This is a genomic window from Radiobacillus sp. PE A8.2 (genome assembly GCF_045635475.1).
Taxonomy (GTDB): Bacteria; Bacillota; Bacilli; order Bacillales; family Amphibacillaceae; genus JBJGXI01.
In genome coordinates, this window is record NZ_JBJGXI010000013.1 from 1 (window position 1) to 57,671 (window position 57,671).

The window sequence follows — 57,671 nt, forward strand, 5'->3', positions numbered from 1 at the left end:
TCTTCACCTCCTGACTATATTTTACCAAAAGGAACACGTGTTTGTCTTATAATCTAATTTTAAATTTCAAAAAAGAGCGATTCATCCCACATCTGAAGAAGTGGGCTTTCTCGCTCTTAAGTTCTGTAATAAGTGTCGATACGTCACAGTTGTTCTATTAGTTTTGTGTAACATTTTTCGTCCAAATCTTAGTATAATAGCATAACTTCTGTGACTTTTTCCGAATCACTTCATTTTGTGCATTCTTTGTGGGAGCTCTAAACAAGACTCAAAGAGCACAGGACAGCACACATTTACATATTGTATGGGTGAGTAACTATGTAAGGAGGAGACCGATGCAGTTACCGAGTATCGATGTTGGTCTAATGACTGAACATTTAGCTACCCATAAAGGTGTAATTCATAAATTAAGAAATTATTATAATCAGGTTAATGACCCTTACTTAAAAATATTAATTTATGCTCAAATAATAATTATGGAAGACCATGTTAAAGTCATGCTTACCCTGCTAGATCCAAGTCATAATCAATGGGTGCAAGTAATCCCGTTAGAGCAAGTATTCCAGCAGTTAAACGTTAACCAAATTCAGCCGGTTAAAGAAGGATCTGACAAAGCAATTACATTGGAAGTTCATTCCACCTCGAAATTGTTAGCCAATGATAACTTTACGTCCGCATCAATGATGAAAAACGACAATGTCAAACAAGTCCATTATGACATGGCGATGCAGCAAGCCAATTTTGAAAAACTCTATAGTGACTATATAAAAAACAGGAATTGGTCGGTCACAACCCGAGCGGGCAAAGATGAGCAGCTAAAGGTGATTAGCCATTTTCAAGATATGTTTGAAAATTAAGAGAATCCCTGTTAGTAGTTGCAGGGATTTTTCTTTTTACTTAGTTAAAAGAAGAATCGGATGCATACGATGGATAGTTGCACAGATAATCGTTTAAATCATACTGGACCGATAGGCTACGTAAGGCTTACATACTGCCAAAGTTACCAGTATCACATACCAATCCGATCATTTTTATAGCAACACAGAGATTGAATGATGATATTAAAAGTTTATAAAGTACAGCGAATATATTGGATATTATTACAAGTGAACGAACAAAAGGTGGGAGGAGTTTATTGTAGAGATCTGCTCCGTTTTTTTGCAATTCAGTTTTATTCTTGTAGAATAGAGCTAGTTTCGACGTAAACACAGGGAATGCAAATATTAAAAGTTGTTCCTTTATTTATTTCACTTTCCACGTGCAGACTAGCATTCATCGATTCAATAATATTAATGGCTACCATCATACCTAGACCGGTTCCATTGCTGCCTTTGGTTGTGAAATAAGGTTCTCCTAAACGCGCAATCTGTTCTTTCGTCATACCTTGACCAGTATCGGAAATTGTTAACAAAAGATCATTGTTCATTCTTCTAGTATCTATTCTTAGCATACCGGCATTCGGCATCGCTTCAATACAATTTTTTGTTATATTTAAAAGGCATTGCCTGATAAGTTGTTCATCCCCTCTGAAATAAAAATCATTTAAATTTGTTTCTACTATTACATTGTTCATGTTGGCAAGTGGAGAAATCAGGTTGAGTGTGCGCTGCACTTCTTCTTTTATATTGAGAACTTTTATATTTTCAGAAGCAGGTTTTGCAAACATTAAATAATCCGCAATTATTTCATTTGCTCGATCGATTTCCAGTATCGAAGTTTTTAAGTACTCTTTTCTTTTGCTCGCAGGTATATCATCTAGAAGTATTAATTGTAAGAAACCTTTAACTACAGTCAAAGGATTTTTAACTTCGTGTACAACAGAAGAAGCCAGATGACTAACTATTTGCATCTTTTCTGCTGTTATCATCTGCTTTTTTATTAATATGCTTTCATTAAAAAATTCATAAAGATATACTAATACAGCGGTAGCACATAACGTAATCATGATGTATAAAAACGAAAATAAAACGCTGAAACTGGCACCGAAAATGATAGTTGAGTTTAATAAAGCTATGACAGCGGCGGATAACGAAAGGACACTACTGTACATTACTTTTTTATTTTTTGGTGAGTGTATAAAACGATGAGACATAATCATCAATAAAATAACGAATAACAATACGACGATTATTGTGGCTGCGGCACCTAATCCACCAACAGTAAGGCGGAAAATCACCGTTACCCCACCTAATATAAGGATAGATGAAATACCACCATACAATCCACCAATAGTCAGGGCAACTAAGCGTAAATCAAAGATATAACCGTCCATAATTGGTATTGGAAAGGATATGCAACTAAGAATTGCTAAAGAAGTTAATAGATTATTTGTCCAAAATCTCTTACGGGTAGAAAAATTGCTAGAATGCAATTCAAAAATAATAGGCATGAAAAGTAAGAAAATAATTAAAAAGAGAAAGTTTAGTAATAGTTCTTGTACCTCAAACATAAAATGTCCGCCTTTTCATGATTAGTATTATTAATAGGAAACTGAAACCTTACTATTATTCTAACAAATTAACCAAACAAAGGTAATAAAATGCTAGATGTTTCCTGTTACTACTTTTCCAATCATCTTTCGAAAATCTGTTGCTGGCAATTTTATATGATTGGTGCAAGAACTTTTTGGTTTCTTGCAAGCCGAGCGAAGAGTAATAACGTTCAGATAAGCACAACAGAATCAGGTTTTGGTATCATAACTTTTTTAAAGAAGCCTTGGAAAACTAGTAATAAGTAAAACCATTTCGTAATAACCGTGTTATACTATATAGAAGAAAAAGGGGTGATCATAATGGAAGATACATTGAAGCAAATACTTAACGAACTTCAAAAGGTGAATCAAAGAATGGATGGAATGGAAAATCGCATGGACGGTTTTGATAAACGCTTTGATGGAAATGAAAAACACATGATTGGCTTTCAAAAACGCTTTGATAATATAGACAAAGACTTAACAGAACTAAAAATTGGACAAGAACAACTAAAAGACAGCACAATTAATCGTGTTGGTCCATATATTGAAGCAGTTGCTAAACATATCGACGTAAGATTTGATGAGGTAAAGGAAACTTTAGAAGATCAACAACGTGTTATTGATACGTTGGCAGTTCGTTCTGTTAAGCATGAAAGTGAAATAAAAGAAATCAAACAGATACTTAACAACCAATAGTTATGTATATCAGTTTTGCGCTGTAACAAAATCTGTACCGCTTATAAATATATTTCAGTAAAGAACTCAACCGCTGAACCGCTAATGAACCTCAACGTACGTGAGCAGTTTCAATAACAATGGTAATGGTACTCATTTCTAATTTCCTCGATGCATCCTTAGTATGGAAAGAATCCCAAAAACTACATCTAGCCAAACCTACTTGCAAATACTACATCACACTGACCACAACACAATTGACGTTAAAACGCAAAAGTTATGGAATCAAAAGATGAACTCTATTATATCCGAAAATGAATTAGCTGTTTTCAGTGAAGCTTGTTATCATGAAACAGTGGTGGGAACTTTCTTTAGTGGATTACTCGCATTTTCATTGATTAACAGAAAATAGACCTCCCTACTAAGCCATGAAGAAATAGGTGAGGTCTATCGCAAAGATAAACAGCCGATTCTCGTGGGAGAACCGCTTATCTAAAGGGCTGCAGTTCCAACTGTGGTCCTTTTACTTTATTCAAATCTGCTTTCATTATGAAATTGCAACACACAAATATTAGCCTATTAGAAGTTGTCATTGTAAACTTAAGAGAGTAGAAATAATCAGGAAAATTATTTTCAATTTAAATACGTCTAATTATAAAGGAGAGTATATATGACAATCGGTAGAAACGACCCATGCTACTGTGGCAGTGGGAAGAAATATAAGAAGTGCTGTATGAATAAACAGAACGTAGTCGAACTTCAAGCAATTAAGGAAGAGAGATTTTATCATGAGAAGTATATGTTGGTGACTCAACTGCAGGATTTTATTTCGGAAAAAATCCCATCAAGTCTTTTCTTTCCGTTGGAATCAGAGTTTAATCGGCGGTCGAACCGGCTGCTGAAAGGCGATAGTGGTTTTGTTCAATTTTGGATGATTTTTTCGCATCGGTATGAAAATGGGCTGCGTGGCATCGAGTGGTTTTTAGCTGAGAACGAGCACCGTTTATCTGAAGAGGAAAGAAATATGGCCACTACGTGGGCAACGTTAAAGATGCAGCTATTGCAAGCAGTGGACGAGACAGATTCGATCGTTACTTTTAAGGATTTTTTCACAGGGGAAACGTACCCCGTATCGAAATCTAAGGAGAATATTCCGGTTGTTTATCCTTGGGCGAGTACGTTGGGAATATTAGAACCGATGGGTGATCGCTACTTCTTTAATGGTGTTCGAAGTATTGTTAATCCAAAGGGATTTGAGCATGCGGTACAATGCGTGAAGCAGTTGATGAAGGACACGGGGTTAACGCATGAACAGGTTCTTTTTGATTATTATCCGGAGGTTTTACTAGCACTTCACAATGAATTCGATAAAGAAGATGCTGAAAAGGAAGTTGTAGAATATAATTATACATTCAAGTTGACAGATCGGGACCGTGCCGAGAATTTTCTCTATAATGACGATGATCTGCAAATAGAATTTTGGGAAGCGGATAGAAAAGAGTTAGGGTGGCTAGATAATTTTACTATTTATACTGATAGTGAGATTGATGGACAAGTTCGTCAGGCAGAAGCACTAGCATATATCGACATAAAAGATGATATATTAACATTTAGTTCTTATGATTTAGCGATTACCAATCAATTTCTCCGAAAAATTGGTAAAGCGGAGGGTTCCATTCTATTAATTGATGATCAGGAAGAACATCATACTGTTCCACTGCAGTTTGATGTAATGAAAACGACAGCTTCCATTGATGTGCAGGTGCCAGAGTATTTTATATTGTACGCACAAAATGCTGTGAACATAGAAATGGACCGCAGCTTACCAACATACCAGGCAACGGTGAAAGAGTTAGTGGAAAATGGTAGAGTGGACGAAGCAGAAACATGGCTAAAGCAATTAGAATTTTCGATGTACCAACTTGTGCATAAGCAATATGATACGGTTGAAATCACGGCTGATTTTAATACCGTACGGAAAGAATTAGGTTTGGAGTTGTCTCCATTTGTGACAGGAGGAGACAAGCGCTGGTCCAAGATAGAACCCTATGTAATGGAAAGGCGTCCATCGGTTGTGCTTGAGGAAGATATCCCAATTTATGAAAATCTAGGTTTTGCACAGGATACGGTCGATGCTTTCTACGCAGACGATATTGTGGCGTTTTATAAAGAGAAAGCACATGGTAAATCAGAAGGTACAGAACGGAAGTATCGCAACAGTTTGTATGATATACGAGAAGCTATACAGATTAGTTCTATTGATAGCTGGGCGGAATGTGATCTGGAATTCTGGGAGACGTTACTCGCGGAGGACTTTTTTGAGCTGAATGAAGCGGTTAGTAAATCAATGGTTAAAGACATGATCACAGTTGTTAAATTATATAGCAAATGGCTGGAGAAGCAACATAAAATTGACAAGGCAAAACAAGTTACCGAGCTTGCTAAACAATATGAACCACGAATGTTAACGGCAGTGAATTTACTTGAACAGGAATCGTCGAACAGGGGCAGGGGCTATATACCTGAATTGAGTAAAATAGCAGGTGTATTACGTAACATCGATAAGCAATTGCATGACATAGAGTCAGGTGAGTATTTAATCATAAAGGTTAACAAGAATAGTGTAAGAGTTAAATCTCATGATAGTCAGGAACTTACGATATCTTTGCGGGAAAAAACACTCTCTTATGCAGAAGTGGGCTTTATTTTGCATGCGGATATTGGTAAATATGATAATGGAAACACGTGGGAGTTGATTCATTTGGAAAGGGTGACAATTGCAGGGGCAGGCTCTTTTACTAAGGTGTAGGAGAGGCGATGATAGAATTATTGTTCGTTTACGTAGCTGCTTGCAGAAATGTCGTATAGGTTGTTTCTTATTCGAAAAGGAGTGTTTTAAAAGTGAAAAACAAACAAATCATCTTAGCAGAACGTCCAACGGGGATGCCAGATGAACATACATTTAAATTCGTAGAAGAAGATATCTTATCTCTTACAGATGGACAAGTGTTGATCCAAACGCACTATGTATCCGTCGACCCCTATATGAGAGGGCGGATGATTGATGCGGAGTCTTATGTGGAACCCTTTAAAGTTGGCGAAGTGATTGAAGGTGGTTCAATCGGTGAAGTGATTGAAAGCAAATCTTCTGTCTTCGAAAAAGGGGATATGGTCATCGGAGGTTTTGGATGGCAGCAATATTATGTTGCTGGTGAAAAAGAAGTGCGTAAGATTGATCCAAAGCTTGCACCGGCGTCTACTTATTTGGGAATCTTAGGCATGACTGGCTTAACGGCGTACTTTGGCTTACTTGAAATCGGGAAGCCGAAAGCAGGCGAAACGATTGTCGTTTCAGGTGCTGCGGGTGCGGTTGGATCTGTTGTCGGACAGATTGCAAAGATTCAAGGAGCACGGGTAGTTGGGATTGCTGGATCAGAAGAGAAAATAAAGTTCCTTAAAGAGGAGCTTGATTTTGATGAAGTGATCAATTACAAAACAACTGATGATATTTCGGCGGAACTTCGAAAAACATGTCCAGATGGTGTCGATGTTTACTTTGATAATGTTGGTGGCGCGATATCGGATGCTGTGTTGAATCAGTTAAATCGTTTGGCACGGGTGCCTGTCTGTGGTGCAATTTCGTCTTATAACCTTACAGAAATAGATTATGGACCACGTGTGCAGTCGATTTTGATTAAGAAAAGTGCACTAATGCAAGGCTTTACAGTAGGTAATTATGCGAACCGGTTTCAAGAAGGTGCTAGCCAGCTAGGTCAGTGGCTGCAAGAAGGAAAGCTAACTTACCAAGAAACGATCAAAACAGGATTTGATACAATCCCTGAAGCTTTCTTAGATTTGTTCAGAGGTAATAATATTGGGAAATTACTTGTCAAAGTTAATCAATAATCGTGAAGCAGGGGTTAGTCCTCTGCTTCTTTATTATAGGTTTTTCCAAAAATATCCTAAATGTTCTGGGATAATGGAGATTATTTAGATCAAGTAAGGAGAGGCTGGTCGGACAGTGGGAAACATCATTAATATAAAGGCGCTAAAATACCCGAATATCCCACACTATGAGTGGAAAGGGGAGATCATTCACCAAACAGCTGATTATGTATTGGTTATTTGCAAATACGGAAGAAAACTAAAGCATCATACGAAGGGTAAGATTTTTACGGTTAATAATACCTCCTTAGAATACTTCTCCTTAACTGATTGGCATACGGTTGCAATGGCGATTGAGGAAGGCAAGCCGGTTGCGTATTATTGTAATATTGCCATGCCTTCTATTTGGAATGAAACTGAACTAACCTTCGTCGATTTAGATTTGGATTTTGTAAAGGGTTCGAACGAAGAATGGAAGGTAGTCGATGAGGATGAGTTTCAAACGAACAGTGAGAAATACAACTACCCTGCCCACTTGATTGAGAAAGCACCAGAAGCTTTGGCAGATTTAAAAGGAAGGGTAAAAGCTGCAACATTCCCATTTGATGGTAGTTTATTGGAAATATATCGAAAAGCAGATACCATTACCTATAAATAAGTGTACGCATTCCCAAGTAACATACAAGAAATTATCAACGTATTGTCTTATTATAAAAGTACATAACACAGAAGGAGTGAGACGCTGCAATGGTAAAAAAAGTACAGTTAGGTAAATCAGATTTATACATTAATCCAATTGGTCTTGGAACAAATGCTGTTGGTGGGCATAACTTGTACCCAAACCTGGATGAAGAAGCGGGAAAGGAATTAGTTCGTACCGCATTAAATAATGACATGAATTTCTTGGATACTGCTTTTATTTACGGTCCGGAACGCTCAGAGGAATTAGTTGGACAAGTGATCAAGGCTGAAGGGAAGCGAAAAGAAGCTGTTATTGCGACAAAAGGTGCCCATAAATTTGTCGGTAAAGAAGTTGTCATCGACAACCGCCCTGAGTTTTTAATACAAGCAGTTGAAGACAGTTTAAAGCGACTGCAAACAGATTATATTGATTTGTTTTATATTCATTTTCCTGATAAAGATACACCGAAAGAAGAAGCAGTCGGTGCCTTAAGCAGGTTGAAAGAGCAAGGGAAAATACGTGCAATCGGTGTTTCCAATTTTTCAATTGGACAATTAAAGGATGCTAACCAGGATGGATATGTTGATGTGTATCAAGGAGAATACAATTTGTTACAGCGCGAGGCTGAACATGAGTTGCTGCCATATACAAGACAACATAACATTTCCTTTATCCCATATTTCCCACTGGCATCAGGCTTGTTAGCTGGCAAGTATACGAAGGATATGACCTTTGACGACCTAAGAAAAAATATGCCACACTTCCAAGGAGATGCGTTTGCTCGAAATCTGGACAAAGTGGCAGAAATTCGTAAAATTGCAGATGCAAGAGACGCGGAAGTTGCTCATGTTGTACTTGCTTGGTATTTAGAACAAGCAGGTGTCGACGCGTTAATTCCAGGAGCAAAACGAGCGGAACAAGTGTTAAGTAATTTAAAAACTTTAGACGTTACGCTAACAAAATCAGAAATAGAAGAGATTGATTCGATATTTAGATAAAGGAATTGCAATGGCTATGTTTTGTTATATAAGGGCGATTGATGATCAAATCGCCCTTTCCATCATTCATTTCGTTATTCAGTCTTTTCGGCTTTCTTCATATAAGTGATCGTAACGGAAATCTCAGGTGCTTCGGCGGTAGCGATATTTATATTCAAACCGTAATCATCATTTTGCATACTAAAGATGCTATATGCTTCCGTTTTCATCTCAGAAGTGTTTTCCAAGCCTTGGTTTTCTTTATAGCTCATGTATAAATCAGTAAGCTCCTCCATGGACGATGTTGATGTTAAATAAGATACGGTCAATGCTTGCTCTCCATTTTGGTTAATTTCCGTTGTGCTGATTATTTCGTATTCATCGGCAAATGGAATATCATCGGGAAATGCTTCTGGTATTTCCTTCGACGAGCTTACAGAAAAGGATTCGCCATCCGCTCCTTCTGCTTCAAAGCTAAAACCTTCATCTTCATCTCCACTGATGGATATACTTTCTCCGTTTTCTCCAACTGGTAGCTTTACTGAATCTTTTCCAATTCCAAAACACCCACTTAACAAAAGAATGGCTAGTGTTGAGCACATCAATAAGAACACGCTATTTTTTTTCATCTCATACATCCTCCAGATTTTTGTCCGTAGCACATTAAGGCTATCTACACTATTGTAAGGAATGGACGAGCGTGGGGGGTACTATACTGGAGTATACATTTGTGTAATTCATCTATTTACTGGTCCTTATCCTGAAGAATCGCGAATTTGAAAACCTTGTTTTTTGCCCTTCATGCTAACATTGATGATAAACTTAATACATAGTAATTGATGTCTGAGAGGCTAGAATTTAGAGTGAACACGTGTGAGGGAATGAAAGTAATAATTAAGTACGAATGTAAACACGAAAATAAGTTTATATAATTGTGAATATAAATCAAAATGAAAGCGTTTTATATATAAGGCGATATGTATTGGAGGAGATAAAATGAATAACTTTTATAAAAGTGATAAAAAGCTTCAGGAGCACCTGCAAACCTATTTATCAGCTGAACTATTCGAATACGCCGACGAGCAACTGTCTCATTTTGGTGAAAGAGTTGCTACAGTAATAGATGAGCGTGCTGCCTACACGGACCGTGATGGGCAACCAAAGCTCATTAAGTATGACAAAATGGGGAATGACATTTCACACGTATGGGTGAACGAGGGCTATAAGGCAACTGTGAAAGAAACATACGAAACAGGAATAGTCGGTTACGTGTATAAAGATATTCCAGAGCTTGGACTAAAGGGTAATTATATCTATTCCTATGCCCAAGGCTATATTTTATCTCAATCAGAGCCTGGCTTTTACTGCCCTGTCACACTTACAATGGCGACTGCGTATTTAATTGATCAATATGCCGACAGTGCGCTGAAAGAAAAATTTCTACCACATGTGATTGCAACAGGTGATGTCGAGTTGTATGAAGGTGCTACTTTTCTTACTGAACAGCATGGAGGGTCTGACGTTGGAGCAAACATCGTAGAAGCGTCGGAAGAGAATGGGTATTATTTGCTTTACGGTGAAAAATATTTTGCCAGCAATGCAGGTACGTGCAGTATTGCGATGGTGTTGGCCCGAATAAAAGGGGCGGAAGAAGGCACAAAAGGATTAAGCCTGTTTCTCGTCCCTTGGAAAGAAAATAACATTACAATTCGCCGTCTAAAAGATAAACTTGGGGTTAGGGCTGTACCGTCAGCTGAAGTGGAATTTCACAGTTCAAAAGCCTACTTAGTAGGTGACGCTAAACAAGGGTTTAAATATATGATGGAAGCACTGAACCTTTCACGTGTTTGCAATACCGTCGCATCTGTTGGTATCATGCGTCGTGCTTATAACGAAGCACGAGACTATGCTTTCGAACGCGATGCATTTGGTAATAAGCTGGTATCCTATCCTATGATTCAAGCAACATTAGTTCAAATGGCTGTGAAACAGGAAGTCGAATTAACCACTACATTTGAACTGATTAAACTTTTTGATAACACCATGCGCAGTTCTCCTGCTGTGACAACAGAAGAACAGGCTTTGTTGCGTTTATATATTGCACTTTTGAAAAAAGAAACAGCAGAACAATCAATTCAATTTTGTCATGATGCAATAGAAATGCACGGTGGAAATGGCTATATCGAAGACTTCGTGATCCCACGATTATTACGGGATGCCCAGGTGTTGACGGTTTGGGAAGGAACAGCAAATATTCTTGGCCTGGAGGTACTGCGTCTTATTGATAAATTTCACATTGAAGAAATTTTCATAGGTGAAATGAATAAGCAATTAAAAAGTTTACCTAGCCAAGAGTTAACTAAACCAATACATGATGCACTAGATAGACTTGTCAGTTTCCTGACCAAAATCAGCACCATGGATGCACACTCCCGATTACTGTATCCCAAAAAGATTGCCAAGAAAATGGTAGATATATTCGAAGCAGTTATAGTCGTAAAAGACGTATATAAATCTATGAAAGGTAAGGAGAGGCGCATTGCTGTTGCAAACGTTTATTTAGATATGGCATTCGGAAAAAGTGAATCTGGCTTAGAACTTGATTATTTTGAACTTATTGTCGGTTCTATTGGTTTTAACAAACAAGTAATTAAAGCAGATATGTGAAGGGGATCAGGATTCAATAATGATAGTCATATAGTGAATAATTGAAACCCAACACTAAATGCTAAGTTGTGTTGGGTTTTATCGTGAGGTTGTATATTGTGGAAATATTTCAGATATGCTTTTCTTGATCAGACGATAAAGGTAACGAACGAGTGTTGTTAAATAAACATGCGCCGACAAGTTCTCTTAAAAGCGTTAATTAACGTGTAAAGAAAGAGCCAAGGAATAGCTAAACTGGCTTTAAAATCATTAGCCCAATAATAATCAAAAAAATCGTATTCTCTATGTATTCTACTTTAAATAATGCTTTTGATAACTTCGTATATGTTTCTGGAATGTCCTCACCTTGAGATTCTGCCAACAGCTGTTTAATCGGTCTCGACTTCGGACTTAATACGAGTGGACCCATCGCAAGTGCAATCAAAAAAAGTGTCAGGCTCGTCAAATACCAACCTGCTTTGAACAGATACGGGTGAATTGCTCCCATTAATAGACCTGTTACTAGTAAAAGCGATCCACCGATCATCACTAATATGTGCAGACGATGTCTGAGCGCATAGGCATGTCTTAACTCTGTCATTGTGTTCGCTGTCTTTGGGATAATAGTGAGTATAAATCCTGGTCCCATTCCGATAATTGCTGAAAATATATGTATAAGAACGAGAAAGCTGTATAAATTCATGTTTTTGCCTCCAACTATATTAATCTCTATTTTACTATAAGTAGAACTCTATGTTATCCCTTTTCAAAAAATATCAGATTGCAGTCAACACTTTCAATAATGCAGTTTTGTGAAAACGAAAATTCCTTTATAATCAATAAGTAATCGTTCACAAATACGAACTGTAGAAAGGAATGTACCCAATGTTCCAACATCATAAAATAGCAATTGAAACAATCACGAATAAGTTAAAAACGAAACAAGAAATTTTAGGGATTATTGTTGGCGGGTCGGTAGCACATGGTTTTGCAAAGGGAGATTCTGATATTGACCTTATGCTTGTAGTTTCCGATGATGATTATAAATTAGCCTTGGAATCTGGAAATATTGAGTATCATGAAACAGATTCTACTCCTTACAAAGGTGGCTATGTCGATGGGAAGTATACGTCTATTTCCTACATAAAAAAGGTCATCGAGTCAGGTAGTGAGCCTGCTCGTTATGCATATAAAGATGCTTTTATCACTTATTCTGAAATTCCAGAATTGGATACGTTAATACATGAAGCTGCTAAGTATCCTATACATAAACAAGAAGAGAATATGGTGAAATTTTACGCGCAGCTCGAAGCGTGGCGTTGGTGGTTTCATGAAGGATTAAAGCGAGAGGATAAATATGTGATGGACTATGCTGCAGCAAATTTCGTTTTGTTCGCTGGGAGACTGCTGCTTGCATATAACAAGGCGTTATATCCCTATCACAAGTGGTTTACGAAAGTTTTAGATGGTGTAGAAAACAAGCCTGAAAATACGATTGCTTTAATTAATGACGTATTAAACGACAAGACAGCAGATTCAATAGAAAATTTATACACCACTGTAATAAATTTTTACGATTGGCCACAGTCAGACAAAGGTTGGCATACAAGATTTATGTTGGATAATGAATTGAATTGGTTGAGCGGTCATGTGCCGGTGATGGATTTGTAAAGAGTAACGATCAGGTTAGGAAAGTTTTTCCTGAATATACAATTCTATATCCCACTAGTAACATATGAAGATAGTAAAAATTCTCTTCTTAAACTTTAACTCTACTGGTGATCATTAGAGGGGGATGGATGCATAGCTTATTATGCTTGTAAATTGAACCCCATCTCCGTCTTTAGACGGAGATCTTTTCAACCCACTGCCCGAAGTAAATTCTCATAAATAATTATATGATTATAAGCGATAAGAGGACGGGGTTGGAAAGTTATATTAACGAGCATGTATGTGCTTAACCCCTAGATAGAAAAGGGGAACTTGGTATGCGTTTTAGAGATTTTCATCCAAATATTAAACTTAGAATTATTTTTGGATTTTTTAGTGAGATTATTGGAAGTATGATTTTTCCGTTTATGGCAATTTATTTTGCTGTTCATTTTGGAGCAAAACTAACAGGAATATTGTTAATTTTAAACATCGTCGTAGGGGCTTTAGTAGGTTTTTACGGTGGCTACTTGTCGGATATTATGGGGCGGAAGAAGCTAATGGTTACTGCTGAAGTGATGCGTTCGTTGTCACTAGTCGTCATGACACTTGCGAATTCTCCATGGTTTGAATCACCGACATTAACATTTGTGATGTTCCTGGTCGGAAGTATTTGTTGGGGGATTGAAGGACCAGCAACTGATGCGATGCTAATTGATGTTAGTAAGCCGAAAGAACGGAAGCTAATGTATTCAATCATGTACTGGTCAGCTAATCTTTCTATTGCAATTGGGGGAGCAGTTGGCGCGTTTCTGTTTAAGGACTATTTGTTTGAGCTATTTATCGGTATGACCGTAATGTCGATTGTAGTGGCTATCGTGCTCATCTTTTTCATTCAGGAAAGCTATGTACCATTGAAATCAACAATCGAAAAGAAGCCGGCTGGCAGGTTTCAAGTTTTCAGCGATATTCTACAAAGCTATAAAACTGTCGCAACCGATAAAGTGTTTATCTTATTCGTGATTGCAGGGTTATTTATCCAATCGCTAGAGTTTCAGTTAACCAACTATATTGCTGTCAGACTGCATGAGCAGATGCCAGCTCAAGATGTGTTCAACTGGTCTATTGATGGATTGGAAATGACTGGGGTATTGCGCACAGAAAATACCGTGCTCGTTGTTATTTTCGCGGCAATTATTATGAAGGTCATCCATGCGTATAAAGATAAGCATGTCTACTTGATTTCCATTGTATTGTTTACGATTGGCTATACGGCGATCAGTTATTTTGATAACATCTGGATTTTGTTCGGGGCGATGCTCGTCGCAACATTAGGTGAGCTCATGCGTGTGCCTGTAGCGCAAAGCTATTTGGCTGCCATTCCACCAGATGACAAAAGAAGCAGTTATATGGCGGTAAATGCTTTTACTTATCAAGGCTCCATGATTCTCGCTTCGCTGTCAGTAACATTGGGGGCATTTCTCTCTAAGGAAATGATGAGTATATTTATCCTGATCACAGGTGTAATTGGATTCGTAATCATAAATAAAATTATTCCTAGCTTGGAGCAAAGAGTGCGTAGTCAAGGGGAAGAAGTTGAAGCCAATAATAGGGAGCAGGATTATGTTTTGCGAGAGCAAGTGGTGGAGTGATTTTGGTGAAATAACGAACACCATTACTTTGAATCATTCAAAATGATGCAAATGTAAATGGGATAATGTTGGATAGGCATTATAATAGAAGCTTGTACTCCTGGTTCAAGGGAAATACAAGCTTCTTCATTTATAATTGAGTAATCTTAATCCTTAGTTCTAATTTCTATTGACATTTTAGATTTTTCATTGCTACTCAATACAGCTTTTACTAAAGGTAAAACTAGTAATTTATCATTTGACTGCGCAATCAATTACTATGTTATAGGAAGATAGTTAATCTACAGTTATTGTAAAGTTAAGATTGTTAAAAATAGGTTAGGGGGCAAGATGAAGGGATCTGTAGGAGACTGAAAATCAAAGCCGGAATTTTTGTGAACACGAATCACTGTTGACCGTTAATTAAGTTTGAAGTGTAACGAAAAAAGTTGAGTATCTAAATATGAAAAGGTACCACGAAAAACAATTTTGGTCTAATCAAGGAGAGGTCTATATGAGAGGGTTAGTATCAGTGGGTTTCTTATAATGGATCGTTTTCTCCATAAAATGTTCGAAGCGCAAAACCTGTCATTGAGGAATAGCAAGCACGAATTCGTACCTTTTTCTTAGCTTCATTAATGGAGTAAACAATGATCACATTGTTAATTACAGTCCAGTGGTAGCCGTTATATTTGAAATTAGCAAAATCAGCAGAACCGTATGATTGAATATAAGGATTAGCGCTTAAAATGGTCTGTGATCTTTTAATACTAGCTCATGATTTATATCATAAATTTTTGCTAATTCATATGTAGCAGTCTTTGTAAATACTACCAGATAATTATCTTTTGTATTCATTTTTCACCTCTTGCACGATGCTTCTCAGGCTTTCGATGTCTTCTATATCGGTATTCTCATCATCTAATTCTGATTGCTTCAATTGTTCATTAATTTTCTTGTTTTGAAAGACGCTTTTAGTTAATTCTTTTTTTGTACATTAGATAAATTGCTGAAGTTGTCAGAATTAGTGCCAGTAAGCAAGATACTATATTCCTCACCTTGAATACGTACAACATAGTTGTTTGAATCTTTTGGTTTTGCTTCATATATCTCACCGTTGGGACCCTGTAATTTTATGTTCATAAATTCACCTCCTGACTTCATTATAAATTGCATTTAAAATTATTGAAAGGGGTAGGTTAATTTCACTTATTTGAGTCAATTTCATAATTACCTTACACAGCTATATAAGGATGCAGATAGCTAAAAATCAGTATTATGAAATTGACTAATTCAAGTAGTTATTTTGAGTCTAGTCTAGTAAATATGAACGGCAGAAATCAATAGTGAAAAGCTAGTATTGATTTTCTGACCTAATAATAAGTTTAGTAGGATCAGAAGTGGTACTTCTCCCGCAGATAGAAATCGAAAAACCTACGATCTCTATCTGCTCTTAAATTAATAATCATATTACTTGTCTATCTAATTTTCATGATAAGGTTTCATTTTTAATATCTCCACTAACTGTTCGGCCATGTATGATGCCGAATATTTGAAATTACCATCTACCCATTCAATAATCATTCCTAAGATTGCATACGATTGATAACTGGCAAATATGTGATAATTAACTGCACTATCAAGTCTAGCATCAAGAACATCCTCGATTAATAATGCTTTTAATTCTCCGGTAATTCGCTGTTGGAAACCAGGAAGGGCATTCGCTTTAATCACTAATTTATACAAGTTTTGATGCGCCCATACATGATCAAATATTTTAATAGCAGAGGAATTTAAATTGCGAATATCTAATGTTTTGCTGTGAGAATAGGGTTCTTTGTAAGATTTCACTAGGTCTACTATAACTTCTTCTAATATTTCATCAAGTAAGTCCTCTTTATATTTGTAATGTTTATAAAAGGTACCACGGTTATAGTCAGCTTTCTTTACTATATCTGTAATCGTAATATCTTTGAAATTTGTATTTTCCATTAATGATAAAAGTGCACTTTCTAATGCATTTTTTGTCCGCTTTACTCTTTTATCAAGATCAGTATTGTTAGTAAACACTTTTACCCTCCTATGTTGAAAATCTATCCATTTACAAACATTACACACCTATATGTTTGTTAATGAACGTATTATACAATATTGCTGATTGCACCCGTAAGCGTAAGTTTATTATACTATATATAAGTTGTTGGTTAATAAACATATGTTGAAAAAGACTTGTGTAAGCGTAATCAAAAAAGGGAGGATTTGTATGGAATTAACAGATAAGGTATCAGTTGTAACGGGAGCAGCTTCTGGAATGGGGAAAGCAATTGCAGAGTTGTACGCCAAAGAAGGTGCGAAGGTTATTGTTGCAGATCTTAATTTTGAGGGTGCTGAAACAGTTGCGAAAACAATTAACGAGAACGGTGGACAAGCCAAAGCAGTAAAAGTAAATGTAGCCGAATTAGCTGATATAGAAAATATGATTGATACTGCAGTGAAAGAATATGGTACCTTAGATATTCTAGTGAATAATGCTGGTATTATGGATGGTATGCAAGCGGTAGGAGACGTAGAAGATGAGCGCTGGGATTTGATATTTGACATTAATACGAAAGCAGTTATGCGTGCCATGCGTAAAGCAATCCCTATCTTTGAAGAAAAAGGTAATGGCGTAATTATCAATACGGCTTCGACAGGTGGCTTAAATGGCGCACACGCAGGAGCTGCTTACGTTGCTTCGAAGCATGCGGTTGTCGGTTTAACAAAAAACACAGGATTCATGTATGCTAAAAAAGGTATCCGTTGTAATGCAATTGCACCTGGTGGTGTCGCTACAAATATTACAGCTAGTGTACAAGGCTTCAACGAATTCGGTGCAAGCCGTACACAAGTAGCGCAAGCTGTCATGCCTCGTGTTGGACAACCTGAAGAAATTGCACAAGTTGCACTGTTCCTAGCATCAGATGATTCTAGCTTTGTAAACGGGACAGTGATAACAGCTGATGCTGGTTGGACAGCTGCATTTTAATTATTGATTCGTTAGCTGATCTACCATGAGAAAACAAAAAATGTTATTGAAGTGCGTGTTCAAAAAGGTGACGAATTAGCAGCAAGAAGGTCGAGGCGGTGAAATCTTGAGGACCGCAGTGTAGGCTTTTCCTACATGAGGACCGGAAAGATGAACCAACGAAGAGATTCGCCGCTGATCATTTGGCACCATTTGAACAACCTCTTGAAAGAAATAGAATGAAACTATAAAATAATATAGAGTAACGAGGGACGGTTTTATGCTTCTTCCGTATGTCAGAAGCGCGCAAAACCGTCTCTATTTTTATATTTTATGTTGAGGTGATAAACATCATGAAAAAGAAAATCATCATTGTTGCAGTCATTGTGGTAGTTCTTTTAGGGGTTGGTTATGGGGCTGTCGGAAATTATTTTTATAATTTTGCTTTAAAATCAAACGATGAAAAAGAGTTTTTGCAAGGTAATCCTAATTTGGAAACAAGTGAAGCGGTCGTGGCTTCCGTTGTTGAAGCGGCAGAGCAGGCTGATCAGGAATTTGAGTTAAAGCATCAGCCTACATCCTTGTCGATTATCTCAAAGGATGACCTGCAGTTGAAGCTTCATGCCGATGTCTATATAAATGAAGAAGCAAATGCAAAATGGGCGATTATCGCACACGGATATACAAGTAGTGCAGCAAATATGTCCAGATATATCCGTAATTTCTATCATCAAGGGTATAATGTATTAGCTCCTGATCTCCGTGGTCATGGGAAAAGTGAAGGTGATTATATTGGAATGGGCTGGCATGACCGATTAGATATGCTGCAGTGGATTGATGAAATCATTCAAATAAATCCGAATGCTGAGATCGCATTATTTGGTGTATCGATGGGCGGTGCTACGGTGATGATGACGTCGGGAGAAGATTTGCCATCCAATGTCAAAGTGATCGTAGAAGACTGTGGATATGCTTCAGTTAGTGACGTGTTCATTTATCAGTTGGATGATTTGTTCGGCTTACCAGCGTTTCCAGTAAAGAGTGCCGCTAATACGGTGACAAAATTACGTGCAGGGTACAATTTATATGAAGCGTCTGCGGTTCAACAGGTTGCTAAGAGTGATACACCAATGTTATTTATCCATGGTGATGCAGATACTTTCGTTCCCTATCAAATGTTAGAAGAAGTTTATGAAGCAGCACCTGTGGAAAAAGCTAAACTCGTAATCGAAGGAGCTGGGCACGGGGAAGCAGAAAAAGTGGACCTGCAAACGTACTGGAAAACGGTATGGGAGTTTGTAGGAAACTATATTTAGCATCATCTTCGTTATAATTGAGGAAAAAGGGGAGGTTTGAAAATGAACATCACATTTCAGCTTAAAGAAAAGGAAGATGTCATTAAATTGAACAAAATTGCAACGAATTATATGTTTGACATCTGGGTTCATACGGAAGATCAAATGTTAGATGCCAAAACATTACTTGCCTTATACACGCTCCCGTTCAACCAAGACCTTAGATTAGTAATAGAAGAAGGGGTAAACTCTAAAGCGTTATTAAGAGATATGGAACCTTTTATGAAATAAAAGCATGAATTATTATACGGCTTGTTTAATTACAGCTGCGCTAGTGAAGTTAATTAAAAACATACCAAGGGAACCGTCCCTGTGGTAAAAAAAGCAGGTCAACATATCGCTGACCTGCTTCATCATAAAAGCCCTATTCTCCTAGCATTTGATCTACTTTATCAGGATTTTCTTCAATCCATTGTGCTGCTAATTCTTCAAAAGATGTGCCTTCTTGTTCATTTTCTTGCATCATTGCTTCTAATTCTGCAATGCTTATGCTCCAATTGGATAGAATTTCATATGCTTCGGGGTGCGCTTCTTCAATACCGTTATAAGATAATACATAAACATTGTCGGCTTGGAAGAATCCCTTTGTATCTTCTAAGAATTTTAAATCGTTACGGGCGAAGACGGAGTGTGGTCTCCAACCAGTGAAAATCACAGGTTCTTCTTTTCGAATTTTATCTTGTACAACGGTAATCATCGCACCTTCACTTGAAGGGGATAATTCATATCCTGCTTCTTCTAAGTTGTACCCTTCGATTAAGTCTCTTGAAATATTAACGATTCCAGCTCCTTCAGAAATCGTTACAATTTCTCCATCATACTTTTCTGCATTACCAATTAAGTCTTCGATAGTATCCTCTTCTACATAAGATGGTACAACCCAACCAAGTTCTGCATTTTCATAGCTTGTTGCTACTTTAACTAAATCGTCTTGGTATTCTTCCCATCTAGTAGCTTCTGTATATGGTAACCAAGCATCCATAAAGAAATCGATCTCTTTATTTTTCATACCTTCCCAAATGACTGGTTGTGATACATGTTCTACTTTAACTTCATACCCTTGTGCTTCCAAAATTTGTTTTGCGATTTGTGTTGGAGGCGCAGTACTTGACCATGGTGTTTGTCCAAAGGTAATGGTTCCTTTTTCTTCATTTGCAGCTTCATTATCAGCTACGTCATTTTCTACTTCAGCATTATCTGCTGTGTTATTATTTCCGTCCTCATTATTACCGCAAGCAGTAATCGCTACTAAAGAAATTGATGCTAAAATTAACAGTAAAATCTTCTTCATTTCTTATGTCCCCTTTATTTATCTATTTTTGAAAATATCTCTCGCATGTTTTCTGGAGTGAACTTTAAGGAATCAACTGATTCTGGCTTCCAAGCATGGTGTTCATCCCCATTGATACGTTTAAGAATATTATTTGTATCATACATTTTTAGGTTATACACCCAATTAGCTAGGATCATTAATGATGACATATGTGCGCCTTCATTTGATGCTGCACAAATATCACTAACTAAGTGGATGTTATAGTCTCTAAAATAGGCATCATATACAGAGGTTAACAAGCAACCATCCGTAACCACTCCACCTATAACAACATTTTCTACACCAAGACTTCTAAGCGTTAAATCTAAGCTAGTTTCATAAAAAGCACTCCAGCGATATTTATCAATAACAATATCTCCATCTTCTGGTTTGATTTCATCCATAATTTCAACGTTCTCACTTTTTGAGTTGTAATAAAAAGGTGTGCCATCTTCATTTAACGGCTCTCCTAAAGAAAGTCCTACGCCATCTGCTCTATTGACCTGACGGGTATAAATAATAGGGATATTCTTTTCTCTACAGCCCTTTGTTAAATCCTTCGTGTTCTTAATTACTTGCTCCATGTTCTCGAGTCCAAAATTACTTTCCTTTTGCAAATCAATCAGGACTAAAGCTGTATTTTGTGGGTTCACTTTATTGCTCCTTTTCTTTTGATGATTTAGGGAAATTATCAAAAATCTTGCCAGATTCCATTTCATTTGCGAGTCTCATTGTCCAGTCAAAATAGTTGTAGGAATCTTTCATTTGCTCAAGGTCTTTGATAGCTTCGCCTTTTACTTGTGGGTCGTCTGAACTAGCAGCAATTTTTTCTAAAGTCGGTTGGACTTGTTGCGCAGCTTTTAATATTAAATTTCGTTCCTGTCTTATCTTTTTGATGAAGAAAGCGATGAAATTTTTAAGAAAATCCTTCTCTGCTACATAATGATCTTTTCTATCGCCTTTTTTCCAAACCTTAATTACCATTTCAGTCTCTAGTAGCTCTCTCATTCCGTTGCTTACACTTGCTTTGCTCATCGCTACCTGTGTCTTAATGTCATCAAGGCTCAATGGTTCGGAAGCGAAGTACAGTACACCGTATATACGACCAACCGATGGGGTAACGCCATAGATAACCATAGTTTGTGCAATTGCACTAATCATTATGTCTCTTGATTGTTCTAAAGTTTCATAATCACTGGACAATGTCTTCACCTCTGAAAGTTGTTCAATAAATTTAATTCATACAGTATATAATAAACAAACTGAATATAAAAAGCAACCCTATGTCCAAATTAAGGATGCTTAGGGAGGCTTCTCATGCTTCTGATTCGGGGTAAAAGAACCTAAAAAGTAGAGGGGCTGGCATCGATCACAATATCTGTATCGCGGTTTCCAATAATTATTATTTTTTAAATTCTAATCGTTAGACTTGATCATGTAATTCCAAAGTCACGATCTTTCATCATTCCCGAGATAATTAGTTGAGTAATGGTCTCTAGCATAATAAAAAAACCTGATCCTCATAAGGACCAGGCATTTCATCATGTTAACTGCTGTTCAGCGAATTCACGGTAAAGCTGGTGTGTTGCTACTAATTCTTGGTGTGTTCCTGCGCCAGTAACTTGGCCTTTTTCGATAAATATAATTTTATCTGCGTTCACAATTGTCGACAGCCGGTGGGCGATGACGAATGTAGTGCGCCCTTCCATTAATCGGCTCAATGCTTGTTGGACAATCCCTTCCGATTGACTGTCTAAGCTTGCAGTTGCTTCATCCATCATTAGTATTTTTGGATCTCTTAAAAATGCTCGAGCAATCGCGATCCGTTGGCGTTGGCCACCAGATAATTTCACACCACGCTCTCCAACCTCGGTATCTAACCCGCTAGGAAATTCTTTAATAAATTGATAAGCATAAGCCATCTCTGCTACAACCCATAATTGTTCATCCGTAATCTGATCCGCATTTTCTAAGCCATAACAAAGGTTCTCACGGATGGTGCCGGCCATCATTGGGCTGTCTTGGGAAACATATCCGATTTGTGTGCGCCAAGATAGCATCGATAACTCTGTAATTGGCGTAGAGCCAATTAGAATTTCACCTGAGCTAGGCTCGTAAAATCGCTCGAGCAAGCCGAACATCGTTGTCTTTCCACCACCACTTGGTCCAGCAAAGGCTACCATTTGTCCTGGTTCCACCTCAAAGCTAATACTTTTTAATACAAGTTCATCGTCACTATAACCGAACGAAATATTTTGTACCCTAACCGGCTGATTGGCAATGTCTAACTTCAGACCATCCTGACCTTCTTCGACTTCAAGATCGAGAATCGCAATAATTCGTTCTGTTGCTCCTTGTGCTTTTTGTAGTTGGGTGAAGAACATTGCGAACGAAGTGATCGGAAAAATAATTTGAAACAGATATAACAGGAAGGCAACAAGTGAGCCGGTCGACATCGTGCCTTCAGAGACTCGAATTCCACCATAGCCAATGATGACAACAATAACGACCATCACAACGAGATACATCAATGGACCTACGAGTGCAAAGATTTTCGCTTCCTTTAATCCGAAAAATAACAGCTTAGAAATACCAGCTAACCCCTTTGCTTCTTCGGCATGCTCTGCATTAGAAGCCTTCATTAAGCGTATTTCACCTAGCGTTTGCTGGACACTGCCAGTGAATGTTGCCGTCTCATCCTGTAATCCACGCGATATTTTCGACATCTTCCTGCCAAGTGGGATCATAAATGCTGCTGTAATTGGCACTGCGATTAGCATCAGTAGTGTCATCTTCCAATCCATCACGAATAAAATGATGATCGCACCAATGATGGAAATAACACCCGTTATGAATTGTGGGAAGTGCTGGGAGATGAGATCCTTCACAATGCCTGTGTCATTTACAACACGACTGACGCTTTCACCGCTTTTCGTTTTATCAAAATAGCTGACAGGCAAGCGAATGAGTTTAAACCACATTCGCTCTCGTAATTTTGCGATGATTTGCTGACCAACATAAGCGAGCAGATAAGTAGATATCCCGTCAATAACGGCTTGTACGATAAAAACAAGACCAATCGCACCGATTAATAACATGTTTAATGAATCTATGGAAAAACCATCGACCATTTCCTTTGTCAAAAGGGGAATAGTCAGCCCGACAAGTGTTGTAATAAGGCTTCCAATCAGACCTATGGTTAACGCAAGTTTCGGGATTTTTGTTGACAGTAACAAGGATAAAAAAGATTTTACTTTCGTGTTTTCATTTGATGCCATTTTGTTAACTCCTCTTGAAATGCGGATGTACGCTTCTCTATTTACGGAATCTATTGCTATTATGTTTCACAATTATACGCTATTTAGTAGCATAATCGAAAAAACATGGAGTAGCGGTGCGAATCCTTGACCACTTTTTCACCAACGTTCTTCCGACAACTTGATTTTTTCTAATCTAAGCGTATGATAAGAGGAAGCAACATTTTTATTTGTAGGACATAATATATATCTAAGGAGGTTATATTCTACTTTATTTAAAGGCGAGGGTTATGATTTTGTAAGGAGATGTTCCTACGGTAATAATTACCTGCTCGTAATCATAGCTTTGACTAAACCAAAACTAAATACTAATCCAGAAAGGGAGCGTTTATACGATGTCTAAGAAAAACAATGTGATTGATTTCTACGGCTATAAACGAAAGAAGTTTGGATTAGATCGACCAATTTTTAGTGAACCTACTACAATCTCTTTAGGTAGTACAAACCGCTTTAATAAAGGACACTATACGGTGGTTTGCAATTTAGTTTATGAAGATCGTCAATTTCTCGCATTGAAACAAAAAGATAAACCAGAGGACCCCTGCACACTGGTAGAGGGTGTGGTTGAAAACCAAGAACTTGTTAGTGTTTTACCGGTTAAAGAAGGGGACTATCAACAAATAGAAATGAAATTTAAAAAAGTTTTTGAAGAGGTAAAGTATAAATATGCGTACAATGAAAAAGAGTCAACCAATTATTTTAGATAATAAACAAGGTAACTAAGAGCCATCCTTTGTCTTATATGACGATTAAGGATGGCTTTTATTAATGAAAACAAGGAATCTTATCGTTGAGCGCCCTATCTTTCTAATTCATATACCTTTTCTCGGAATACTTCATCTGTTAGGAGCTTTAGTTCAAATTCATTAAGACTAGCCATGAGCTTTTGTGATTCAATAAATCCAAGCTCATTGAAAAAATTGCCATCTCATATTTATGCCCTTTCTTATCCTCTGCAAATAAAGTATCAGTTAGAATATATCTTGTTGAACCACCTTTTTTTCCTGCTCGCTTTAACCATTCCTGATTTCCTGGACTCTCCATCATGACTCCAAGTATATATTCTAGATATTCTTGTACCCCTTCTGGGAAGGTCTGATTGTTTAACTGACTCATTACAGTTGCATATTCAGAAGTAGTAGATTTCTCTCCTTATATGCATGTTACTAGTAAATACGTTCTTAGTAGAAAAAGTTCCAAGATAACCGTGTTTAAAAAAGTACTTTACCTGTCGTAGTAATTCATGGTATAGTGATATTACTACGACAGATGAAGTACGTCAGATACAGTAATTGAGTTAATTCAGATCTGCAGGCAAGGAGGAGCGTTCATATTGATTAGTAGTGATGTTATTCGTGGATACAACGATACGATCATTCTTTATTTATTATTGGATCAAGCTTCCTACGGATACGAAATATCAAAAAAAATAAAAGAACTATCAGATGAAAAATACATTATCAAAGAGACGACACTCTATTCTGCTTTTAACAGGCTGCAAAAAAATGGCTACATTGAATCTTTCTATCAAGAGCAAACCTTTGGAAAGAGACGTACGTATTACCGGATCACAGATGCTGGCAGGAGTTATTATTACGAAAAGTGTCAAGAGTGGGAAGTAACCAAGCAGGTTGTTAATCAATTTATTAAGGAGGTAAAATAAAATGGATACAATTATGAATTACTTGGATAACATGTTCAAGCATTTGCCGAAAACAAATCAAATCATGAAACTAAAAGAAGAAATTCTTTCTAATATGGAGGATAAGTATCATGAATTAAAAAATAGTGGCAAAACGGAAAACGAAGCGATTGGAATTGTGATCTCAGAGTTTGGCAATATTGATGAGCTAATGGAGGAATTCGATATAAAGCAGCAAAGTGATGACGAATTTCTTCGTCCAATGGAGAAAGAGGAAGTTGATGAGTTTTTGAGAATGAACAAAAGATTCTCGAAAATGATTGGGCTTGGCGTTATTTTATGTATACTTGCACCAGCTTTACTCATTCTGATCAACCAGTTTATTGACGGTGGGATAATAGCAGTCACATCACAAAGATTCGCAGATATTGCCGGTCTGATTCCTTTCTTTTTATTCATTGCCATCGCTGTTGTTATTTTCATTTACGCTGGCATGGGCATGGAAAAATATAAATATATCGATTACGGAGTCGAAATACAGCCCGACATTCAGGGGATGATTAGACAAAATAATGAAGAATATCAATCAACCTTCGTCATGTCTATCATAATTGGAGTAATATTAATCATTTTATCGCCAATTACACTTATTATTATTTCTACTTTTACTGCTGATTCATCGATATATGGTGTGGTCGTATTACTTAGCATGGTAGCTGCAGCTGTGTATATCTTTATTTATAGCGGAATAAAAAAAGATGGATATCAAAAGTTATTAAAAATAGGGGATTACTCTAAGCAGCATAAAGAGCAAGACAAAGTCATAGCTGCAGTTTCAGTCATTATTTGGCCGTTGGCGGTTTGCATTTTCCTCATCACTGGTTTTGTTTTCCAAGCATGGGCAATTAATTGGCTCATTTTCCCGGTTGTAGCATTACTGTTTTCAATGTTTAGTGGAGCATATAAAATATTAAAAACAGATGGAAGGTAGGGATTCATTATCTGTTAGCGGTAATTGGCTAATCTTTTAAGTCGAGAAGCAAAGCAGGAAATTTCTCCATTACTTTCGGAGCAAGTTGACAGCATTTATTACATTGGTATTGATATGGAAGTGTTAAAAGGAAATTTGGAGATATTGTAAAATAGAGTAAAAATCTGGCTTTGGATAAGATCCATGTGCAACTGGATGTAACTGAACAAACAAGAGAAGATTTTCTTTTGGCCACGAAGATGGTAAAAACAATCTTAGGTGAAAAAGGCTATGATTATGAATTTTTCATCTATAACGGCAGTGATACAATATAGAAGGGAATAAAGCAAAAAGAAACGAGGCATATCATTGAAATGTTATGCCTCGTTTTCTTATCACTTAAGCTGTAAAATTACCATCATAGCTCAACATAATCGCTGATTTTACACCTGTTATACTAGAAATGTCATTGATGAATTTCATTTCCGCTTCTTTCACACGTATTTCATAGGTTACTTCATAATCATTGCCAGGCATGATTGATTTCGATTTAACTGTATGTTTTTGTGTATGACCAGAGATGATGTGCTCCAACGACTTTTCAATTGCAGATTCTGAATATTTCACTACTAAAAGATAAGGGTTTTCTACTTTAATGCGATTTACAAATATGATAATGACTAAAGCGATTAGGACCGAGCCTAATATAACAAGTGGGATAAATCCTGCGCCACACAAGATACCAGAGACGATTGCCCAGAATAAATACACAAGGTCCATGGGGTCTTTAATTGGCGTTCTGAAACGTACAATTGACAGTGCCCCAACCATTCCAAGTGACAATAGCACGTTAGATGAGATACCAATAATAATTAAGGCAGTTGCCATTGACATGACGATTAATGAGATATTAAAAGAGTGTGAGTAAATAACGCCGTTAAACGTTGTCTTATAAACAAAATATATGAATAGCCCGATCAAAAATGCGGTGGTTAAGCCAATGAGCGAATCGATAAATGAAAAGTTAGCTGTCTGCTCTACAATACTTGATTTAAAAATATCATTAAAATTAATTGTGTCCATGTTGTCTTCCTCCATAAATTAAGTGTATTAGTTTAGCCGTACATTCTGCTAATTTGATATTTGGAATACGTACCTTTTTGTCTGTCTCTAAGTTGTAGCAAGTGTTTAATAATATCTGGCAAAAATCCATCATATTTCACTTCTAAAACGACGATGTCAGGATTCGTTTCTACCATTGATAAATCGCGATTTAAGACATCATTATTTCGAAAGCTCGTCCGTATCGAGCTATCAAAGGTCACCCGTACATTACCAGGATCGTAGATAAAAACTTCTCGCTCATAATCTACTACTGTTACAGGTTTTAATTGAAACAAATGCATTTGAAAATATAATTCTTGCATGAGTAGTCTTGGATCAGTTTCCATCCAAGCGATGTTACCGGCTCGAATTTTTTCATATTCATCAGCAGAAATTCGACATTTTTGTTTATACGTTAAATTATTTCGTTTACTCTTTTTTTCTAAATTGATGTATTCGGTATTAAAATCGTATAAACGGACGCGAAATTTGTCTCGTTCATAAAAGCCTTCTTTTTTCTGGGTTAATACTTTGTTATCAAAATTGTCGAAATAGACGCTGCGAATCAGATATTTTCCATCCTTATTTGTATATGGGTCATTATCCATCACATATTTCAGTTTGTTTCTTAACAGATAGCAATCTATTTTTGTCATTTCATGCTTTAATTCATTGCGTCCTTTCACACCGTCTATCCCTAAGCTTATCTTTTTCATGTTATCCTGCTCCTTTTGCTACAGCCCTTCGATACACATTATTAAATACAAACCTTAAAGAAACCTTAAAGGTATTTTGGTAACGAATCGCAGGTTGAAAAGCTAGACACAAAAAAGACCACGGCACTCCGTGATCTCTACTTCGGTAATTTAACTTTAAACGTTGTTCCTTTGCTTTCGTTAGGGATAACTTTTATCGTTCCGTTATGTTTTTCTACAATCCACTGCGCAATTGAGAGCCCAAGACCTGTGCCACCTGTATCCCTGGAACGTGCCTTATCCTCACGGTAAAAGCGGTCAAAGATATGCTTGATATTGTCTTCTTTGATGCCGATCCCTGTGTCGCTTACTTCGATGACGAGCTTGTTATCTTGTTCATATGTTTTCAGCCCAATACTATCTTTCTCTGTTGTATACTTTAGAGCATTATCAATTAAAATAACGAGCAATTGATGCAATCGGGACTCATCGGCGTAAATCGTCAACTTACTATTTAAATTTAACCAGAATTGTTTGCCCTGTGATGCGGCAATTTCCATATATGGGTTACAAATCTTTTCAACAAATATATCTATTTGAATTTCATCTTTAACGATTGTTGTTTCGGCAGAGTCCGCTCGTGTTAATGTTAATAAATCAGATGTCATTTTCGATAATCGTCGTGTTTCCGACAAACTTAGTGCAATATTTTCAAACTTGTTGGCGATTTTTTCTTGCGGAGTTCTTAGCAACAGCTCTAGTTTATTTTGAATTATTGTTAATGGTGTTCGGAGCTCATGGGATGCATTCTCGACAAACTCGGTTTGTTTATTCCAAGATCTAATAATCGGATCCATCATTTTTTTTGAGAGCATATAACTTGCAGTAATTGATAATAAGATAAAGACAGTTGAACAAACAAAAATAAGCTGTCCAAAATTAGTAAGAATGGTTTGTTCAGCATCGACGTTTATCATAATTTGCGTGTATGCAACATCATTAGTTTCATCCGTCTCTTTTAATAAAATATATCTAAAATAGTACTCATCATTAATGGTTGTATTTGTGATCGTACCGACAGTTGTTGTATTCAATGGGTAATCTTGAAGATAATTTTCATAAAACAGCGTGCCAATTTCATTTTTATTTATAATTTCCCCGTTTGCGTTCCAATCAATGATCATGATCCGAGGATTAGCGTGATCGATTGGCCGATCATCAAGTCGATTTCGTTCAGGTGCGTTATTTGGTGGTGAAGCGTCAAATTCCATAAATGAATTGTCTGTTATCATTTCTTTAAATCTCGTTAACTCATTATCGGCTTCTCTAAACAGTGTGTTTTGCACCTGGGTGAAAATAATGATTCCGAAGATCGTAAAGATAACGGTGAAAGCGAGTAAGTTATATATCATGAACTTGAGCTGTTGTTTTCTAAATACCTTTTGCTTACCCATCGCTGTCACTACTTTCTGTCAGCATGTAGCCGAGCCCGCGAAACGTTTTAATATATTGGTCATAGCCAAATGTTTTCAAATTCTTCCTTAAGTTACTCGCGTACACTTCAACTACAGTTGTTGAGGTATCTGATTCAAATCCCCATATTCGATCAAATATTTGTTCCTTTGTTAATATTGTGTTTTTATTGTTGATCAAGTATTCAAGTAGGTCGAATTGCTTTCCATTTAACTTAATAAGCTCTTGATTAATTAATGCCGTTTTATTTTTTAAGTTTAATTGTAAATCCTTAAACGTTAACACATTTTCCTTTAACATTCCGCCAGCTCTTCGAACGATCACCTCTAGGCGTAGCAAAAGTTCTTCACGGTGAAACGGTTTAACTAAGTAATCATCTGCTCCTACTTTAAAACCTTGAATCTTATCATCGATGCCATCCTTCGCTGTTAACATCATAACCGGTGTGGTGATTCCTTTGATTCGAAGGTTTTTTAACACTTCATAGCCATTCATTTCTGGCAACATAATATCTAGAATGATTACATCAAAAATGTTTTGTTCTGCAAGATACAAGCCTTCCTCACCATCAAAAGCCTGCTCCGTTTCAAACATTTCCTCTGTTGTTTCTTTAATCGTTTCGGAAAGATGATGGTCATCTTCAATAATTAGTAATTTCATATGCTAAGCATTCCTTTTTCAATTTTTACGAGCCTTTGATTTGATATGTACGATTATAGAGACAATTGAAATAAATGCAACATGTTTTAAGTTTTAAGGTTTTGTTAAGGTTCATGTCCAATAATAGGCACCAAGGGAAAACAAGACCCTTTTAAGAATCAATTTCATACTTACAAAAAAGGAAAAGGAGATTAATCATGAACAATAAATCTAAATTGTATAAACTAGCAACAGCACTGACGTGTACAACGCTTTTATTTGCATGTACGAATAACGAAGCTAATCCAGATACAGCTCTATCAAGTGAAAACCAGACGGAAACAGAAGTTACAGAAACAGTCGCTACTCCTACTAACACGTCTATTGAAACAGTTAACTATAGCGAGGACGACTATTATAGTGAATGGAGTAGTGAGAATCCTACGTACATCGAATTAAACGGGACTAGTGCCAGCTACGATGGTCCTGGCGGTGTAGTCATCGAGGACAACATAATAGCAATTCGTACATCAGGTGTGTACGTATTGAGTGGAACGTTGGATGACGGCCAAATCATGGTCGATGCAGAAGACAAAGCAAATGTCCGCCTTATCTTAAATGGCGTTGATATAACAAGTAAAGATTCAGCAGCAATCAATATCGTACAAGCAGAAAAAACGATCATAAGTTTAGAAGCAGGTACGGAAAACATACTTACGGACGGGTCAGCCTATGTTTATGAAGATGATGAAACTGACGAACCAGATGCAGCACTGTTTAGTAAGGATGATTTAACGATTAACGGAACAGGTAGTTTAACAGTTCAAGGAAGTTACAACGATGGTATAGCTGGAAATGACGATTTGAAAATCGTTGAAGGAACAATTGTAGTGGATGCAGTCGATGATGGGATTATAGGTAGGGATTTATTAGCTGTTAAAGATGGAAGCTTTACGATCACTGCTAGTGGTGATGGATTAAAAGCATCTAATGATGAGGATGCGGAAAAAGGAAATATCGCAATTGAAGCGGGAACATTTGCAATCACTGCTGGAAGTGACGGTGCGCAGGCCGAAGCTTCTGTAATGATTGCCGGTGGTGAATATACGATTGTTTCTGGTGGAGGAAGTGCAAATGGCGAAACGCATACAGCGGAACGAGGAGGGTTTGCCGGACAAACAACGGCGACCACTGATTCCGAAACAGCAAGTACAAAAGGTATAAAAGCAGTAGCAGATGTAACCATAACGGGTGGAACATTTAACATCGATGCTGCTGATGATGGGCTTCATAGTAATGATACGTTAACGGTTGCTGGTGGAGATTTCACCATTGCAACAGGTGATGATGCTGTTCATGCCGATACATCGATTGTAACAACTGGTGGAATAATCGATGTGACGAAAAGCTATGAAGGGATTGAGAGTCAACAAATAACAATTGAGGACGGAACGATTCATATAGTAGCTAGTGATGACGGTATTAATATCGGTGGTGGTAACGATGGATCAGGATTGGATATGGGGGGCTCAACAAATGGTAAACTCATGATTAATGGAGGTTATATAGTTCTTCGTACAAGTGGAGATGGGTTAGATTCCAATGGTTCAATTGAAATGACAAGTGGAACAGTGATTGTTAATGGCCCCACAGAAAGCATGAATGGCGCGATTGATTACGATGGTAGCTTTGAGATGACTGGTGGCACGCTGATTGCAGCAGGAAGTTCCGGAATGACACAAGGTACATCAGATAGCTCAACACAAAATGGTGTGTTAATGACGTATTCTGAAACACAAGCTGCTGGAACCATATTGCACTTAGAAGATAGCAATGGAGAAGCAGTCGTAACTTTCGTACCGGAAAAAGACTATCAATCTGTGTTTATTAGCTCATCTCTATTAGCGCAAGACGGTTCTTACACATTGTACACAGGAGGTAGTTCTACAGGAAGTGAAGCTGATGGAGTTTATACAGGAGGAGTATACCAAGCTGGAACAAAAGTAGTCGACTTTACGATATCAGAGACGGTTACTTGGTTAAATGAATCTGGTATTACAACAGGAGGAGGCGCCGGTGGCTTTGGCGGTGCCGGAGCGCCTGCAGGTGGAGCTAATGGAATACCAGCAGACGGTGGTCAAAGACCTGCGCGAGATGGTGCTGATGGGGCTGGTATGTTGTCGGATATGGACCAAGAAACACGTGAACAGGTTGAAGCAATTATGGAGCAGCAAAGAAATGGGACAATTAACCAAGAAGAAGCACAAGCACAATTAGCAGAGCTTGGTGTTGATTTTCCAATAATGGGTGGAAGACCAAACTAACGAGTATAAAAGTGTAGAGGTAGTCACCATGCTACCTCTACTAATCTAATTAGAAATGTTTTACAATGAAGAAGAGATGTTTATATTGAAATTAATTCCAACTAAGATAAACAGTCAGTGGAATAGTTTCATATTCCTCCAAATTAATTTAGAATTAGATTCATATAATAAATCACAAATGTTAAGGGGAGATAAAATATATGCATCTAATAGAAGGAATAAAATCAAGAAAAAGCATCGGAAAAGTAAAACAAGATCCAGTTGAAAAAGAAAAAATTGAAGCATTGCTAGAATTAGCAACCTATGCACCAAACCATCATCTTACCGAACCATGGCGATTTTTTGTGATGACGGGTGAGGGGCGTAAAGTGTTGGGTAATGCTTATCGAGATATTGCGCTTGAAAAAGTTACTGACCCGACAGACGAAGCGATCGCCTTAATTGAAACAAAACAACATGGGAAGGCAAACCGAGCACCAGTTGTCATTGCGGTTGCAGTTTCCTTTAGAGGGCAAGAAGAAATCGAACGGATTGAAGACCGTGCAGCAACGTATGCTGCCATTCAAAACATGTTATTAGGTGCAAATGCAATGGGACTTGGAACAATTTGGCGAAGCGGTGCTCCCATGTATCACCCAACAATGAAACAAGCTTTCGGTCTGGGAGAAAATGATGAGTTAGTAGGGTTAATTTATATTGGTTATCCAGAAGTAGAACCAAAAGAAAAGCCAAGAAAGCCAGTTTCACAAGTGACAACATGGATGGAACAGTGATTGTAAATATTTTGAAATTATAACTAGCGGATTATTGGATGTAAATGTATGTAAATTTTGTGAACAAACAGGAAATAAACATAAAAAATTGGTATAATTAAATAGGAAAGTGCGTGTTTGTTATAGACAAAAATGATATGGTAGATAAGATGGGAAATCCAGATAAGCCATATTTACGTGAAATGACAGACCAAATAGAGATCAGAACCAGAGATTATCTAGGAAGTATAACGGGTTATTGAACCCTCAGTATTAAAGGTGACTATAGGATTATTTCATCTATAGTCGCCTTTATATATGTAAATGGAAAGGGTATATTATGAAAAAAAATAATCCGTGTAATCTAGAACGAAAAATCGAAGAAACGAGAAATCAAATGATTGAAACGATAAAAAAGAATGGTGTAAACGACCCGGAGACAATTAAGATTAGTCAAAAACTGGACAGCTTGCTAAATCAATTAAATAGAGGTTAGTGTAATAAAAAAAGCAATCATGCTATATGATTGCTCGATTAAAGAAGACTATCCTTTCACTTGTGAAACAGTCATTCCATCCCCAATAGGAATAAGTAAGGATTCCAACTTAGGATGTTCAGCGACAGTCTGATTAAACTTTTTCATAAATTCCGTATAACGCTTTGATTTTGACTCCGGGTCTACTACACTACCACCGGCAAGAACGTTATCTGCAACGATAAGCGCACCTGGTTCTGATAATCGAATGCAATACGCTAAGTAATTTTCATAATTCTCTTTGTCTGCATCAATAAAGAAAAAATCATACCGTGCTTGATTGGCTGCTAATCTTTCTAAACTTGATAGAGCTGGACCAGTTAAGTAGGTCACTTGATCACCAAAGCCAGCCTTACTTAAATTGTCGTGTGCTAGCTTTGCATATTTTTCCTCTAATTCAAGAGATGTTAAACTTCCTTTATCACCGAAGCCCCTAGCAAGACAAATACCGCTATATCCACCAAGCGCACCTATTTCTAATACATTCTTCGCTCCGTGAATCGAAATAAGCATCGTCAAAAGCTTTCCAGAAGATGGAGAAACGGAGATTGATGGCATGCCGTTTTGCTGTATTGATGAAATTACTTCATCCAATAGATTATCCTGTTTGTTAAAAATAGTATCAATATAGTTGTTGATTTGTCTCATGAAATCTCTCCCTATATATTAGGATTATTTGTAATCCAATTATCTACCCTACAATAATAAAATACAAATTATGTTTCTAAGAGCGATGAAATAATCTACATCTATGAGCATGTGGAATTACAACAAAAAGTTTAGCCACCTTAGTTTTGGTTGATACCACTAATGTCTAATTTTAAGTTAACCTTAATTTATAGAGTGAAGAAAATTGTGCCCGACAATGTTAAATTTTAAACAAGCCAACATTGTTACCGTAGAAGGAGGGTCTTAGTAATGAAAAAACAAGCATATAACCCATTTTTACCAAGTTATGAATATATTCCAGACGGTGAGCCGTACGTATTCGGTGATCGCTTATATGTATACGGTTCCCATGATCGATTCAATGGAAAGTTTTTTTGTATGAACGATTATGTTTGTTGGTCTGCTTCTGTTGACGATCTGAGTGATTGGAGATATGAAGGAGTTATTTATAGGAAAAAACAAGACCCGAAAAATAAATTTGGATTTAAACATATGTATGCCCCAGATGTCACACAAGGTCCAAATGGCCGTTATTATTTGTATTATGCACTTGTTTTTAGCAGTGAGATGGCGGTAGCGGTATGTGATACACCTGCTGGTAAATACGAATTTTATGGCTATGTCCGTAATCCAGATAATACGCTTTTATCAAGTGAAAAGGGAGATCCCTTCCTGTTTGACCCAGGGATTTTTGTTGATGATGATGGCAAAGTTTATTTATATTCTGGCTTCGCACCAAAGGACGGTTTACCGGCAATTGTAACCGGTGGAAAAAAACGCAAATTTGATGGTGGCTATGTGATTGAATTAGAAGCTGATATGAAAACGGTGAAGAATGAACCGAAGCTAATTTTGCCAAAAGTAGGGGAAGCAGCAGGGACCGGATTTGAAAATCATGAATTCTTTGAAGCAAGCTCGATGCGAAAAATAAACGATACGTATTATTTTATCTACTCTTCGATCAATGGGCACGAGTTATGTTATGCCACGAGCAAAAGTCCGACGGATGGTTTTGTCTTTGGTGGAACAATTATTAGTAATGGTGATTTATATATTAACGGTCATTCAGAAGATAAATATGCTTACAATTATATCGGAAACAATCATGGTAGTATCGTTTGTGTAAAAAAGCAATGGTATGTATTTTATCATAGACAAACAAACAGGCATCATTATTCTAGACAGGCACTAGCGGAACCGATTGAGATCAAAGAGGATGGGTCTATTGCGCAGGTCGAAATGACAAGCTGTGGTTTAAATGGCGGACCACTCCATGGAATCGGAGAATACGAAGCACGAATAGCCTGTCATTTGATGTCAGCTGAAGGCGCCGGTAGATATGGTACGTACTTTGGTAATGTCACGTTCAAAAATCATCCTTATTTCACCCAAACGGGAAAAGACAGGGAACATAACCCAACACAGTATATTGCCAACATGAGAGATGGGGCAATTACAGGGTTTAAATATTTTATGATCAAAGAATTGCAGGAAATAAGCGTTCAAGTACGAGCAACAGGTGCTGGTGAGATGTTAGTATCAACTTCGCTTGATGCGGAGCATTTTGCAAAAATTCCGATTAAGAAAAGTAAAGACTATACTAATTTCAGCACCAATGTACAACTGGAAAATGGGATAATGGCATTATATTTTACTTATAAAGGTACTGGGAAGGTAGATTTTAAGACATTTACTTTGAAATAGGTTTCAGAATGACGAACTAGTAAACATTATCATATTGTCCTAGAAAAAAGTTTTTTGTAAGGCGAGGTCATTAATGGCTGCGCCTTTTCTGTTTATTTTCAACTGTTACGCATCACCAATATACCAAAAATCAAAGCTGCTCTTTTTTAAAAGTGATGAAACTTTTCTTTTCTTATAACCGTAATGCTATTAACCTATTTTTTTTATGAACGACGGATAATAATCAATGAAATGAGGAGTTTCTGTGAGTGATATAAAATTAGCCAATCAATTAGCCCCTTCTTTTCCAACTATTCGAAGGATTTCCGAGACTATAAGTAATATTGTTGGTTTTGTAGTAATTGGAGTATTGTTTTGGCTTTATTATTTTTTTGCATGGCCAATCTGGGTTTTTTGGCTTTTAATCGGTTTAATCGTGCTCAGCGTAATCGGAGTAATTTGGTCGATCATAGAACCAGTATTGCTCTACCGAAGCTGGAGCTATCAGTATGATGATGAGTACCTTCAATTAAGCTATGGTATTTTGACAAAAGAGTGGGTAACCATTCCAATGACAAAAATTCAATCAGTTTCTACTAGTCAAGGACCAATTATGAAACGATATGACACCCGATCCATTAAAGTTGAAACAATGGGATCTGCCCATGTTATTCCTGCATTAGAGGAGAATCTCGCGCTACAGTTAAGAGGAATATTAGCTGAATATGCAAAGCTAAAGGAAGTCGATGAATAATGAGATATCATCCCTTAACAATAGTTTTTCGAATCTATAATTTAATTAAAAGTAGTTTACTGTTTGTTATTATCTTGTTTGTTATACAGAGAAATTCAGAGTTTTGGCTTTATGAGTATGGACGGTATGCTTTCTTGGCATTTGTTTTATGGCGGTTACTTTATATTGTGATGGCTTGGTTTGTTGAAACCTATGAATGGAAGGACCGTGCTTTCCATCTAAATAAAGGGATTTTTGTAAAGCACACGAGTACCATTCCATTTTCCAAAATTCAAAATGTGACAAGAAAAAAATCTGTATTTCATAAAATATTTGGACTGACTTCGTTAACCTTTGAAACAGCGATGGACGGGGAAGATGATAGCATCCATTTTGAAGTAATATCCAAAAAACAGACAAACTTTTTGCAGGATCTCGTCCAAGCAGGTGAAAGAAATGCAGACCGAGATGATATTGGGAGTGCAGAGACAGGACAATTGCAGGAAACAAATGATGAAGAGCCTATACAAGAACCATTGCGTAAAACAAACCGCACGGTACATTTTTCACCAAAACGAAAAGACTTATGGCAGGCCAGCTTTACTTCATTGAGTTTTCTTGCACTACTTCCGTTTGTCGGCGGTGCTTATGACTATTTACAACCTTTTTTACCAGAGACAGATCAGGTGGAGGGTTTATTTCAAGGATTGCTTGCGAATAGCTGGCTATTTTTTGCGATGATTGTGTTGGCAGTTATTGTAGCGGTTATTTTTGGAATGGTAAGAACGTTTATCCGTTATGGCAAATATGAGATTTCATCCGATACTAAGTATATCTATATTGATCGTGGTGTATTGAATGAAAGCTATTTTGCAATTGAAAAGAGGAAAGTGCAAGGTTTGGAAATAAATCAAACATGGGTAAAGCGAATATTTGGCCTTGCCGAAGTGAAATTAATTAGTTCTTCACAGCCTAAAATAGAAGATGGAGCAGTCAATGTGAACTCCCTCTATCCTTTTTTGCCGCTTGAAAAAGCATATAAGTTAATAGAGGATTTACTACCTGGCTATCAGTTACAAGTGGAAATGAACAGACTGCCAAGAAAAACCTTATGGATAAAATTGTTTAGACCAAGCTGGTTATGGATATTGGCAACAATCGGTTTATTTTATTTTAAACCAAAGTTTCTTCAATTGGATCAAGCTTGGTGGATCTTGAGTATTGGATTGTTGTGTATCATTGTAGTAAATCGTATCCTAGATTATCTGCATACAAGGTATGCCCTATCGTCAGACCAGGTGCAGTGGTGGCGTGGCGGCTTAACGAGTCGAATGTTTATAACAAAACGAAAAAATGTGATTGAGATGTCTTATTCACAAACGAGACTACAAAAACATTTTCAAATCGCTACCATTAATACAGTCAATCGCTCTAATCCCCCACACATTGAAACAATTAATGATATCCCGTTAACGTACGTACTCTCCATCCAGGATTGGTACCTAAAGCGTCGGGAGGATGTTCGGATTGAGGAAAGAGCTAATTAGAAGATGAGCTAAAGTAAAATATCACATATTAGTTTCTATTATTACTGCTAATAACTTCAATAAGGACCTTGAATGACTGTATGTCTATCAAGGTTCTATTCACATTTTTAGTTGACGGTTCACTTGCGAAAGAAACTATCATCCTAGCAGTAAGCAACTACACTGAAGAAAAAACGTACCGCGCATAATTCAACCTATAAAAAAACGTACGGCAACCACTGTCGAGAAAGTGAAATACACTCACTTAGCCATGTAACTCTGATGTAACTCTCTTATGTTCTAATATAACAAAGGAGGGTTTTTTTATGGCTACAGAGCAGGTGTTTCATCCTGGTTTAGATGGTGTGATTGCAGCGAAGACAGATATTTCTTATTTGGATGTTGAAAATGAACAGATTGTCATTCGTGGTTATGATTTAATCGAACTATCGAAACATGTGAAGTATCTCGATTTGGTGTATCTTTTAATGAATGATCGATTGCCGACGAACATAGAACGAGATGATCTCGATCAATCGTTAAAAGATGAATATCTTGTTCCTAATGATGTGATCTCGATTTTACAAATGCTACCGAAACAGATGGATAGTATGGATGCTTTGAGAACTGGAATATCGATACTTTCAGGGTTTGAAAATGAACTTGATGATCGATCACTTGAAGCAAACCGTAGAAAAACGATTCGATTGCTAGCCAAGGTACCCACTATTGTGGCCAATAGTTTTCGTGCCAAAATCAACAAAGAAGTAATCTCCCCCCGCAAAGATTTGTCATACAGTGCCAATTTCCTATACATGTTAACAGGCCAAGAACCCACACCAGCGGAAACTAAAGTATTTGACCAAACCTTAATGGTATACAGTGAGCATGAAATGCCAAATTCGACGTTTGCAGCAAGAGTGATTGCTTCGACCACGTCCGATATATACGGTGCGCTAACAGGTGCCGTTTCATCTTTAAAAGGTAAATTACATGGAGGAGCGAATGAAGCAGTAATGGAGATGCTGCTTGAGGCTAGGAATGTAGAAGGTATGGAAGCACTTATTATGAAAAAACTGCAAAACAAACACAGAATAATGGGCTTTGGTCATCGCGTTTACATGAAAAAGATGGATCCTCGTGCCACATTAATGAAGGAAGCCGTTTTAGATTTAGTCCAGGAAAAGGGGAATAAAGAACTTTACGACATGTGTGTCGTGGGTGAAGAAGTGATGAAGCAAGAAAAAGGTCTATATCCCAACCTTGATTATTATGCTGCGCCGGTCTATTATCTGCTAGGCATACCGATTGAATTGTACACGCCGATTTTTCTTGCTGCACGAACGATTGGTATTTGTGCTCACGTTATCGAGCAACATGCTAACAATCGTTTATTTCGACCACGCGTAGATTATACAGGTCCAAGAAACTTGCACCCATAACAAAAAAAGAAAATCGTTTTAATTGGAAGGAGTAAACATGTTATGCCGACAAAAGAAAATCAAACAGATCCACTTTTAGTAGAAATTGCAGATTATGTACTGGACAAGAAAATAGACAGCGAGGGAGCGTATCAGACAGCACGATATGTGTTAATGGATTCGATCGCTTCTGGATTACTAGCCTTAAATTATCCGGAATGTACCAAGCACCTCGGACCAATTGTACCGGGAACGGTTGTGCCAAATGGGGTTCGTGTGCCAGGAACATCTTATCAATTGGATCCGGTACAAGGTGCGTTTAATATTGGCTGCATCATCAGGTGGCTCGATTACAATGATACATGGTTAGCTAAAGAATGGGGCCATCCATCTGATAATCTGGGCGGGATTTTGGCCATTGCAGACTATATTAGTCGGGAGAACATAGCAGAAGGAAAGCAACCATTGACGATCAAAGATGTGCTAACAGCTTCGATAAAGGCACATGAAATTCAAGGTGTATTAGCACTTGATAATAGCTTTAATCGCGTTGGATTGGATCATGTACTTTTGGTGAAAATCGCTTCAACTGCAGTTGTAACTGAACTGCTTGGAGGAACGAAACAGGAAATTATTAATGCGGTGTCTAATGCATGGATTGATAATTCTAGTTTACGGACGTACCGCCATGCACCTAACACCGGTTCTCGAAAATCCTGGGCAGCAGGAGATGCTACGAGCCGAGCGGTTAGACTGGCGATGATGGCACTGAAAGGTGAGATGGGCTATGCTTCGGCATTATCAGCTCCTACGTGGGGATTTCAGGATGTTCTGTTTAAAGGAGAAGAACTCACGCTTGCTCGACCACTTGATTGTTATGTGATAGAAAATGTTTTGCTGAAAATTGCATTTCCTGCAGAGTTTCACGCACAAACAGCTGTTGAATGTGCGATACAACTCCACGGAGACGTACTAAATCGTCTAGAAGATATAGATGAAATCGAATTAACCACACATGAGGCGGCCATTCGAATTATCGACAAGACTGGTCCGTTATACAATCCTGCTGACCGTGATCACTGCTTGCAATATATGGTGGCGATTGGTTTAATTTTTGGTCAACTAACAGCGGATCATTATGAAGATAAAATTGCACAAGATCCTCGTATTGATAGATTGCGAGGAAAAATGACGGTCGTTGAAAATAAAGCGTATAGTAAAGACTACCTTGATCCGGATAAACGATCAATCGCAAATGCGGTACAGATTCGGTATAAAGATGGTTCGCAATCAGAAAATGTTGTGTGTGAATATCCAATTGGACATCATCGCCGCCGGAAAGAAGGGATTCCATTATTAATCGATAAAGTGGAAAACAGTCTGAAAAGTCGGTATCCTAAAAAACAAACTGATAACATCATGACACTGATGATGGATCACGATCGCTTAGAAGAGGTAGCTGTTTCTGAATTTATGAAGATGCTGATGATTTAAATGTAATTGCGATGAAGGGATGAATATTGTGGCTTGGTTAATAGAAGAGGAAAAAAGTCAAAAACAATTAGCAACACAATTTTTACAGCAAATCACGACAAATACGATACTTAAAATACCTGGAGCGCATGATGGGATGGCCGGTCTTGTTGCCAAACAAACAGGTTTTGAGGCACTCTACTTATCTGGAGCTGCCTATACCGCAAGCAGAGGCTTGCCGGATTTAGGTATAGTTACTTCCGATGAGGTGACCGCGCGAGCACGCGACTTGATTCGTGCCACCCAACTTCCATTACTTGTCGATATCGACACCGGATATGGTGGAATTTTAAATGTTGCAAGGACCGCTAAGGAAATGGTCGAAGCAAAAGTTGCTGCTGTGCAGATTGAGGATCAACAATTATCGAAAAAATGCGGACATTTGAATGGCAAAAAGCTGGTTTCAGTAGAAGAAATGATGCAAAAGATTAAAACAATCAAACAGGTTGCTCCTTCACTCGTAGTAATTGCCAGAACAGATGCCAAAGGAGTTGACGGAATCGAAGCAGCAATTGACCGTGCCAAAAAATATCTAGAAGCAGGCGCTGATGCTATATTTCCAGAAGCATTGCAAACAGAAGAAGAATTTCGTCATGTTAGTGAGCAAGTAAAAGCACCATTACTCGCGAACATGACAGAGTTTGGTAAAACACCTTATTTTACAGCAGACCAATTTCAAAGTTTTGGATATAGTATGGTCATCTATCCAGTTACTGCTTTGCGCGCAGCGGCGAAAGCATACGAAAACGTGTTTCAAGAGATTTTTGAAAAAGGAACCCAAGTGGATGTGTTAGATTCGATGCAAACGAGAAGTGAATTATATGAAACAATAAACTACTATGACTATGAAAGATTAGATGAGAAAATAGCTCGGACGGTTTTGCCCGACGAGGAATAGAAGTAATTTTATAAATGCCCTTACAGTTGTGTGTAAGGGTATTTTTTATGTGTTAGGAACGCGAATAAAACAGATTATTTGTCTCTAATCGATAAAATCTGTATAATAAATTACGGAAAGTAACTTAGTTATAATAAATAACTATAAAGCGTATTATACAACTTGGAGGAATCAAACTATGTCAAAGCTTAACATCGGTATTATTTTAGGAAGTACGCGTCAAGGACGAGTAAGCACACAAGTAGGGGAATGGGTAAAGGAAGTAGCGGATAAACGCAACGATGCAAATTATGAGATTGTAGATATTGCTGATTTCAAACTACCATTTTTAGGTGAAGGCACCGGGCAAGAGCCAGGAATTGCCGCTTGGAACGATAAGCTTGGTAACTTTGATGGCTTCGTTTTCATCGTTCAAGAATATAATCATAGTATCACAGGCGCACTGAAAAACGCACTTGATTCTGCTCGTGAACCGTGGAATAACAAAGCAGCCGGTATTGTCAGCTACGGCTCAACAGGTGGTGCGCGTGCCGCTGAACACTTACGTGGGATTTTAGGTGAATTAATGATTGCTGATGTTCGAGTTCATCCAACACTTTCATTATTCACTGATTTTGAAAACTTCAGTGTATTCAAGCCGGCGGAATTACATTTGCAAAATGTCAATACAATGCTAGACCAAGTCAATGCTTGGAGCGGAGCCTTAAAAACGATAAGATAAAACAAAAGAACCTATGCATGGATTTGCCATGCATAGGTTCTTTACATGTTAGCTGAAATAAGGTTTATTTGATTATACTAGAACAGAATTTGTACGAAACCAAGATCACGAGTAATATCATTGACGGTAGACTAGTAGTTTTAGGAAAACCACTCGATATCTTCCCTGTTGACAAATTACCCTAATGGGTATATAGTTGGTTTTGTGTTGAAATAAGCACAAAAGTTAAACGAATTTTTTTTACGATGAATTATACCTGCATGGGTATTGTAAAACTTTTAGGAGGATTCACATGACGGAGAAGAAAAAAACAACAATCGTTTTATTTAGTGGTGATTATGATAAAGCAATGGCAGCCTATATCATTGCTAACGGTGCTGCTGCTTATGATCATGAAGTGACCATTTTTCATACCTTTTGGGGATTAAATGCACTAAGGAAAGATGAAAATATGGATGTAAAAAAAGGGTTTTTGGAGAAAATGTTCGGCAAGATGATGCCGAGAGGTGCAGATAAGATGGGCTTATCCAAAATGCATTTTGCTGGCTTTGGACCAAAGATGATTAAAAGTGTTATGAAAAAACATAACGCCATGAGCTTACCGAGCTTAATAGAAATGGCTCAAGAACAAGAAGTTAAGCTCGTTGCATGCACGATGACAATGGATTTGTTAGGTCTACAAAAGGAAGAATTATTAGATGACATTGATTATGCAGGTGTAGCGGCGTATCTAGGTGATGCAGAAAATGGCAATGTAAACTTGTTTATTTAATGCTATTATTTCAATCATTCCGTGATCAGAGGAAATGAAAACCGAGTTAAACACTAAAACTAGACTACAGTGCTGTCAACATCTAAGACGCATGAACAGCTGGAGATAAGAAGGAGCATACGTAATGAAACAATATGCAGCAATCGAAGTACAAAAGCTAGTCGAAGCAGATAAAGCCCAACACATCATTGATGTAAGAGAAGTAGATGAAGTGGAAACTGGCAAAATCCCTGGCGCCATTCATATCCCACTTGGATTACTCGAATTTAGAATGCATGAATTAGATAAATCAAAAGAATATATTTTGGTTTGTCGTTCTGGAGGAAGAAGTGGTCGTGCCGGACAGTTGCTAGAAAGTCATGGATTTAACGTTATTAATATGGATGGCGGTATGTTAGCTTGGCAAGGGAAAATCGAATAGTTTATATTTTTTTGAAAAAATAAATACTGGTTAGGGTATAAGAGGAGGGTTTTTTAATGGAAAAGTTACACGCAGATATCATAGTAGATGCAAAAGGGCTTGCTTGTCCGATGCCAATTGTGAAAACAAAAAAAGTAATGAAAGAAGTGCAATCTGGAAACGTGGTAGAAGTGCAAGCTACAGATAAAGGTTCACGAGCAGATCTTCAAGCATGGGCACACAGTGCTGGCCATCAATATTTGGGTACCCTTGAAGAGGGAGATGTGTTAAAGCACTTTCTTAGAAAAGCTACTGAGGAAGAACAATTCGTTCAAACCCATCCGAGCATTTCCAATAATCAAGAACTTGAAAAAAAGCTAGCAGCAAATGATAATATTGTCGTTCTTGATGTAAGAGAAGCAGCGGAATATGCGTTCAATCATATACCGGAAGCTAAAAGTATCCCGCTAGGTGATTTGGATGCGCGCAGTAAGGAACTAAATAGAGACGATGAGATTTATGTTGTATGTAGAACAGGTAGTAGAAGTGATCTTGCTGCGCAAAAATTAACAAACTTAGGATTTTCTAAAGTTATTAATGTTGTACCAGGTATGAGTGAGTGGACTGGAAAGACAGAAACTTTAAAGTAGGAATATATTTTTTTGAATAAAGTTATACCCAGGGAGGTAATGTGAATGACCGTAAATACAATGACAGCTAAAGATCTAACTGAAAAAATAGTAGATAAACAACCGTTATTCATTTTAGACGTTCGGAATCAAGAGGATTTTGCTGATTGGAAAATAGAAGGTGCTAATTTTGAATACTTGAATATTCCATACTTTGACCTATTAGATGGAGTAGAAGAGATTATCGAAAACATTCCTGCGAACAAAGAGATTTTAGTAGTGTGTGCGAAAGAAGGCTCTTCTGTCATGATTGCTGAAATGCTTTCAGAAGAAGGAATAACCGTTTCTTACCTTCAAGGTGGCATGAAAGCATATAGCGAACACCTTGAACCTGTTAAAGTTGGAAACCTAACAGGAGGTGGAGAAATATATCAATTTGTTCGAATCGGTAAAGGGTGTTTATCTTACATGATAATCTCGGATGGTGAGGCAGCAATAATCGATGCGACACGTATGACGGAGGTTTTTATAGATTTTGCTAACAGTAAAAATGCTAGTATTACAAACGTGCTGGATACACATTTACATGCAGATCACATTTCCGGTGGAAGAAAAATTGCAGAAGCTACAAATGCGACCTATTGGTTACCTCCAAAAGATGCAGACGAAGTAACGTTTGACTATGCACCTTTGGAAGATGCTACTGTCGTCAAAGTCGGAAGCAATGCTATTCATATTCACGCGTTATATTCACCAGGACACACGATTGGTTCTACATCATTTGTAATCGATGATGAATATCTGTTGTCAGGAGATATTCTCTTTATTGACTCGATCGGTAGACCTGATTTAGCTGGAAAAGCGGATGACTGGGTAGGCGATTTAAGAGACAGCTTGTATTCCCGCTACCGAGAATTATCGGAGGAATTAATTGTGCTTCCTGCGCACTTTATGATCATGGATGAATTGAATGATGATGGTAGTGTTTCAGCAAAACTAGCTACACTGTTTGCTAACAATCATGGTCTGAAAATAGAGGATGAAACAGCTTTTAGAAGTCTAGTAACAGAAAATTTACCACCGCAACCGAATGCGTATCAAGAGATTCGTGAAACAAATATGGGGAAAGTTACTCCGGATGAAGAAAGACAACGTGAAATGGAAATCGGTCCAAATCGTTGTGCAGTTAGATAGATATTAAGAAACTTAGGAGGATGAAAAATGGAAATAGCAAAAGTGTTAGATGCAAAAGGATTGGCGTGTCCGATGCCAATCGTTAAAACGAAGAAAGCAATAAACGAATTACAGTCAGGCCAGATATTAGAAATACATGCAACAGATCAAGGAGCTAAAAGTGACCTAACTGCATGGGCAAAGTCTGGCGGACATGAATTGATAAACAACACAGAAGAAAATGATGTATTCAAATTTTGGATTAAAAAAGGGTGATTTAATTAAAGGGAACCAGGTTTGGTTCCCTTTTGATAGGGGGAAGTAGGATGGATTTCGAATTTATTATTACTATATTTATGATTGGATTTGTTGGTTCTTATATTTCTGGCATGTTAGGTATTGGTGGTTCGATTATTAAGTATCCGATGCTTTTATATATTCCACCATTGTTTGGTGTTGCAGCTTTTACAGCACATGAAGTATCAGGGATTAGTGCGATTCAAGTGTTGTTTGCAACAATTGGTGGGGTTTGGGCTTATCGTAAAGGCGGTTATTTAAACAAATCGTTAATTTTGTATATGGGTATTAGTATTTTGATTGGTAGTTTTATAGGTGGATATGGGTCGAAATTTTTTTCAGAGGCAGGTATTAATATAACTTATGGTATGTTAGCGGTTATTGCGGCAGTGATGATGTTCGTACCGAAAAAAGGAATAGATGATATTCCACTTGATCAGGTTAGTTTCAATAAAGGCTTAGCTGCAATACTTGCTTTAATAGTCGGTGTTGGGGCAGGGATTGTAGGTGCTGCAGGCGCATTCTTGCTTGTGCCAATTATGCTTGTCATACTGAAAATCCCAACTAGAATGACGATTGCTAGCTCATTAGCTATAACCTTCATCTCATCGATCGGTGCAACAGTCGGTAAAATCACAACAGGGCAAGTAGATTATTTCCCCGCTTTTATTATGATTGTCGCTAGTCTCATCGCTTCACCACTTGGAGCGATGCTAGGAAAAAGAGTGAATACGAAGGTATTACAAGTGATATTAGCTATCTTAATAGCTGGTACAGCTCTAAAGATTTGGGTAGATATATTATAAATGGAATGAGAGGAGGTTAACCGGGTGATGTACGATGCTCAAGTAAAGAATAGAGTAAAAAGAATCGAAGGACAAGTAAGAGGAATATTACGAATGATGGATACGATGCAGCATGCAGAGATCTTGTAACGCAAATGGCAGCAGTCAGAAGTGCAGTTGATAAGACAATGGCGTTAGTTGTTAGCACGAACCTTGAACAATGTATCCGAGCAGAACAGGATAAAGGGGCAAGTGCAGAAGAATTTATTAATGAAGCAGTGCGTTTACTTGTGAAAAGCAGGTAAAAATTTTGTTTTTTGTATACCGGTATTGGTATGCGTGTTATAGATAGGTACTATTTGGGGTAAGTAAGGCACAGAATAAATTCTAAGACCAAGAAAATAAGGTGGCAACAACCTATCAAATACGTCCGATTCCTACCTCCTACATGATAGATTCGAATGGTGTTATTCAAAACAGAGCTTTCGGACCAATGAATTATGAAATGATGGTATCTCAATTTGAGCACTTGGAATAAAAAGCTGAACTACAGGGACGGGCGAAAAGAACCACCTGTCTCTGATTCGTTCGAGTGATAGATAATTTGATTAGAATTGAAAAAAGCTACTAATGACGAGGTGCAAATAGCATCACAGATACACCAACGATACAGATTCCAGCACCAACCCAATCATATAAATCTGGTGCTTTTTTATCGACTCCCCACCCCCATAGCACGGACAAGATGATAAATACACCGCCATATGCGGCGTACACTCTACCGAATGATGGAAAGCTTTGAAAGGTAGCAATCACACCATATAAAGCTAATGCGATTCCGCCACCAATCCCCCAGTATAACGGTTTTCCTTCTCTTAACCATAACCAAATCAAATAGCCACCACCAATTTCTGCTAGTCCAGCAACGATAAACAAACTTATAGCGTAGATCATTTTGAAGCCCTCCTAAAGTCGTTACAGACATATCTTTTACTATATCAAAAGATGAGGTGAAAAACTTTTAATAATGTCCCGAGCTTTTAGCTTGAATATATAAGTAAATAGTTATATAGTAATAAGCGGATGAACAAGGAGGTGTTGTGATATGTTACAAACAGCAATTGAAATGGATAAGGCGGCTATGGTCCTAAAATTGTTAGGAGATAAAACACGCTTAACAATGGTAAAGCTACTTGAAAAAAATGAGTGCTGTGTTTGCGAGTTTGTGGAGATTTTTCAAGTTAGTCAGCCTTCAATTAGTCAGCACCTTCGTAAATTAAGAGATGTCGGCTTAGTAAAAGAAGAAAGAAAGGGGCAATGGATCTTTTATTCTTTAAACAAACAGAATGAGCATTTCCCTTTTGTTGAGCAACTTCTTCTTCAACTGCCAGATCAAGATTTTAAATTAAAAGAACTAGAAGAAAAGGGTACACGAATTACGTGTTGCTAATTGGGGGGAAATGATTTGTCAGGATCGGTTATACTAGCATCGTTAATTTTTTTGGCTACTTTAGTACTTGTAATATGGCAGCCAAAAGGGCTATCGATTGGATGGTCTGCATGTGGTGGAGCGGTTGTTGCTTTACTCGTAGGTGTTGTAGGTTTTAGCGATGTAATAGAAGTAACAGGAATTGTTTGGAATGCGACACTAGCTTTTGTTGCTATTATACTTATTTCGTTAATTTTAGATGAGATTGGCTTTTTTGAATGGGCTGCGCTTCATATGGCAAGAGCAGCCGGTGGTAACGGGGTAAAAATGTTCGTCTATGTTAGTTTACTAGGCGCAGTTGTTGCGGCCTTTTTCGCTAATGATGGCGCGGCATTAATTCTTACACCAATTGTGTTAGCAATGGTGCGAAATTTAAATTTTAAAGAAAAAATGATTTTCCCATTTATTATGGCGAGTGGATTTATCGCAGATACAACGTCCTTACCGTTGGTCGTTAGTAACTTAGTTAACATTGTATCTGCTGATTATTTTGGAATTGGCTTTGTTGAATATGCTTCGAGAATGATTATTCCAAACTTTTTCTCACTGGCAGCTACTATTGGGGTGTTATTGCTTTATTTTAGAAAAAGTATTCCTAAGCATTATGATTTATCCCAACTTAAGGAGCCAGTAAAAGCAATTCGTGATGTTAAGATGTTTCGACTTTCCTGGTACGTGCTTGGGGTATTACTAATTGGCTATTTTATTAGTGAATTTATTCAGGTCCCTGTATCGATCGTGGCTGGCATTATTGCGATTTTCTTTATTTTAATGGCGAGAAACAGTAAAGCGGTTGATACAAAAGCAGTGATCAAGGGCGCACCGTGGGCGGTTGTATTTTTCTCGATTGGTATGTATGTTGTTGTATTTGGCTTGAGAAATGCCGGGCTCACTGATGTTTTAGCAAAGGTTATTCAAGCAAGTGCAGATCAAGGATTGTTTGTAGGTACGGTTGCGATGGGCTTTATAGCTGCAATCTTGTCTTCAATCATGAATAATATGCCGACCGTTATGATTGACGCGATCGCAATTGCAGAAACGAACACGTCCGGTGTTATGCGAGAAGCACTAATCTATGCCAACGTGATCGGGTCAGATTTAGGTCCGAAAATTACACCAATTGGGTCTTTAGCGACGCTATTATGGCTTCATGTGTTATCACAAAAAGGAGTCAAGATTTCATGGGGAACGTACTTTAAAACAGGAATCGTATTAACGATACCGATTCTATTTATTACATTAATCGGACTTTATCTAACATTATTAATGCTTTAAATTAAAAGGAGGAAATTAACAATGGCTAAAAAAACAATTTATTTCTTATGTACGGGTAATTCTTGTCGAAGTCAAATGGCTGAAGGTTGGGCAAAAAATTATCTTGGTGATGAGTGGGAAGTGAAAAGTGCTGGAATTGAAGCACATGGCTTGAATCCCAATGCAGTTAAAGCAATGAATGAGGTAGAAATTGATATTTCTAATCAAACGTCTGATATTATTGATCCAGATATTTTAAACAATGCGACATTAGCTATTACACTTTGTGGAGATGCTGCCGACAAGTGTCCAATAACCCCTCCAAGCGTTAAACGTGAGCACTGGGGATTTGACGATCCAGCGAAAGCAGAAGGAACAGATGAAGAAAAATGGCAAGTGTTCCAACGTGTTCGTGACCAGATAGGAGAACGAATTAAGAAATTTGCAGAAACTGGGGAATAATAAGATAGTCAGGGGCGAAAAATAACATTACGCAATCCCTGACTGTTTTTTTGAAGATTGTGCATGCTTAATTTATTATACAGACTAAGTATGTGACATTTAACGGATAAAGGTATCGGGTATAAAGAATAACTAAAGATGGAGGGTTGATCATGGAAAAAGTAGTAATTTTAGGAACGGGACCAGCAGGATTAACAGCAGCAATTTATTTAGCTCGAGCAAATATGAACCCCGTTGTCATTGAAGGTGCAGAGCCAGGGGGACAGCTTAGTTTAACGACAGAGGTTGAAAATTTCCCTGGGTTTATCGATGGTGTGATGGGACCAGAATTAATCGATAATATGAGAAAACAAGCAGAAAAATTCGGCGCTGTTTTCAAAAATGGTTGGGTAACAGATGTTGATGTTTCCAAACGTCCTTTTACTTTAGAGGTTAGCGGAATTGGACAACTACAAACGCAAGCATTGATTATCTCGACAGGTGCGTCTGCGAAAATGTTAAATATTCCAGGTGAAAAGGAAAATGTCGGTCGTGGAGTTAGTACGTGTGCGACGTGTGATGGATTTTTCTTCCGAGGTAAAAAAGTTGTGATCGTTGGTGGTGGCGATTCTGCAATGGAAGAAGCAAATTTCCTTAGTAAGTTTGCTAGTGAAGTAGAAATTGTCCATCGTAGAGATGAATTACGGGCTTCAAAAATTATGCAAGACCGTGCTAAAGAAAATGAAAAAATCACATGGAATTTGAACAAGACGCCTGTCGAGGTCGTTAGTGAGGATAACAAGGTAAAAGGCTTAGTTGTTAAAGATAATCAGACAGGTAAAGAAGAATTAGTTGAAACAGATGGGCTATTCATTGCGATTGGACATAATCCAAATACTGAGTTTCTAAAAGGAAAATTGAAAACCGATGACGTTGGCTACATTGACGTTGTACCAGGAACAACCGAAACGAATGTACTTGGTGTGTTTGCTTGTGGAGATGTGCAAGATAACAAATATCGTCAAGCAATCACCGCAGCTGGCACAGGCTGTATGGCGGCACTGGACGTAGAACGATACTTAGAAGGAAATGCCGCACAAGACTGGAGTATTTCATTAGGTGGAAGAGCTGACAAATAACTCCTATTGGTTTTATGGTGTCAATAGCACTTGGACATTTTTCCTAAGTGAGGTTGACACCATCTTGTGTTTTTAACTCATCTTTTCTAGTTGTCGCAAATGGACGAATTATTCTCAATCATGTATTCTATATGAGGATTAATTTGAATTTTTTATTTTGGGGATAAGAGAAGGTGTAAGAGATGGCAGTACCGAGTTTTAATCGTAGGACAATTGTTGCACTGCTTTTAGCAGGGGCATTTATTGCGATATTGAATCAAACGTTAATGATTACGGCGATTCCTCCAATTATGGAGGAGATGGGGATTACAGCAAATACGGGGCAGTGGCTAACGACTGTGTTCATGCTTGTTAGTGGGATTATGATTCCTGTTAGTGCCTTTTTATTAGAAAAGTTTACGACAAGACAGCTATTTATAACAGCGATGAGTATTTTTGCCGCAGGTACACTTGTTGCTGGTATTGCGCCTAACTTTTCGATTTTACTAGTAGGTCGAGTTATCCAATCTGTTGGTGCAGGTGTGATGCTTCCATTAATGCAGACTGTGTTTTTAATGATTTTTCCTGTTAATAAACGTGGAGCTGCGATGGGGTTAATTGGGCTTGTTATCTCTTTCGCGCCGGCAATCGGTCCTGCATTATCCGGTTGGGTGACCGAGCATTATTCATGGAGAGTGTTATTTTTCATTATTTTACCGATTGCTTTAATTGATATTATTATTGCGATTTTTGCGCTTAAAAACGTAACCGAATTAACAAATCCGAAATTAGATGTTGTATCGATAATATTATCTTCGTTTGGATTTGGTGGTCTTTTGTATGGGTTCACGTCAGCTGGGAATAACGGCTGGTTTCATATTATTACGATCGTGTCACTGTTAGTTGGTGAAATAGCTCTTATTATATTCATTTTAAGACAGTTAAGGTTAAAACATCCGATGCTCGAGTTCAGAGTGTTTACGTATTCGATTTTTCCATTTGCCGTCATTGTCGGCATGATCGTATTTATGGGACTAATTGGTGTCGAAACATTAATTCCGCTCTACATGCAGAACATGCGGGAATTCAGTGCGTTTGAAGCTGGTCTAGCTTTACTTCCTGGTGCACTCATCACAGGCTTTATGTCACCGATTACTGGACGAATTTTTGATAAAATTGGTGCGAAAAAATTGGCAATGGTGGGGTTATCGATCATTACTGTATCATCGCTTGCATTTACAAGACTGGACACTTCAACGAGCTTAGCATTTATGACGACGATGTACGGGATTCGAATGTTCGGTCTGTCGATGGTAATGATGCCGATTGCTACAGCTGGATTAAATCAACTTCCGAAAAAATTAATCCCGCACGGTGCGGCGATGGATAACACGATGAGACAAGTTGCTGCATCTGTCGGAACAGCAATTCTAGTTACAGTGATGACATCATCAGAAACGGCTGCTGCTCAAACAGAAATTGCCAATCCAGATATATTTGGTGCCAATGTTGCGTTTGTTGTTGTAGCTGCCTTGTCCTTGGTCGGTTTAATTATTTCCTTCTTTATTAAAGATAGTCGTCCTTCTGAAGAAGAACTGGAACAATTGTATGAAGAAAAAATGAAGCAAAGAGGGTAGCATGCTCTCGGGATTAAGGCGTTTCTCAGACTAGGAGAAACGCCTTTTCGCATTTATAATAAAAGTATCGTTAACAATCTGAAGGAGGGAGTGCAGTTGCACATACCAAAGTCATTTAAAGAAAAAATTACTAATACGTTTGGCGAACAAGGTCATGACTGGTTAGCTAGATTAGAAACTACAGTACAAAACTATGCGGACCACTGGCAATTAAGTCTCGAAGGTCCAGTTGGAAATCTCTCTTATAACTATGTGGTAAAAGCTAAGGATAACCAAGGAGTTCCGGTAATTCTAAAACTAGGTATTCCAGGTTTTGATTTCACAAATGAAATAAAAACGGTTCAAGCATATCACAGTGTAGGCTGTGCAGGACTATTAAAATCAAACCCAGACGGTGGCGCTATGCTATTAGAACAGCTTGTACCAGGTACGATGCTTAAAGCGGAAGTGAATGAGCAAGTTGCCATTGAGCAATTTGTCAAGGTGTGGAAAGCAATACGTAGACCTATTTCAACCGGATTAGATTGTCCAACAATTTCTGACTGGGCGAAAGGGCTCAAGAGGTACCTAGCGAATTTTTCAAACGAAGACGGGCCAATTATCACGGACCATATAAAATTAGCATATACATATTTCAAGCAAATTAGCGAGACAAGCGAGAAAGCTGAGCTGCTTCATGGTGATTTACATCATCAAAATATTTTATTTTCAGAAGAAAAAGGTTGGCTTGCGATTGATCCGAAAGGGGTAGCCGGTGACCGTTATTTTGATTTAATATCTTTTTTAGTAAATGAGCTGCACAATAAAAGTAATCCCAAAGAAATTTTGGGAAATAGAGTAGACGCTCTAGTCTCTGTTTTGGATTTAGATCGGGAACGTTTACTCAAGGCTGCTTTTGCGATGGCGACTCTTTATGCTTGCTGGGGAATTGAGGACAAGGATCCAGAGTGGGAGAATAGTTATTTATATGCGCAGTGGTTCGCACAATTTTAAATGAGTAAAATAACAAAAAACGTTTCTTTTAAAGGAGCGTTTTTTTCGTTTCATACTAAACAAAAACGGGAACGAAGATGGATATGTGAACAAATTCTAACAACTGTGATATTTAGTACGTTAAAGTGTGAATAAACGGTTTTAAATGATAGGATTAACGAGAGAATAATTCATGCAAAGCAATATAAGATAGCATGCAAACGGAAATACATAAGTAATTCTATGTTCAATATTTCACTATGGTTTCATTAAAGGGAGGTTTAATGATTGCTAGAATTTGATACGCTATTAATGAGTAGATTATTAACAGTTTTGACATTAGGATTTCATATTATTTTTGCCACCATTGGTGTTGGTGTGCCACTGTTTATTTCAATCGCTGAGTTTATTGGAATAAGAAAAAAAGATGTTCATTATCATATGTTAGCAAAAAGATGGGCACGGGGGTTTGTGATCACTGTTGCGGTTGGTGTTGTAACCGGAACGGCTATTGGATTGCAGCTGTCGTTAATTTGGCCAAACTTTATGCGCGTTGCAGGTAACGTGATTGCGTTACCGTTGTTTATGGAAGTATTCGCATTTTTCTTTGAAGCGATCTTTCTTGGGATTTATTTGTATACATGGGACAGATTTAAACCAATTGTTCACTGGTTGCTATCAATTCCTATTGTCATCGGTGCTAGCTTTTCAGCAATCTTTATTACGACTGTCAATTCGTTTATGAACACACCAGACGGATTTGAAATAAACAAAGGGGAGTTAGCTGCGGTTAGTCCCATTGATGCGATGTTAAGTGCATCAACACCGACGAGAGTTTTCCACGTGCTTGGTGGCTCATACTTAACTTGTGCTGCATTGCTGGCATCGATTACTGCCTTTGTGATGTTATTTAAAAAAAGTTCTGATTATCATAAAAAAGCGTTAAAGCTGACGGTAACAGCTGTGTTTGTGTTTTCTTTATTAACAGCCTTGGCTGGTGATTTGTCTGCAAAATTTTTAGCGAATCATCAAGAAGAAAAGCTGGCTGCGGCAGAATGGTTGTTTGAAACAGAGGAAAACGCAGATTTGGTATTGTTTGGCTGGCTTAATGAAGACAATGACATCGTTGGTGGTATACGGATACCAGGTGCGTTAAGCTTTCTCGCGCATGGTAATTTTCAAAGCTCTGTCGTTGGCTTAGAAGCTTTTCCTGAGGAGGAGCGGCCACCGCTCTGGATTCATTATATGTTTGATTTAATGGTTACGATAGGTATGTATTTGATTGCGATATCCTTCTTCTATTTAGTTGTTAGTAGGATAAAAAGATGGGATGCTCATAGTAAGTGGGTACTATGGCCGATCTTTCTTGCTGGTCCGCTAGCGATGCTAGCAGTTGAATTTGGTTGGATTTTTGCAGAGGAAGGAAGGCAACCGTGGATTATTCGTGGCTATATGACGGTAGAAGAAGCGGTAACGTCATCTAGTTATGTAGGTGAAATGTTCTTTTTATTTTTAGGATTATATATCGTCCTTGGTACGTTATGTATCGTGACACTTAGAAAGCTGTTCCGCCATAACCCGGCAGAGCTTGAGTTAGAAAAGCATTATACGGACACTGGAGGGAAAAATCATGACCTATGAACTAATCGGCATTAGTGTACTTTGGTTGTTTTTATATGGGTATTTGATTGTCGCCTCTGTCGACTTTGGCGCAGGTTTCTTTGCTTATTATGCAAAGGTAACGAAGAAAGACCATGTGATTAATCAATTAATCTCAAGATATTTGTCACCAGTTTGGGAAGTAACCAACGTGTTTCTCGTATTCTTCTTTGTGGGAATTATTGGCTTTTTTCCGGATGTTGCTTATTACTACGGAACAACATTACTCGTGCCGGCGAGCTTTGCGATTATTTTATTAGCGATTCGTGGCTCGTTTTATGCATTTGAAAACTATGGTTCGAAACAGAGCAATCTTTACATGTTCTTGTATGGTGCTACGGGATTACTGATACCAGCTTCGTTATCTGTAGCGTTAACTTTATCAGAAGGTGGATTTATTGTAGAGGAGAACGGTGCTGTCAGGTTAGATTATCTTGATCTGTTTACGAGTCCTTTGGCTTGGAGTATCGTCGCCTTAGCAATCGTGTCTTTACTGTTCATCAGTGCCACGTTTCTAACCTTTTACGCTTCTCGCGCGGAGGACCATGCTGCATTAGCATTAGTGAGAAATTATGCGTTGTTTTGGAGTTCACCGACGATTGTCGCAGCTTTAACGACGATGATTGCTTTAAGTCAGCGAAATATGCGACATTTTGAAAACATGCTCGACTTATGGTGGATGTTTGGCATGTCTGTTGGGTTTTTTATTGTCTCCTATTGGTTACTCTATAAAGGGAAGTATTACGGAATTGCCTTTATATGTGTAATGTTGCAATTTTTGTTTGCCTTTTTCGGATATGGAATCGCACAATATCCATATCTACTTGACCCATACATTGTTATTACTGATAGTGCCACGAACGAGGCAATGGGTTTTGCATTAGTTGCTGCATTTATTGGTGGTCTATGCCTACTGGTTCCGTCACTGGTTTTACTAATGAAACTATTTTTATTTAATGCAGATTATGTAAAAGGCAAGAAATAATAAGGGATATGATGAAGCGATGAAGGAATTAAAGCAAGCAACATTAAAGGAAAAAAAGAGCTTAGTTTTGATCGTGTTCCTATCACTTCTGCTAGGAGCAGCTGTAATCGGACAAGCATATTTAATAACGGCGATTGTCGAAGATGTTTTTTTGAACGAACAATCGTATAGCGTCGTTTTCCAAGCGATTATCGTGCTGCTATTGGTGTTAGGTATTAGAACGATTAGTACATATTATAGCAGCCGTATCGGTGTTGGGCTTGCGACAAAAGTGAAAAAACAGCTACGCCGACAGTTGGTCAATACGTTCTCTGTCCATCCTTTGCAGCATGTAATCCAAGGTCAGTCTGGAAACAAAGTTAGTGTAATGATGGATGTGGTCGATGAAATGGACGGTTATTTTAGCCAATACATTCCGCAAGTGATCCAGTCGACTGTTGTTCCATTATTCGTATTAGTTACGATCTTTACTGTGCACGTGAATTCTGGACTTATTCTGATTGTAACAGCTCCGTTTATTCCTGTATGTATGGCTGTAATTGGGATGCAGACACAAAAGAAATCAGAGGAGAGATTGGATAAGCTGTCTGCTTTTTCCGGAAAGTTTTTGGATATTCTCCAAGGTCTTGTGACGCTAAAGTTATATGGCAAAGCGAAGCAACAAAAAGATGAAATTGAAAAAAGTAGCATCGGATTCCGAGATACGACGATGGAAATCTTAAAAGTTGCGTTTACGATGTCGTTTCTAACTGAAATCATTTCGATGCTTAGTATTGGTATTGTCGCGCTCGGAATCGCAATCCAATTGATCGTCTACCAAAATCTATCCTTTTTCACAGCTTTTTTCGTTTTACTATTAGTTCCTGAATTCTTTACGTCGCTCAAACAGTTAAATAATAGTTTTCATAATGGTAGGAGTAGCATGGGGGCAGCGAGAAAAGTATTTGATGAGTTAGCTGCATCGACGGATCGAGTAGCTTGGGGCGATAAACTGATAAAAAATAAACATACCCCACCTGTAATCGAACTAAGCGGCGTTAGTTTTAGCTATCAGCAGGACAAGCTTGTTTTACAGGAACTTAGCGAAAAATTCCAGCCTTATAGCCGTATTGCAATCATCGGAAAAAGTGGTGCT

Annotated in this window: 59 protein-coding genes and 1 pseudogene (1 of these 60 running past the window's edge); 44 read left to right on the forward strand and 16 right to left on the reverse strand. The window is 37.8% G+C overall.

Annotated features, from left to right (window positions below; translation table 11 throughout):
• Positions 1–335 precede the first annotated feature (335 nt).
• Positions 336–857 (forward strand): hypothetical protein, encoded by a 522-nt coding sequence (locus ACI6MV_RS08845; protein ID WP_407269922.1) that lies wholly within the window; start codon positions 336–338, stop codon positions 855–857.
• Between the two features lie 314 nt (positions 858–1,171).
• Here the strand turns inward: ACI6MV_RS08845 and ACI6MV_RS08850 are convergent, their stop codons facing one another.
• Positions 1,172–2,449, reverse strand: coding sequence for an ATP-binding protein (locus tag ACI6MV_RS08850; RefSeq protein WP_407269923.1), 1,278 nt, complete (start codon positions 2,447–2,449; stop codon positions 1,172–1,174).
• Between the two features lie 342 nt (positions 2,450–2,791).
• Between ACI6MV_RS08850 and ACI6MV_RS08855 the strand changes: the two genes are divergently transcribed.
• The 6 genes from ACI6MV_RS08855 to ACI6MV_RS08880 all read left to right on the forward strand — a co-directional run bounded on the left by ACI6MV_RS08855 (position 2,792) and on the right by ACI6MV_RS08880 (position 8,713).
• Positions 2,792–3,169 carry a hypothetical protein gene (locus ACI6MV_RS08855; protein WP_407269924.1) on the forward strand — a complete coding sequence of 126 codons (378 nt, stop codon included), beginning with the start codon at positions 2,792–2,794 and terminating at the stop codon, positions 3,167–3,169.
• Between the two features lie 163 nt (positions 3,170–3,332).
• Positions 3,333–3,560, forward strand: coding sequence for a hypothetical protein (locus ACI6MV_RS08860; protein WP_407269925.1), 228 nt, complete (start codon positions 3,333–3,335; stop codon positions 3,558–3,560).
• A gap of 258 nt (positions 3,561–3,818) precedes the next feature.
• Positions 3,819–5,957: a YecA family protein gene (locus ACI6MV_RS08865; RefSeq protein ID WP_407269926.1), complete on the forward strand. Its 2,139-nt coding sequence runs from the start codon at positions 3,819–3,821 to the stop codon at positions 5,955–5,957.
• Positions 5,958–6,049: 92 nt separating this feature from the next.
• The gene (locus ACI6MV_RS08870) at positions 6,050–7,054 is read left to right on the forward strand and encodes an NADP-dependent oxidoreductase (protein WP_407269927.1); all 1,005 of its coding nucleotides are present in this window, start codon (positions 6,050–6,052) and stop codon (positions 7,052–7,054) included.
• A 115-nt stretch (positions 7,055–7,169) separates the two neighbouring features.
• On the forward strand, positions 7,170–7,691 hold the full coding sequence (locus ACI6MV_RS08875) for a DUF402 domain-containing protein (RefSeq protein WP_407269928.1): 522 nt from the start codon (positions 7,170–7,172) through the stop codon (positions 7,689–7,691).
• Between the two features lie 89 nt (positions 7,692–7,780).
• Complete coding sequence (locus tag ACI6MV_RS08880; RefSeq protein WP_407269929.1) at positions 7,781–8,713, forward strand: aldo/keto reductase; 933 nt, start codon at positions 7,781–7,783, stop codon at positions 8,711–8,713.
• Between the two features lie 74 nt (positions 8,714–8,787).
• Here ACI6MV_RS08880 and ACI6MV_RS08885 read toward each other — a convergent pair whose 3' ends face one another.
• Positions 8,788–9,321 (reverse strand): hypothetical protein, encoded by a 534-nt coding sequence (locus tag ACI6MV_RS08885; protein WP_407269930.1) that lies wholly within the window; start codon positions 9,319–9,321, stop codon positions 8,788–8,790.
• Positions 9,322–9,688: 367 nt separating this feature from the next.
• Between ACI6MV_RS08885 and ACI6MV_RS08890 the strand changes: the two genes are divergently transcribed.
• Entirely contained in the window at positions 9,689–11,359 is a 1,671-nt protein-coding gene (locus ACI6MV_RS08890; protein ID WP_407269931.1) for an acyl-CoA dehydrogenase family protein, read from the forward strand.
• A gap of 229 nt (positions 11,360–11,588) precedes the next feature.
• On the opposite strand, the gene ACI6MV_RS08895 is transcribed toward ACI6MV_RS08890, so the two are convergent.
• Positions 11,589–12,041, reverse strand: coding sequence for a DUF2269 family protein (locus ACI6MV_RS08895; RefSeq protein WP_407269932.1), 453 nt, complete (start codon positions 12,039–12,041; stop codon positions 11,589–11,591).
• A 182-nt stretch (positions 12,042–12,223) separates the two neighbouring features.
• Here ACI6MV_RS08895 and ACI6MV_RS08900 point away from each other — a divergent pair, with 182 nt between their 5' ends.
• Complete coding sequence (locus tag ACI6MV_RS08900) at positions 12,224–13,009, forward strand: nucleotidyltransferase domain-containing protein (protein ID WP_407269933.1); 786 nt, start codon at positions 12,224–12,226, stop codon at positions 13,007–13,009.
• Positions 13,010–13,326: 317 nt separating this feature from the next.
• Positions 13,327–14,640: an MDR family MFS transporter gene (locus ACI6MV_RS08905; RefSeq protein WP_407269934.1), complete on the forward strand. Its 1,314-nt coding sequence runs from the start codon at positions 13,327–13,329 to the stop codon at positions 14,638–14,640.
• Positions 14,641–15,597: 957 nt separating this feature from the next.
• Here ACI6MV_RS08905 and ACI6MV_RS08910 read toward each other — a convergent pair.
• Together ACI6MV_RS08910 and ACI6MV_RS08915 are read right to left on the reverse strand one after the other, a co-directional pair.
• Positions 15,598–15,762: a hypothetical protein gene (locus ACI6MV_RS08910; protein WP_407269935.1), complete on the reverse strand. Its 165-nt coding sequence runs from the start codon at positions 15,760–15,762 to the stop codon at positions 15,598–15,600.
• A gap of 339 nt (positions 15,763–16,101) precedes the next feature.
• Positions 16,102–16,689 (reverse strand): TetR/AcrR family transcriptional regulator, encoded by a 588-nt coding sequence (locus ACI6MV_RS08915; RefSeq protein WP_407269936.1) that lies wholly within the window; start codon positions 16,687–16,689, stop codon positions 16,102–16,104.
• Between the two features lie 193 nt (positions 16,690–16,882).
• On the opposite strand from ACI6MV_RS08915, the gene ACI6MV_RS08920 reads away from it, so the two are divergent.
• From ACI6MV_RS08920 to ACI6MV_RS08930, 3 genes are all read left to right on the forward strand, one after another.
• Positions 16,883–17,644 (forward strand): SDR family oxidoreductase, encoded by a 762-nt coding sequence (locus ACI6MV_RS08920; RefSeq protein WP_407269937.1) that lies wholly within the window; start codon positions 16,883–16,885, stop codon positions 17,642–17,644.
• Between the two features lie 332 nt (positions 17,645–17,976).
• Complete coding sequence (locus ACI6MV_RS08925) at positions 17,977–18,939, forward strand: alpha/beta hydrolase (protein ID WP_407269938.1); 963 nt, start codon at positions 17,977–17,979, stop codon at positions 18,937–18,939.
• Positions 18,940–18,981: 42 nt separating this feature from the next.
• A complete protein-coding gene (locus ACI6MV_RS08930) occupies positions 18,982–19,209 on the forward strand; it encodes an HPr family phosphocarrier protein (protein WP_407269939.1) in 228 nt (75 codons plus the stop codon).
• A 133-nt stretch (positions 19,210–19,342) separates the two neighbouring features.
• On the opposite strand, the gene ACI6MV_RS08935 is transcribed toward ACI6MV_RS08930, so the two are convergent.
• The 4 genes from ACI6MV_RS08935 to ACI6MV_RS08950 form a co-directional block, all read right to left on the reverse strand.
• Entirely contained in the window at positions 19,343–20,269 is a 927-nt protein-coding gene (locus ACI6MV_RS08935; RefSeq protein ID WP_407269940.1) for a glycine betaine ABC transporter substrate-binding protein, read from the reverse strand.
• Between the two features lie 14 nt (positions 20,270–20,283).
• A complete protein-coding gene (locus ACI6MV_RS08940) occupies positions 20,284–20,943 on the reverse strand; it encodes a cysteine hydrolase family protein (RefSeq protein WP_407269941.1) in 660 nt (219 codons plus the stop codon).
• Between the two features lies 1 nt (position 20,944).
• Positions 20,945–21,493 (reverse strand): GbsR/MarR family transcriptional regulator, encoded by a 549-nt coding sequence (locus ACI6MV_RS08945; protein ID WP_407269942.1) that lies wholly within the window; start codon positions 21,491–21,493, stop codon positions 20,945–20,947.
• 338 nt (positions 21,494–21,831) lie between these two features.
• Positions 21,832–23,568, reverse strand: coding sequence for an ABC transporter ATP-binding protein (locus ACI6MV_RS08950; protein WP_407269943.1), 1,737 nt, complete (start codon positions 23,566–23,568; stop codon positions 21,832–21,834).
• Between the two features lie 374 nt (positions 23,569–23,942).
• On the opposite strand from ACI6MV_RS08950, the gene ACI6MV_RS08955 reads away from it, so the two are divergent.
• The gene (locus ACI6MV_RS08955; RefSeq protein WP_407269944.1) at positions 23,943–24,314 is read left to right on the forward strand and encodes a hypothetical protein; all 372 of its coding nucleotides are present in this window, start codon (positions 23,943–23,945) and stop codon (positions 24,312–24,314) included.
• Positions 24,315–24,459: 145 nt separating this feature from the next.
• Here the strand turns inward: ACI6MV_RS08955 and ACI6MV_RS08960 are convergent, their stop codons facing one another.
• Positions 24,460–24,723: a hypothetical protein gene (locus ACI6MV_RS08960; protein WP_407269945.1), complete on the reverse strand. Its 264-nt coding sequence runs from the start codon at positions 24,721–24,723 to the stop codon at positions 24,460–24,462.
• Between the two features lie 217 nt (positions 24,724–24,940).
• On the opposite strand from ACI6MV_RS08960, the gene ACI6MV_RS08965 reads away from it, so the two are divergent.
• From ACI6MV_RS08965 to ACI6MV_RS08980, 4 genes are read left to right on the forward strand one after another with little or no spacing between them, the layout of a single operon-like run.
• Positions 24,941–25,270 carry a PadR family transcriptional regulator gene (locus tag ACI6MV_RS08965; RefSeq protein ID WP_407269946.1) on the forward strand — a complete coding sequence of 110 codons (330 nt, stop codon included), beginning with the start codon at positions 24,941–24,943 and terminating at the stop codon, positions 25,268–25,270.
• A gap of 1 nt (position 25,271) precedes the next feature.
• Positions 25,272–26,240: a permease prefix domain 1-containing protein gene (locus tag ACI6MV_RS08970; RefSeq protein ID WP_407269947.1), complete on the forward strand. Its 969-nt coding sequence runs from the start codon at positions 25,272–25,274 to the stop codon at positions 26,238–26,240.
• A gap of 24 nt (positions 26,241–26,264) precedes the next feature.
• Positions 26,265–26,390, forward strand: coding sequence for a hypothetical protein (locus tag ACI6MV_RS08975; RefSeq protein ID WP_407269948.1), 126 nt, complete (start codon positions 26,265–26,267; stop codon positions 26,388–26,390).
• Between the two features lie 20 nt (positions 26,391–26,410).
• Positions 26,411–26,554: a hypothetical protein gene (locus ACI6MV_RS08980; protein WP_407269949.1), complete on the forward strand. Its 144-nt coding sequence runs from the start codon at positions 26,411–26,413 to the stop codon at positions 26,552–26,554.
• A 64-nt stretch (positions 26,555–26,618) separates the two neighbouring features.
• On the opposite strand, the gene ACI6MV_RS08985 is transcribed toward ACI6MV_RS08980, so the two are convergent.
• The 4 genes from ACI6MV_RS08985 to ACI6MV_RS09000 form a co-directional block, all read right to left on the reverse strand.
• On the reverse strand, positions 26,619–27,302 hold the full coding sequence (locus ACI6MV_RS08985; RefSeq protein WP_407269950.1) for a DUF4956 domain-containing protein: 684 nt from the start codon (positions 27,300–27,302) through the stop codon (positions 26,619–26,621).
• Between the two features lie 32 nt (positions 27,303–27,334).
• Positions 27,335–28,039: a polyphosphate polymerase domain-containing protein gene (locus ACI6MV_RS08990; RefSeq protein WP_407269951.1), complete on the reverse strand. Its 705-nt coding sequence runs from the start codon at positions 28,037–28,039 to the stop codon at positions 27,335–27,337.
• A gap of 137 nt (positions 28,040–28,176) precedes the next feature.
• Complete coding sequence (locus ACI6MV_RS08995) at positions 28,177–29,472, reverse strand: sensor histidine kinase (protein WP_407269952.1); 1,296 nt, start codon at positions 29,470–29,472, stop codon at positions 28,177–28,179.
• A complete protein-coding gene (locus tag ACI6MV_RS09000; RefSeq protein ID WP_407269953.1) occupies positions 29,465–30,151 on the reverse strand; it encodes a response regulator transcription factor in 687 nt (228 codons plus the stop codon). The genes ACI6MV_RS08995 and ACI6MV_RS09000 overlap by 8 nt, the downstream gene beginning before the upstream one ends.
• A gap of 197 nt (positions 30,152–30,348) precedes the next feature.
• On the opposite strand from ACI6MV_RS09000, the gene ACI6MV_RS09005 reads away from it, so the two are divergent.
• The 3 genes from ACI6MV_RS09005 (at position 30,349) to ACI6MV_RS09015 (ending at position 33,702) form a co-directional block, all read left to right on the forward strand.
• A complete protein-coding gene (locus ACI6MV_RS09005; protein WP_407269954.1) occupies positions 30,349–32,454 on the forward strand; it encodes a carbohydrate-binding domain-containing protein in 2,106 nt (701 codons plus the stop codon).
• 200 nt (positions 32,455–32,654) lie between these two features.
• Positions 32,655–33,227, forward strand: a complete 573-nt coding sequence (locus tag ACI6MV_RS09010) for a nitroreductase family protein (RefSeq protein WP_407269955.1) — start codon at positions 32,655–32,657, stop codon at positions 33,225–33,227.
• 319 nt (positions 33,228–33,546) lie between these two features.
• Entirely contained in the window at positions 33,547–33,702 is a 156-nt protein-coding gene (locus tag ACI6MV_RS09015) for an aspartyl-phosphate phosphatase Spo0E family protein (protein ID WP_407269956.1), read from the forward strand.
• Positions 33,703–33,750: 48 nt separating this feature from the next.
• On the opposite strand, the gene ACI6MV_RS09020 is transcribed toward ACI6MV_RS09015, so the two are convergent.
• Positions 33,751–34,389, reverse strand: coding sequence for an O-methyltransferase (locus tag ACI6MV_RS09020; protein ID WP_407269957.1), 639 nt, complete (start codon positions 34,387–34,389; stop codon positions 33,751–33,753).
• A 270-nt stretch (positions 34,390–34,659) separates the two neighbouring features.
• Here ACI6MV_RS09020 and ACI6MV_RS09025 point away from each other — a divergent pair, with 270 nt between their 5' ends.
• From ACI6MV_RS09025 to ACI6MV_RS09090, 14 genes and pseudogenes are all read left to right on the forward strand, one after another.
• Positions 34,660–36,114 carry a family 43 glycosylhydrolase gene (locus ACI6MV_RS09025; RefSeq protein ID WP_407269958.1) on the forward strand — a complete coding sequence of 485 codons (1,455 nt, stop codon included), beginning with the start codon at positions 34,660–34,662 and terminating at the stop codon, positions 36,112–36,114.
• 244 nt (positions 36,115–36,358) lie between these two features.
• Positions 36,359–36,847 (forward strand): PH domain-containing protein, encoded by a 489-nt coding sequence (locus tag ACI6MV_RS09030; protein WP_407269959.1) that lies wholly within the window; start codon positions 36,359–36,361, stop codon positions 36,845–36,847.
• Entirely contained in the window at positions 36,847–38,373 is a 1,527-nt protein-coding gene (locus ACI6MV_RS09035; protein ID WP_407269960.1) for a PH domain-containing protein, read from the forward strand. The genes ACI6MV_RS09030 and ACI6MV_RS09035 overlap by 1 nt, the downstream gene beginning before the upstream one ends.
• 305 nt (positions 38,374–38,678) lie before the next feature.
• Complete coding sequence (gene mmgD, locus ACI6MV_RS09040; protein WP_407269961.1) at positions 38,679–39,794, forward strand: citrate synthase; 1,116 nt, start codon at positions 38,679–38,681, stop codon at positions 39,792–39,794.
• Positions 39,795–39,836: 42 nt separating this feature from the next.
• Positions 39,837–41,267: a bifunctional 2-methylcitrate dehydratase/aconitate hydratase gene (locus ACI6MV_RS09045; RefSeq protein WP_407269962.1), complete on the forward strand. Its 1,431-nt coding sequence runs from the start codon at positions 39,837–39,839 to the stop codon at positions 41,265–41,267.
• 28 nt (positions 41,268–41,295) lie between these two features.
• The gene (prpB, locus tag ACI6MV_RS09050) at positions 41,296–42,204 is read left to right on the forward strand and encodes a methylisocitrate lyase (RefSeq protein ID WP_407269963.1); all 909 of its coding nucleotides are present in this window, start codon (positions 41,296–41,298) and stop codon (positions 42,202–42,204) included.
• A 178-nt stretch (positions 42,205–42,382) separates the two neighbouring features.
• On the forward strand, positions 42,383–42,925 hold the full coding sequence (locus ACI6MV_RS09055; protein ID WP_407269964.1) for an NADPH-dependent FMN reductase: 543 nt from the start codon (positions 42,383–42,385) through the stop codon (positions 42,923–42,925).
• Between the two features lie 292 nt (positions 42,926–43,217).
• Positions 43,218–43,697 (forward strand): DsrE/DsrF/DrsH-like family protein, encoded by a 480-nt coding sequence (locus ACI6MV_RS09060; protein ID WP_407269965.1) that lies wholly within the window; start codon positions 43,218–43,220, stop codon positions 43,695–43,697.
• 124 nt (positions 43,698–43,821) lie between these two features.
• Positions 43,822–44,118 (forward strand): rhodanese-like domain-containing protein, encoded by a 297-nt coding sequence (locus ACI6MV_RS09065; RefSeq protein ID WP_407269966.1) that lies wholly within the window; start codon positions 43,822–43,824, stop codon positions 44,116–44,118.
• 56 nt (positions 44,119–44,174) lie between these two features.
• Positions 44,175–44,747, forward strand: a complete 573-nt coding sequence (locus ACI6MV_RS09070) for a sulfurtransferase TusA family protein (protein ID WP_407269967.1) — start codon at positions 44,175–44,177, stop codon at positions 44,745–44,747.
• Positions 44,748–44,792: 45 nt separating this feature from the next.
• Positions 44,793–45,920 carry an MBL fold metallo-hydrolase gene (locus tag ACI6MV_RS09075; protein ID WP_407269968.1) on the forward strand — a complete coding sequence of 376 codons (1,128 nt, stop codon included), beginning with the start codon at positions 44,793–44,795 and terminating at the stop codon, positions 45,918–45,920.
• 27 nt (positions 45,921–45,947) lie between these two features.
• On the forward strand, positions 45,948–46,175 hold the full coding sequence (locus ACI6MV_RS09080; RefSeq protein WP_407269969.1) for a sulfurtransferase TusA family protein: 228 nt from the start codon (positions 45,948–45,950) through the stop codon (positions 46,173–46,175).
• 50 nt (positions 46,176–46,225) lie between these two features.
• Complete coding sequence (locus ACI6MV_RS09085; RefSeq protein ID WP_407269970.1) at positions 46,226–47,002, forward strand: sulfite exporter TauE/SafE family protein; 777 nt, start codon at positions 46,226–46,228, stop codon at positions 47,000–47,002.
• 24 nt (positions 47,003–47,026) lie between these two features.
• A pseudogene (locus tag ACI6MV_RS09090) lies at positions 47,027–47,286 on the forward strand (metal-sensitive transcriptional regulator).
• A gap of 322 nt (positions 47,287–47,608) precedes the next feature.
• Here ACI6MV_RS09090 and ACI6MV_RS09095 read toward each other — a convergent pair.
• Positions 47,609–47,935: a YnfA family protein gene (locus tag ACI6MV_RS09095; protein WP_407269971.1), complete on the reverse strand. Its 327-nt coding sequence runs from the start codon at positions 47,933–47,935 to the stop codon at positions 47,609–47,611.
• A 151-nt stretch (positions 47,936–48,086) separates the two neighbouring features.
• Between ACI6MV_RS09095 and ACI6MV_RS09100 the strand changes: the two genes are divergently transcribed.
• The 9 genes from ACI6MV_RS09100 to cydD form a co-directional block, all read left to right on the forward strand.
• Positions 48,087–48,431: an ArsR/SmtB family transcription factor gene (locus ACI6MV_RS09100; protein WP_407269972.1), complete on the forward strand. Its 345-nt coding sequence runs from the start codon at positions 48,087–48,089 to the stop codon at positions 48,429–48,431.
• Positions 48,432–48,446: 15 nt separating this feature from the next.
• Positions 48,447–49,745 (forward strand): arsenic transporter, encoded by a 1,299-nt coding sequence (locus tag ACI6MV_RS09105; protein WP_407269973.1) that lies wholly within the window; start codon positions 48,447–48,449, stop codon positions 49,743–49,745.
• Between the two features lie 21 nt (positions 49,746–49,766).
• Positions 49,767–50,186: an arsenate reductase (thioredoxin) gene (arsC, locus tag ACI6MV_RS09110; protein ID WP_407269974.1), complete on the forward strand. Its 420-nt coding sequence runs from the start codon at positions 49,767–49,769 to the stop codon at positions 50,184–50,186.
• A 152-nt stretch (positions 50,187–50,338) separates the two neighbouring features.
• On the forward strand, positions 50,339–51,304 hold the full coding sequence (gene trxB, locus ACI6MV_RS09115) for a thioredoxin-disulfide reductase (RefSeq protein WP_407269975.1): 966 nt from the start codon (positions 50,339–50,341) through the stop codon (positions 51,302–51,304).
• Positions 51,305–51,486: 182 nt separating this feature from the next.
• Positions 51,487–52,920 carry an MDR family MFS transporter gene (locus ACI6MV_RS09120; RefSeq protein WP_407269976.1) on the forward strand — a complete coding sequence of 478 codons (1,434 nt, stop codon included), beginning with the start codon at positions 51,487–51,489 and terminating at the stop codon, positions 52,918–52,920.
• Between the two features lie 96 nt (positions 52,921–53,016).
• On the forward strand, positions 53,017–53,913 hold the full coding sequence (locus tag ACI6MV_RS09125) for an aminoglycoside phosphotransferase family protein (protein ID WP_407269977.1): 897 nt from the start codon (positions 53,017–53,019) through the stop codon (positions 53,911–53,913).
• A gap of 267 nt (positions 53,914–54,180) precedes the next feature.
• A complete protein-coding gene (locus ACI6MV_RS09130; RefSeq protein ID WP_407269978.1) occupies positions 54,181–55,533 on the forward strand; it encodes a cytochrome ubiquinol oxidase subunit I in 1,353 nt (450 codons plus the stop codon).
• Complete coding sequence (locus tag ACI6MV_RS09135) at positions 55,523–56,536, forward strand: cytochrome d ubiquinol oxidase subunit II (protein WP_407269979.1); 1,014 nt, start codon at positions 55,523–55,525, stop codon at positions 56,534–56,536. The genes ACI6MV_RS09130 and ACI6MV_RS09135 overlap by 11 nt, the downstream gene beginning before the upstream one ends.
• 19 nt (positions 56,537–56,555) lie before the next feature.
• Positions 56,556–57,671: the 5' portion of a thiol reductant ABC exporter subunit CydD gene (cydD, locus tag ACI6MV_RS09140; protein ID WP_407269980.1), read on the forward strand. It continues 618 nt past the right edge of the window; only the first 1,116 of its 1,734 coding nucleotides appear in the window; the start codon lies at positions 56,556–56,558; its stop codon lies off the right edge, out of view.

Coding starts and splice junctions, on each gene's coding strand:
- ACI6MV_RS09015 (WP_407269956.1), top strand. CDS start 33,547: ATGAAAAAAAATAATCCGTGTAATCTAGAACGAAAAATCGAAGAAACG.
- ACI6MV_RS09035 (WP_407269960.1), top strand. CDS start 36,847: ATGAGATATCATCCCTTAACAATAGTTTTTCGAATCTATAATTTAATT.
- ACI6MV_RS08935 (WP_407269940.1), bottom strand. CDS start 20,269: ATGAAGAAGATTTTACTGTTAATTTTAGCATCAATTTCTTTAGTAGCG.
- arsC (WP_407269974.1), top strand. CDS start 49,767: ATGGCTAAAAAAACAATTTATTTCTTATGTACGGGTAATTCTTGTCGA.
- ACI6MV_RS08970 (WP_407269947.1), top strand. CDS start 25,272: ATGGATACAATTATGAATTACTTGGATAACATGTTCAAGCATTTGCCG.
- ACI6MV_RS09080 (WP_407269969.1), top strand. CDS start 45,948: ATGGAAATAGCAAAAGTGTTAGATGCAAAAGGATTGGCGTGTCCGATG.
- ACI6MV_RS09095 (WP_407269971.1), bottom strand. CDS start 47,935: ATGATCTACGCTATAAGTTTGTTTATCGTTGCTGGACTAGCAGAAATT.
- ACI6MV_RS09065 (WP_407269966.1), top strand. CDS start 43,822: ATGAAACAATATGCAGCAATCGAAGTACAAAAGCTAGTCGAAGCAGAT.
- ACI6MV_RS09060 (WP_407269965.1), top strand. CDS start 43,218: ATGACGGAGAAGAAAAAAACAACAATCGTTTTATTTAGTGGTGATTAT.
- ACI6MV_RS08910 (WP_407269935.1), bottom strand. CDS start 15,762: ATGAACATAAAATTACAGGGTCCCAACGGTGAGATATATGAAGCAAAA.
- ACI6MV_RS08860 (WP_407269925.1), top strand. CDS start 3,333: ATGGAAAGAATCCCAAAAACTACATCTAGCCAAACCTACTTGCAAATA.
- ACI6MV_RS09055 (WP_407269964.1), top strand. CDS start 42,383: ATGTCAAAGCTTAACATCGGTATTATTTTAGGAAGTACGCGTCAAGGA.
- ACI6MV_RS09045 (WP_407269962.1), top strand. CDS start 39,837: ATGCCGACAAAAGAAAATCAAACAGATCCACTTTTAGTAGAAATTGCA.
- ACI6MV_RS08995 (WP_407269952.1), bottom strand. CDS start 29,472: ATGGGTAAGCAAAAGGTATTTAGAAAACAACAGCTCAAGTTCATGATA.
- ACI6MV_RS09100 (WP_407269972.1), top strand. CDS start 48,087: ATGTTACAAACAGCAATTGAAATGGATAAGGCGGCTATGGTCCTAAAA.
- ACI6MV_RS09070 (WP_407269967.1), top strand. CDS start 44,175: ATGGAAAAGTTACACGCAGATATCATAGTAGATGCAAAAGGGCTTGCT.
- ACI6MV_RS09120 (WP_407269976.1), top strand. CDS start 51,487: ATGGCAGTACCGAGTTTTAATCGTAGGACAATTGTTGCACTGCTTTTA.
- ACI6MV_RS08850 (WP_407269923.1), bottom strand. CDS start 2,449: ATGTTTGAGGTACAAGAACTATTACTAAACTTTCTCTTTTTAATTATT.
- ACI6MV_RS08950 (WP_407269943.1), bottom strand. CDS start 23,568: ATGGCATCAAATGAAAACACGAAAGTAAAATCTTTTTTATCCTTGTTA.
- ACI6MV_RS08855 (WP_407269924.1), top strand. CDS start 2,792: ATGGAAGATACATTGAAGCAAATACTTAACGAACTTCAAAAGGTGAAT.
- ACI6MV_RS09020 (WP_407269957.1), bottom strand. CDS start 34,389: ATGAGACAAATCAACAACTATATTGATACTATTTTTAACAAACAGGAT.
- ACI6MV_RS09085 (WP_407269970.1), top strand. CDS start 46,226: ATGGATTTCGAATTTATTATTACTATATTTATGATTGGATTTGTTGGT.
- ACI6MV_RS08900 (WP_407269933.1), top strand. CDS start 12,224: ATGTTCCAACATCATAAAATAGCAATTGAAACAATCACGAATAAGTTA.
- ACI6MV_RS08905 (WP_407269934.1), top strand. CDS start 13,327: ATGCGTTTTAGAGATTTTCATCCAAATATTAAACTTAGAATTATTTTT.
- mmgD (WP_407269961.1), top strand. CDS start 38,679: ATGGCTACAGAGCAGGTGTTTCATCCTGGTTTAGATGGTGTGATTGCA.
- ACI6MV_RS08845 (WP_407269922.1), top strand. CDS start 336: ATGCAGTTACCGAGTATCGATGTTGGTCTAATGACTGAACATTTAGCT.
- ACI6MV_RS08960 (WP_407269945.1), bottom strand. CDS start 24,723: ATGAGTCAGTTAAACAATCAGACCTTCCCAGAAGGGGTACAAGAATAT.
- trxB (WP_407269975.1), top strand. CDS start 50,339: ATGGAAAAAGTAGTAATTTTAGGAACGGGACCAGCAGGATTAACAGCA.
- ACI6MV_RS08985 (WP_407269950.1), bottom strand. CDS start 27,302: ATGGACACAATTAATTTTAATGATATTTTTAAATCAAGTATTGTAGAG.
- ACI6MV_RS08925 (WP_407269938.1), top strand. CDS start 17,977: ATGAAAAAGAAAATCATCATTGTTGCAGTCATTGTGGTAGTTCTTTTA.
- ACI6MV_RS09000 (WP_407269953.1), bottom strand. CDS start 30,151: ATGAAATTACTAATTATTGAAGATGACCATCATCTTTCCGAAACGATT.
- ACI6MV_RS09075 (WP_407269968.1), top strand. CDS start 44,793: ATGACCGTAAATACAATGACAGCTAAAGATCTAACTGAAAAAATAGTA.
- ACI6MV_RS08880 (WP_407269929.1), top strand. CDS start 7,781: ATGGTAAAAAAAGTACAGTTAGGTAAATCAGATTTATACATTAATCCA.
- ACI6MV_RS09010 (WP_407269955.1), top strand. CDS start 32,655: ATGCATCTAATAGAAGGAATAAAATCAAGAAAAAGCATCGGAAAAGTA.
- ACI6MV_RS08930 (WP_407269939.1), top strand. CDS start 18,982: ATGAACATCACATTTCAGCTTAAAGAAAAGGAAGATGTCATTAAATTG.
- ACI6MV_RS08885 (WP_407269930.1), bottom strand. CDS start 9,321: ATGAAAAAAAATAGCGTGTTCTTATTGATGTGCTCAACACTAGCCATT.
- ACI6MV_RS09135 (WP_407269979.1), top strand. CDS start 55,523: ATGACCTATGAACTAATCGGCATTAGTGTACTTTGGTTGTTTTTATAT.
- ACI6MV_RS09005 (WP_407269954.1), top strand. CDS start 30,349: ATGAACAATAAATCTAAATTGTATAAACTAGCAACAGCACTGACGTGT.
- ACI6MV_RS08895 (WP_407269932.1), bottom strand. CDS start 12,041: ATGAATTTATACAGCTTTCTCGTTCTTATACATATATTTTCAGCAATT.
- ACI6MV_RS09025 (WP_407269958.1), top strand. CDS start 34,660: ATGAAAAAACAAGCATATAACCCATTTTTACCAAGTTATGAATATATT.
- ACI6MV_RS08890 (WP_407269931.1), top strand. CDS start 9,689: ATGAATAACTTTTATAAAAGTGATAAAAAGCTTCAGGAGCACCTGCAA.
- ACI6MV_RS08955 (WP_407269944.1), top strand. CDS start 23,943: ATGTCTAAGAAAAACAATGTGATTGATTTCTACGGCTATAAACGAAAG.
- ACI6MV_RS08920 (WP_407269937.1), top strand. CDS start 16,883: ATGGAATTAACAGATAAGGTATCAGTTGTAACGGGAGCAGCTTCTGGA.
- ACI6MV_RS08865 (WP_407269926.1), top strand. CDS start 3,819: ATGACAATCGGTAGAAACGACCCATGCTACTGTGGCAGTGGGAAGAAA.
- ACI6MV_RS08990 (WP_407269951.1), bottom strand. CDS start 28,039: ATGAAAAAGATAAGCTTAGGGATAGACGGTGTGAAAGGACGCAATGAA.